The organism is Methylobacterium sp. GC_Met_2, from assembly GCF_026540795.1.
GTDB lineage: Bacteria > Pseudomonadota > Alphaproteobacteria > Rhizobiales > Beijerinckiaceae > Methylobacterium.
Window position 1 is genome coordinate 1 of sequence record NZ_JALNUM010000030.1, and the last position, 54086, is coordinate 54086.

The following is a 54086-nucleotide window of genomic DNA, read 5'->3' on the forward strand; positions in this document are numbered from 1 at the left end:
CAGCTTTGTCAACAAGACTATTGGCCGGGCTTATTTCGGAGCATAAGCTTGCGTTAACCATTTCCCCGGTGGACACGCCCCATGCCCCGGTTGACCGCTCCCCCGCTCGATTTCGACGGCTTCCCTTGGCGCCACGTCGGCGAGCGCCTCCGCTACGGCCACGCCATGGCGCTCTTCGTCATGGACGAGGCCCCGCAGACCTTCTCGGACGCCTACCGAGCCGAGCGCGGCTTGATGGTCGCGGCGGGCTTCTCCTGGACGGACCGCGCCGGCACCCCGAACCTGCCGCCGTGCTGGTGGGGGATCTCGGCCGAGGACGTGGACGTCCCGGCGCTCAGGGCGGCGGCCGACGCCGCGATCGCTAAGGCCCGCGCCGCCCGTGACGAGGCCAACGCTCGGGCCGAGGAACGCCGGCTCGCCGCGCAGGCTCGCGTCGACGAGATGGCGGGACCGATTCGCGAGCGGCTTCAGGCGCTCGTCGGGGCGGCACCCTGGCAGTTCGGCCGGTCCCTGACGGAGGCGGCCGAGACCGCGCACCGGGCCGAATGGGGGCCCTACGATCTTGAGCGTGCGGAGCGCTGGCTGTCCAACGCCGAGGCCAACCGCGTCCGCGCGGAGCAGAGGATCGGGCGCCCGGCGATGCCGCACTTCTACGCCCGGGCAGAGGACCCGGCGGTGCGCGCTGCGACCCTGGAGGGGCTGCGCTACCTCGCCTCCCTCGACGAGGACTGGGCCGCCATCCAGAACGGCGAGGGTTTCAGCCAGACCACGACCTGGAGCGGTCACGTCCTCGCCGAGCGCGAGGTCCTCGACCGGGGCGAGGCCGCCCACGGGCTCGCGCTGATCCATCAGCACAGGCTGCAGCTGCCCGACGAGCTCTGCGAGCGCGCCCTCGGCGAGGCCCCGGTGCGCCGAGGCCGGCGCCGCGTCCCAGCTGGCGACTTGCTAGCCCCGGCCTGACGATACCCTCGCCCCTGTCTCTCCGTCTCCCTCAGTTCAACTTAGGCAGTCCCGCAATGATCGACCTCAAGAAAATCCTGGCCTTCATCGCCGCTCTCATCGCCGCCATTTTTGGCGACGCCCGCGAGGCCGCCGTGTCCCTGTACGGGGACGTGAAGCGCGTCGCCGGCGTCGCGAAGGCCGCGGTCGACCGCACCGCCACCGCCGTCGGAGCCGGCCTGGAGGGCCCGGCTCGGGCGCTGGATCTCACGGCTTCCGGGATCGGCGGTGTCCTCGGGGCCCTGCTGCCCCGTCCGGCCGTCCACGCGTCCGACGTCGCCGAGGTCGCCCTGGCCAACGACAACCGCGCCGCGGCCGGCCCGCGCCCGGTCGCGCTTGGCCTCGGAGAGCTCGTTATCGCGCACAACCGAGCCGCGATGGACCCGACTGGCCGCTCCGGCAGGGATCTCGCCCCGCTCCCGCGGGACGTCGCATCCTGGCTCGCCGGCCTCGACACTGGCGCCCGGTGCAATCTGGCATTCGTGCCCGCGTTCCGCGTCGAGCAGCATCTCCGCGCCGAGTCCCTCTCGGAGATCCATGGGGGCCTGCCCCTGATGCCGTCCCTTCAGGCGCGCCTTGATGCCGAGGCCCCGAAGCCTCGCCCCGGCGAGTACGACGCAGACGACAAGAGGGTCATCGAGGAGGCCTACAGGCTCCTGGAGACCCCCGAGGCCCACGCCCGCGTCGCCGCCTGCCGCATGTGACGTGTCAGCGACCGAACGACGAAGGGCCCGCCGGTCATCCCGGCGGGCCCTTCGCATGTCTGGGGGGGCTTGAGGCTAGACGAGGCCCTGGCGCCGGGCGGCGGCGACGACCGCGCGCTCGGCCCGCTCGGCCCGGGCCTCGGCCGCCGCGGCGCGCTGCAGGGCGGCGCCGAGGAGGAGGCGGAGCTCGGCGGCCTCAGCGGCAAGGGCATCGGCCTCGGCCTCGACCGCGACGGCATCCCGGCGGGCTTGCCCGAGGCGGCCGGCGAGGCGCGAGACGGCGTGCCGGTCCGTGTCCTGCCGAGCGCGCAGGCCGTCGAAGGCACCCTGGATCGCGGAGTGCCCGAGAGCCAGGCCCTGGCCAACGCGGATGCTGCTGTCGATCGCGAAGCTGCGGGTCTGGTGCGACATGGGCGTCTCTCCTGGCGGGGCGGATCTCACCGCCCAATTCGCGCCTGGGCGGGGCTCCCCGTCAACCCGGTGCCACGTGGATCCACATGGGATGGTGAACACCCCGTTTCCGGGGGGGCTGCAGCATGCGTCCTGAACGGATCGCGATTTCGCTCTTGATGAATCGCCGATCATGCAGACTGAAACGCCCAAAAATATGCTGAGGAAATGCTGAGCTCAGCACGACGTGCGCACGAGGGAGTGCCGAGTGAGTGCCGATGGCGTGACATGTCATGGTGCCTTGCACCTCGTCACGGCATCCTACGCCCATGACCGCACCCCGCACCTCATCCTCGGCCGCCCGTGCACGCGAGGCAAACCGCGCCGTCAAGGCGGCCTCCCGCGCCCGGGCGGCGGAGGCGGGCGCGCCCGACCCGGCGACGCTCGACCGCGCGATCGCTGACGGGCTGGCGGTCGTCATCGCAGGCGCGCCCAAGGGGTACCGCCTCGCGAGCCCGATCGACGCGGGAAGGGTTCTGCTGGCGGCGGCCGCCGCGCTCAAGGCCCGCACGGAACGGGCCATCGCGGCCGGAAAGCCGGCGGTCGTCTACCGGCGCGAGGCCGTCGCGACCGCCCTCGCGGCCCGCCTCGGACTGGATCCCTGAGGTCCGGGAGTTCGCAATTTCCGCGTTACACCGGATAGGAGTAACGGGGGGAGGAGATGGCCTGGTCGAAAACACTCAACTGACGCGTCGCCCCTTACGGATCCGAGGGCCCTGCTGCTAAGCTCGAACCCGTGCGGGGGAACGAGTCTCGATGGCGGCGACGGGTTCGGTCTTCGAGATCATCCTGCAATGGTCGAGGAATAAGCCTGACTGGCAGCGGGACGCCCTACGTCGCATAGTGGCCAAGCGCACCCTCGACGCCGACGATCACCAAGAGCTTGCACTGCTCTGCAAGAGGGGATGTGGCTTTCCCGGTATCGAGGTGACACCGTCGCCCTTGGGCGCCGAGCATGTTCCGTCCATGGCCACCGCCGGTGAGAAGGTAGCGCTGACCTCGATCAGGGATGTCATGGGCGTCAATCGGCTCGCTCCCGGCCAGGAACTCTCGTTTGAACCCGATGGAATTACGATCGTCTACGGCGACAACGGGGTAGGAAAATCCGGGTATGCCCGCATCCTGAAGCGGGCGTGCCGGGCACGTTCCCCCGGCGAGATCCTGCCGAATGCCTTCGGCGGCGGTGCCGATGCGGGATCCGCCACGATCGGATGCGTCGTATCGGGCGATCCGATCGCGCCGCTGGCCTGGACCGCCGCGGGCTCTCCCCACGCCATCCTTTCCAGCGTCAGCGTCTTCGACCGCGAATGCGGAATGGTCCATGTGCGCGAGAGGAACGAGGTCGCGTTCCGTCCGTTCGGGCTCGACATCCCCGATGAGCTCGCCGGCGTCTGCCAAGCGATCCGCACGGCGCTGACGGCGGAACAGGGGGCGGTTGAGCAGGCGCGGGATTCGGCGTTCACGGAACCCGCGTTCGGGTCTGGGACCCGGGTCGGGCGGCTTCTCGGCGCGCTCGCTCCGGGTACCGACCTCGGACCCCTGGAAAAGCTGTCGAACCTGTCAGCGGAGGAGCGCGCAAGGCTTCGCCGGCTTGAGGAGGACCTGGCTCGCGACCTGGTCCGGGCCTCAGGGGAGCAGCGCGAGCTGGCCCGGGCCGTACGCCGCCTCTCCGAGGAGCTTGATAGGGTCTTCGGGGCGGTGTCGGATGCGGAGCTCGCGCAGCTTGCGGCGCTCGCCGGGACCGCCCGCTCCAAACGCTCCGCCGCCTCGCTCGCGGCCGAACGCGCCTTCGGCGGAAGCGCCCTGAAGGGGGTCGGGGAGGCGACCTGGCGAGCCCTATGGGACGCGGCGCGGCATTACTCGGAGCATGTCGCCTACGAGGGGCACGACTTCCCGCGAACGGACGCGGAAGCGGTCTGCGTGCTCTGCCACCAGCCGATCTCCGAAGGGACCGGGGATCTGAAGCTGATCTTTGAGGAGTTTGTGAAGGCCGACAGCGAGCGCGAGGCGCGGAAGGCCGAGGTCGCCTACGAGGAGGCCCTGGGGAAGCTGTCGGGTCTGTCGCTGCGGATGTCCGGGTTTCCGCTGCGCCGCCAGCTGTCGGTGACCCATCCGGATGTCGCCGCCGCGATCCTGCGCGGGCTGGCGACCGTCCGGCTTCGGCGATGGATCTGCACGCGGGCACTCGCCGACCGCGGGGCGGGTCCAATGCCCGTGGTTGCGGCCGGCATCATCGGCACGCTGACGACTCTTGCGGATGATACGCAGGCCTATGCCAAGGAGCTTCTGACGGCGGTCGATCCCGCCGGTCGGGTACGGCTGGTTGCGGAACGGGACGAGTTGCGTGACCGCGCACTCTTGGAGGCACTGCTGCCGAAGGCGAGGATCGAGATGGCACGGCTGAGCGAGCTGGCGGGTTTGAAGGACTGCCTGTCCGAGATGGCGACGAATGCCATCACGACGCTCGGCAACACGATCGCCGACAAGGTCATCACGCCGAAGGTCCGCGATCGCTTTCAGGAAGAAATCCAGAAGCTGGCCGCCCACAGGGTGAGGGTCGACATCGTCCGTTCGGGCGGCAGGTACGGCTCCCCGCAGTACCAGGTCCGGCTGTTCGCCAACGAGAGGGCGAAGGTCGGCGAGATCCTGAGCGAGGGCGAGCAGACCTGCGTGGCCCTGGCCGCCTTCCTGACCGAGCTCGCTACCGCGGCTCATGGATCGACGCTGGTCTTCGACGATCCGGTCTCCTCGCTGGACCATCGGTGGCGGCGCAAGGTCGCCGAGCGGCTGGTCGAGGAAGGGGGCGTCCGGCAGATTATCGTCTTCACGCATGACCTCGTCTTCCTGAACGACCTGCATGCGCTGTCAATCGACGGCAGGATCCCGGTCTCCCTGATCTCGCTCACCCACACCTCTGCCGGCGCGGGCGTCGTGAACCAGGGACTGCCCTGGATCGGGGCTAAGGTCCGGGAGCGCCTCGACGCTCTTGAGAAGGACGCGCGGGCGGCCAAGGTCCTCTACGACGACAATCGGGATGATGAGTACGGGGCTGCGGCCTCCCACTTCTTCAGCAGGTTACGAAGCACCTGGGAACGGGCCCTTGAGGAGGTGGCCTTCAACTGCGTCATCCAAAGGCACCGCGACTACATCAGCACCAAGGACCTGAGAAAGGTGGCGAGCCTGACCGTTGCCAACGTCGAGGATTTCGCCGCCGGCTTCAAACGGTGCTGCAATCAGACGGAAGCCCACGATCCATCTCCCGGGCGGAACGCTGCTCCCCTGCGCCCAGACGAACTGCTCAAGGCCGTCGGGGACCTGAGGGCCTGGGTGGATCAGCTTCGTGAGCAGCAAAAGGGCGTTTGACGGCCTTCTGTCATCGTCGCCTACCGCAGTAGGTGCCGCGGCCACCTAGTTGAGATCGACGGCGCCCTCCGCCGCGGCAGCTTGGCCCTGCTAGCCCCCGACACCACGCAAGGCCCCTTTCTAATGATCGCCGAGCGGATCCCCGACGCGCTGACCACCTCGACCTTCGAGCGGGATGCCGACCGGAACATCGCAGGCCGCGACGAGCCCTGATGCGCCTTAACGGTTTTCACCTATCAATCGGATTTGGAGGTACGGGCCCCGGCCTACCGCCGATAGGCATCGTGCCAGGAGTGGTCATCCCACCATCGACGAGAAGGGTGTCGCCGACGATGTAGTCGGACAGGTCGCAGGCTAGGAACGCGATGGCTGAGGCGATGTCCTCGACCCGTCCGATGCGACCATACTGGATCTGCGACACCGCACTGCGCAGATTTTTACCCTGCATCTGGCCCGCGTTAATGCCGGTCCTCACGGCGCCGGGTCGATGGCGTTCACGCGCACCCCGCGCGGGGCGAATTCCTGGGCGAGGGTGCACTTCAGCGTCGTCGTGCCGCCCTTCGAGGCCGCGTAATTAACGTGATCGCCCCACGGGATGCAGTCGTGTGACCTGAAGGCTCCCGACGCGATGGGAACCAGCGTCGTCGGCTGACTTCCCGGCTATCGAGCCAGCCCCGGCTTCTGTTCACTTCCGGCCGTTTGTAGTTCGCACCGATCAGTGTAAAAGGCAATTTTTCAAATATCAAAAATCGCCTTTTCATCGTCTATCGAAGGTAACCGGGGGCTCCTAAGCAGTCTCAATCTTTCATGTCTTACATGTGCTGCCCTTTCAATTTGTCCTCTTAGTGAACTTTGCATGATTTCACCGGGGACAGTTTCGAGAATATCTGAAATTGTTTGATATTTTATTGGTAAGAAAAACCTCTTTTTCAGGACGCTTTTATTGAGAGGTTCGTTCCCCCAATATGTTTTTAAATCACGAATGACAGGCTGGATTTGATCAAGCACGGCAGCTCCATGTAATCGTGTGAATTCTAAGTGATCCATATCTTGATCATCATCGTGCATCCGATTTATATCTCTCAAACAACATGCAGGAAATCCGTTTACATATAGATTCGAATCTGGTCTTGACAGACTAAATCTGAGATCGGTTGATATTTCTTGACAGGCAACTATTCCGAATGCGACGGCCTTAACGAGTAGGTCAACATCTTCAGTAAGTCGCTTGGGTCCAATTTTTATGAAAGGTAGCTTCTGTTCTCGCTGATACATACAGGCTTGTACGAAGCCGACAGCATCCAAATCGAAATTATGCCCAGTGAAGATTGCGCGAATTCTGAGTTCGATGTCGGACGGCGCAAGCTGATTTATATCAGCAAATATTCGAGGTTTTTCAATTTCCTCGTGAAATATTTTGTAGAATTCTTCGCCTCCGATACCTATCATGCCATTATTATCTCTGGTTGAGAGGTTCGCGTAGCGAATGCGTGATAATTAGTCCGGGATGGATATGTATAAGTACAATACAATCCAATGAGATAGATCGCGTGACAACGCTTATAGCTTCTTAGATGCGCTTTCATCAAAACCCCGTCACCAAGGTTACAGCAAATCGCCGCGGCACACCGAAACTGATGCCCGGGCTCAGGCCTTGAGCGCCTCGATGCTGTCGAGGAGGTCTGGGCCGCCGGTCCGGCGGGCGCTCCACTTGCGGAAGATCGCGAGGACACTGCGATCGGTGATGCCGTGGCGGGCTGGGTTGTTCTCGTCCAGGACGCGCCGGAGCCGGGCGGGGACGTCGCGGTGCCAGAACTTGGTATGGTTCGGGCCGACCTCGCGTCCGAGTTCCTGGTAGGCGCCGTTGCCCGCCCAGCGCAGGCCCTTGGCGCCGAGCAGGGTACCGATCTCGCTGGCGCGGAAGTCGAGCTTCCGGCCGATACTGCCCGCGGTACAGATGTAGACCACTGCGGACTCCGCGGAGACGGTGGGCAGGTCCGGGGCGGCGCCCTCGCCGCCGACGCGGGCGAAGGCCTCCTCCGCCTTGCCGGTCCGGACGCCGTGCATCTCGGTGACGAGGAGCTCGACGCCGCGGGTGAGCCGCTCAATGAGCTCGCCTTGCCGCTGGAGGCGCTCATCCTGTTCCCGGACACGCGCTAGATGCTCACCGCGCTCGGCGCGGAGGATCTCGTTCTGCTCCCGGAACTGTGCCGCGATGGTCTCTCCCACGTCGCGCCGGAAATCCTCCATATCCGCGAGGGGTTTCCTCGGCGGAAGGTGGTGGAGCACGCCCATGGGAGGCTTCTCGCTCATGCGGCGACGGCTTCCGGGTTCGCGTGGTTACCATGGAAGGCGTCGAAGGCCGCGTCGGCAGCGAGGGCGGCGAAGCGCTCGTGGTCGATCTCGGTGCGCCGCCCGAGGGCGTCGCGCATGACGGCGTGGGCGCGCTTGCGATCGTCAAGCTCGATCTGGGCGAAGACGCCCTCGGCCTCCGGGTTTACGACCCCGGCCGCAAGCATCTCGCGGCGGGCGAGGTAGGGGTCCCGGGCTAGAGCGCGGATGTAGCGGTCGGCGACCTTGCTCTGAGGAACCTTGCCGCGCTCCCAGCGGGTCCAGGTCTTCGGGCCGGTGGAGAGGATCTGTTCCATGTCGGCCTGGCGGAGCTTGTACTTGAGGCGGATGGCGTTGAGCTCGGCGGCGGACAGGAGCCCGTCCATCTCTCGCACGGCGTTGGCGACGGCGAGCTCGTGCTCGGAGATCTGAGAGCCCTGATAGCTGACGTTCCCGCATTCGACGCAGACCATGCGACGGTCCTGGATGGCGAGGCTCTTCCCCGACCGTTCGACCACGAAGGGCTCGATGCGCTCGCAGACCGCGATCGCCTCGCAGGCTTGGCAGGCCTCCATCGTCATCGATCGATATCCTTCTTGAATGAGGTGACGACCAGGACGTCAGCGCCGGTGACCAGCAGCTTCAGGAACATCCAGTCGGCGCAGTCGTCGACCCAGATCGAGTAGTAGTCCGACACGGTGGTCGGGTGGTGTCTTCGCGTCGGCTCGGACTTGCTGAAGTGCGCCTCGCCCAATTCCGTCTGGATGATCGCCCGCAGGTCGTCCGTGTCGAGCTTACGGGTCCTGAGCTCTTCGAGGACGGGAGAAAAGAACGAACAGGCCTCCTCGTCGGCGGCGAGCGCGCGGACCTTTGCCAGGGGATTGTGCGGCGCCATCCAGCCTCCAAGAGGTAGCACCATGCTACCCGAACTTCAACCGCGGCATTCTGCTGAGGCTGGCGGCCCGGCTCCCTTGGTTGATCCCCGGTAAGCGTGGCCTGGAGGGTTTTACGCATGGGCCGGTGCGCGGTTCCGTCCCTTCGTGGAAGGGGCCGCCCGTGCCTAACCCAGCTCCATCTTCGGCTTGTCGGACGATCGCCAGGACCGGTTCCAAACTAGGTGCGCAGCATGTCCGATGCCCGGTCCCGCTCCTCGCCGACCTGCTCGGGCGGCCGGGAATCGCGACGCTACGGCGACCCCAGACGCAGAGGGGGGCGACGTCTCCGCGGACGCACCCCCGAGCATGTCGGCATTCGGATAGGCGCCCTGGGACGCCCGTCCGGCATGTACGAGCGCCTCCGGATCGTCCATAAGGCAGTCATGAGCGCGGGATTCCCGATTAGGGCCTACGAGGCGTCGCGCGGCTGGTGGGCGACCGCCGTCCGCCTGCTGTCGTTCGTCCTCCTCCTGGCGCTCATGGCGCCCTGTGCGATTTCCTCCGCCGACGCCCATCGCCTTCCTGATCACGCGCCCGCGTTCGCCACGTCCTCGCATAAGGGTGCGCCGGACCAGCCCGACGGGTGCCCGGCCTGCCATGCGACCTGCGGCTGCCATCTGGCCATTGGCATCGAGGCGTCACCCGGGATTCCGATCGCCACCGCCGGACGCCTGTCCTATGCCACGGCCGACGTCACCGTAGCCTCGATCTCCGCCGGTCGCCTTCCAAGGCCCCCTCGCGCCTGAGGCGGCACCGCCACGGCCGTGGCGGATGCAGACCGGACATCCCAGCGGATGCCGGCTCCTTGAGCGAGCTTGACTTGAACCGGACCGTCGACCCAGCCCCAGGCGGTGACCGCGGTCCTATGCGAACGGCCTCCCTTCCATGCGTGCAATCATATCCGTGGCCCTCCTGGCCATAGGCGTCGCCATCGGCGGTGCCGTCCCCCGCGTGTCCGAGAGCGTGCGGGGCGCGCTGGCCACCGCCGGCCTGTCCTCCACCGCGGCCAAGACTCCGGCGACCAACGCGGCCGTGACCGGGGCGCAAGCCACCAAGGTCGACGGCGACCACAAACACGCCGAGGGCGAGGCGCACGGCCACGACGAGGCAAGCGAGGGCAAGATCAAGATGACGGCCGAGCAGGCCGCCGAGCAGGACATCAAGCTGGCGCATGTCGAGGGCGGCATCCTCTCGCGCCATCTCCTGGTGCCCGGCACCATCACCCAGGACGCCGACCGGATCGCCCGGGTGCCTGCGCGGGTCGCCGGGACAGTGGCGGAGATGCGCAAGCGTCTCGGCGAGGACGTCGCCAAGGGCGAGATCGTCGCCGTCCTGGACAGCCGCGAGGTCGCGGATGCCAAGAGCGACTTCCTCACCGCGACGGTCAAGGCGGATCTGGAAAAGACCAACTTCGACCGGCAGCAGGCCCTCTGGGACAAGAGGATCTCGGCGGAATCGGCCTTCCTCAACGCGAAGGCCGCCTACTCCGAGGCGGGCCTGCGGGTCGATCTCTCCCGCCAGAAGCTATCGGCCCTCGGGCTGAACGCGACCGAGGTCGCCGCCGCGGCCAAGAAGGACGAAACCACTCCGAACTTGTCGTCGCTTCGCCGCTTCGAGCTCAGGTCCCCCCTCGCGGGGCGGATCGTGGAGCGCAAGGTCGACGTCGGAACGAAGGTCGGCAGCGAGGGGGACCCGGCCGACGTCTATACCGTGGCCGACCTCTCCTCCCTCTGGATCGAGCTCCCCGTCCCCACCACCGAGCTGTCCAAGGTCCGCGAGGGCGCCAGGGTGACCATCGTCGGGGGCGAGGACGCTCCCCGCCCCGAGGGCAAGGTCGTCTTCGTCAGCCCGATCCTCAACCCGGAGACGCGCTCGGCCCGGGTCATCGTCGCCCTGCCGAACAAGGACATGTCCTGGCGCCCGGGCACCTTCGTCACGACCGAGATCGAGATCGCCCAGGACAAGGTCGCGGTGCGGCTGCCGAAGTCCGCCATCCAGACCATCGGCGGCGAGAAGGTGGTTTTCGTGCGGACCGAGGAGGGCTTCTCGAAGCGAGAGGTGACCCTCGGCAAGGCGGACGACGATGCCTACGAGGTCGTCGCCGGCCTGGAGCCCGGAGACGAGGTCGTAGTGGCCAACTCCTTCGTCCTGAAGGCCGAGCTCGGCAAGGCCGACGCCGGCGACGACGATTGAGCGGGGACCGGCCATGATCTCGAAGATCCTCGACTTCTCCGTCCATCAGCGTTGGCTCGTGGTGCTCCTGTCGCTTCTAGCGGCCGGGTCCGGCGTGTTCTCGCTGACGAAGCTTCCCATCGACGCGGTGCCGGACATCACCAACAACCAGGTGCAGATCAACACCACGGCGCCCTCGCTTTCGCCGAACGACATCGAGCGCATCATCACGTACCAGGTCGAGACCGCGCTCTCAGGCATCAAGGGCCTGGAATACACCCGCTCGCTATCCCGGAACGGGTTCTCCCAGGTCACCGCCGTCTTCTCCGAGGCGACGAACATCTACTTCGCCCGCCAGCAGGTTGCCGAGCGCCTTCAGGAGGCCGAGGCGGCGATGCCGTCCGGTGTCGAGCCGCGCATGGGACCGATCTCGACGGGCCTGGGCGAGATCTACATGTGGTCGGTGCACTACGCGAAGCCCGGGGAGCGCAAGGTCTCGAAGCCCGGCAAACCCGGTTGGCAGCCCGACGGCAGCTACCTCACACCCGAGGGCCAGAGGCTCTCGACGGAGCTCGAACGCACGGCCTACCTGCGCACGGTCCAGGACTGGATCATCCGCCCACAGGTGAGGACCGTCCCGGGCGTGGCCGGCGTCGACGGCATCGGCGGCTTCGAGAAGCAGTACCACGTCCAGCCCGATCCGATGAGGCTGACGGCCCTCGACCTGTCCTTCGCCGACATCGGGCGGGCGCTGGAGGCTAATAACGCCAACCAGGGTGCACGCTACCTGGAAGACAACGGCGAGGGCTACGTCGTGCGCGCCGCCGGCCGCTTGGAGAGCATGGAGGACATCGGCTCCGTCGTCGTGACCACGCGCGGCGGCGTGCCGGTCCGCATCTCCGACGTCGCCGAGGTGCGAATCGGGCGCGATCTGCGCACCGGGTCAGGCAGCGAGGACGGGCAGGAGGTCGTCATCGGCACCGCCCTGATGCTCATCGGCGAGAACAGCCGCACCGTCGCCGCCGCGGTCGACGCGCGCATGACCGGCATCCGGCGCACGCTCCCGCCCGGCGTCGAGGTCCAGACGGTCCTCAACCGCACGGTCCTGGTCGAGGCCACCATCCGGACGGTCGCCAAGAACCTGGCCGAGGGCGCGGCCCTCGTCGTGGTCATCCTGTTCCTGCTGCTCGGCAACATCCGCGCGGCCATCGTCACAGCCCTCGTCATCCCGGTGGCGATGCTGATGACCATGACGGGCATGGTCCAGGGCCGCATCAGCGCCAACCTGATGAGCCTTGGGGCCCTCGATTTCGGCCTCATCGTCGACGGGGCAGTCATCATCACCGAGAACGCCCTTCGCCATCTCGCCGAACGCCAAGGGGAACTCGGGCGAAAGCTCGACCTGGAGGAGCGCCTCGCCACCGTGCGGGCCTCGGCCGAGGAGATGATCAAGCCCTCCCTCTACGGGCAGGCCATCATCATCCTCGTCTACGTGCCGCTCCTCACCTTCACCGGGGTCGAGGGCAAGATGTTCGAGCCGATGGCGCTCACCGTCATCATCGCCCTGGTCGCGGCCTTCGTCCTATCGCTCACCTTCGTCCCGGCGATGATCTCCATCGTCATCACCGGCAAGGTCACCGAGACCGACAACCTCTTCGTCCGGGCGATCAAGGCCGCCTACCGCCCAGTCCTCGGGGCCGCCCTGCGCGTGCCCATGCTGTTCGTCGCGGTCGCCCTGGTGTTGCTTGTCGGGGCAGGCATCCTGTTCAGGGGTCTGGGGCAGGAGTTCATCCCGCAGCTCGACGAGAAGAGCATCGCGTTGAACGCCCAGCGCATCCCGTCGACGTCCCTGTCGCAATCGCAGGCGATGCAGCTGAAGGTCGAGCAGGCCATCGGCCGGTTCCCCCAGGTCGCCTACGTCTTCTCGAAGACCGGAACCGCCGAGGTCGCCTCGGACCCGATGCCGCCGAGCTCGTCGGACACCTTCGTCATCCTGAAGCCGCAAGCCGAATGGCCGGACCCGGACCTGTCCAAGGCCGAGTTGCAGGAGAGCATCGAGAAGGCCCTCGGGGCGCTCGCGGGCAACGTCTACGAGTTCTCCCAGCCCATCCAGCTTCGCTTCAACGAGCTGTTAGCCGGCACACGCGGCGACCTCGCCGTGAAGGTCTTCGGCGATGACCTAGGCGCGATGACCGCGGCCGCGAACCAGATCGCCGGCATCCTGCGCGGGGTCGAGGGCGCGGACGACGTGAAGGTCGAGCAGACGGCTGGGCTGCCGTTCCTGGAGATCGGGATCAACAAGGCCGAGGCGGCCCGCCTGGGCCTGAGCACGTCCGCGATCCAGGACGTCATCGGGGCGGCCATCGGGGGCCGCGAGGCGGGCGTCGTCTTCGAGGGCGACCGGCGCTTCCCCATCGTCGTGCGCCTCAACGACAAGGTGCGCGAGGACCGCGAGGCCCTGGAGAACATCCCGGTGCCGTTACCTCCCGGACCGAACGGGCGCGCCGCGTCCGTGCTCCTGAAGCAGGTCGCGAGCTTCTCGGTGACGGAGGGCCCGAACCAGATCTCGCGCGAGAACGGCCGGCGCCGGGTCGTGGTCACCGCCAACGTGCGGGGCCGCGACATCGGCTCGCTCGTGGCCGAGGCGCAGGACAAGGTAACCTCGGGGGTGTCGCTCCCGGCCGGCTACTACGTGACCTGGGGCGGACAGTTCGAGAACCTGGCTTCCGCCCGCCAGCGCCTGATGGTGGTCGTCCCGGTGTGCTTCTTCCTGATCTTCCTGCTGCTGTTCTCGGCCCTGAACTCGGCCCGGGACGCGCTCCTGGTGTTCAGCGCGGTTCCTTTGGCGCTGACCGGGGGCATCGCCGCCCTATGGCTGCGGGGCATCCCGTTCTCGGTGCCCGCGGCCGTCGGCTTCATCGCCCTGTCCGGGGTGGCGGTGCTCAACGGCTTGGTGATGCTGACCTACATCAAGCAGCTCATCGCCGAGGGACGGCCAAGGCGCGAGGCCATCATGGAGGGCGCCATGACCCGGCTCCGTCCAGTGGCGATGACCGCGCTGGTGGCATCCCTCGGGTTCGTACCGATGGCGCTGGCGACCGAGACCGGGGCAGAGATCCAGCGCCCCCTGGCGACGGTAGTCATCGGCGGCCTCATCTCGGCGACCCTTCTGACCCTCGTGGTCCTGCCGGCCCTCTATGCCAGGTTCGCCGGTGCGGTCGCCCCCGAGAGGAAGGATCGGCCCAAGCCGGTCCAACCGCATCTCCGCGCCGCCGAGTAGGAGGGTCGGCATGAGCAAGAAGGTCGCCCGAACCATCGCCGACTGGGGCGGCGGCGGCCCACGTCGCCGACGCCGCGTCAGGCCCCACGTCCGTCGCGCGGCCGGCCGGGCGTTCGCCCTGGCCCTCATCGCCATCCCGGCCTGCGTCTACGTTCTGTACTGCCTCTGCAACATCGGCGGGAGGACGCACTTCCCCCTGATGCCGACGGGGCCGATCCATCCTCAGGACGGATCCCCGTGGGGAGACAAAGCCTCGATGATGCGGCAGTCGGCGACGGACCCGCAGCCGCACTGACCGATGACGTCACGCAGCTCATGCGCCAACCGGGTCAGGTCGGCCAGCTTGCGCTCGACCTGCGCCAGGTGGGCGCGGGCGATGGTGTCGACCTCGGCGCAGGACCGGTCGCGGTCGTCGGCCATGGCGAGAAGCTCCCGGATCTGGTCGACCGTGAAGCCGAGGTCCCGTCCCCGCCGGATGAAGCTCAGGCGGCGCAGGTGCTCCGGACCGTAGAGACGGTAGTTGCCCGCCGACCTTTCCGTTGCCGGCAGGAGCTTCACCTTCTCGTACCACCGGATCGTCTCGACGCGGGTGTTCGTCGCCGCGGCCAAGTCGCCGATGGTCATGGGGGGTGCGTGCGCCATGGCCTTGACCCTGTAGTTGCTACAGGGTGCATGTAGGGCCTCAGACCCTTCGGCGCGAGGCCCGGGTCGACGGAGCTTGCCATGTCAGGGCCAGGAACATCGGGAGCGGTCCCCGCGGGCGCTGCGCTGCGCTACCGCGTGAAGGGCATGGATTGCCCGAGCTGCGCGACCAAGATCGAAACAGCGGTAACCCGCCTGCCCGGCGTCCGCGACGTCCGCGTGAACTACACGGCCCAGGTCCTCGACCTCGTGCTCGACGAGGGCTCGACACCCAGGGCGGACCTGGAGAACCGGATCACGGGGCTCGGCTATGGCGTCGGGTCCCTGCCGACCGCGGCCGACCTCGCCCGCTCGCAGACGACGGGCATCGCGGCCCCGGCCATCGTCGAGGAGGAGGCGGAGACCCCCGCCTGGCGCAGCCGCAAGGGGCTTTTGGCGCTGGGCATCGCCGTCCTGTTCGCAAGCGGATTTCTCCTGCAGACGGTTCGGCCCGGGCTGGCCGGGGAATACGCCTACTGGCCCGGCGCGCTCCTGGGTCTCGCCTTCTACGGACGCCGCGCCATCGCCGCCGCCCGCAACGGCTCGCCCTTCTCCATCGAGATGCTGATGTCGGTCGCCACCATCGGGGCGCTCGCCATCCATGCCGCCGAGGAAGCGGCGGTGGTGGTCCTCCTCTTCACCGTTGGCGAGATGCTCGAAGGCTTTGCGGCCGGCCGGTCCCGGGCCGGCATCAAGGCCCTCGTGGGCCTGGTGCCGAAGACGGCGCGCCTGGTCGAGGGGGACGGCGCCGTGCGTGAGGTGGCGGCCGCCTCCCTGGTGATCGGCCAAACCGTGCTGGTGCGCCCGGGTGACCGCGTCCCTGCGGACGGCGAGGTCACGGACGGCACGTCGAGCCTCGACGAGTCCCCGATCACGGGGGAATCGGTGCCCCGGCCAAAGGAGGTCGGGGACGCCGTCTATGCCGGCAGCGTCAATGCGGACGGGGTCCTGCAGGTCAGGGTCACCCGGATGCCGTCGGACAACACCGTCGCCCGCATTCTGCACATGGTGGAGGAGGCGCAGGCTTCGAAGTCGCCGACCGCCCGGTTCATCGACCGCTTCAGCGCCGTCTACACCCCGGTCGCCTTCGCGGTCGCCGCGCTGGCGGCGCTTGGCCCGCCGCTGCTGCTCGGCGCCGACTGGGGCACCTGGATCTATCGCGGACTGGCGTTGCTCCTCATCGCCTGCCCCTGCGCCCTCGTGCTCTCGACCCCGGCCGCCATCGCCTCGGGTCTTGCCGCCGGAGCGCGGCGGGGACTGCTGGTGAAGGGCGGCGCCGCCCTGGAGACCATCGGACGGGTGCGTACCGTCGCGTTCGACAAGACGGGGACGCTCACGGCAGGGCGTCCAAGGGTCACCGACGTCCTCCCATTTGCCCCGGACATGACGGATCGCACCCTGCTCGGGCTCGCGGCGACGGTGGAGGCCGGATCGAGCCACCCCATCGCTCGTGCGATCCTCGAACGTACGGAGGCCGACGCCATCCCCCTGCGCCCCGTACGCGATGCCCGTGCGGTTCCCGGCAAGGCCGTCCAGGCCACGGTCGCCGGTCGCACGGTCGCGGTGGCATCCCCGCGCCACGCCGCGACGCTGGCCAGCCTCTTGCCGGAAGCGGAAGCGACGGTGCAGGCCCTTGAGGAAGCCGGCAAGACCGCCGTCGTCGTGGTTCGGGACGGAGAGGCGCTCGGCGTCGTGGCGGTCCGGGACGAGCCCAGACAGGATGCGGTCGCCGGCGTCGCGGCCCTGCGCCGGCTTGGGGTCGAATGCGTGATGCTGACCGGCGACAACCGGCGCACCGGCGAGGCCATCGCCAAGGGCCTGGGACTATCGGTCCGGGCCGACCTGCTGCCGGCCGACAAGCTCGCCGAGATCGGCGCGTTGAAGGAGGTCGGCCCGGTCGCTATGGTCGGCGACGGCATCAACGACGCCCCCGCGCTCGCCTCCGCCAGCGTCGGCATTGCCATGGGCGGCGGCACAGACGCGGCACTGGAGACGGCTGACGCGGCCATCCTCAACGACCGGGTATCGGACGTGGCCGCCCTCGTGGCGCTGTCCCGGGCGACGCTCGGCAACATCCACCAGAACGTGGCCATCTCGCTGGGGCTTAAGGCCGTGTTCCTGGTGACGACGCTCGCAGGCATCACTGGGCTATGGCCGGCCATCCTGGCGGATACCGGGGCGACCGTCCTAGTGACGGCCAACGCCCTTCGCCTGCTCCGGGCTTGAGCCGATGCGTCTCATACGGGAAAGGGCCGAGGTCGGCGCCCTCGTCGTAATCGCTGTGACCGCGGCGGGCACCGACCTGTGGACCAAGGCGCTGGCGGTCGACAGGCTTTCCGACGGAACCGTGCACGCGGTACTGCCGATGCTCGACCTCAGGCTCGCGTTCAATCATGGCATCAGCTTCAGCCTGCTTCCGGCGCATGACGCGACGTCCCTGGTCGTCCTTCTTGCGCTTCAGGGAATGCTGACGGCCCTCGTTGCCGGGTTGGCATTCCGCGCGACCGGAGCGTCGGAAGGAGTTGGTTTCGCCATCATGACCGGCGGTGCCCTGGGAAACCTCATCGACCGATGTGCGGACGGCCGCGTCACGGACTTCCTCGACCTGCACCCGGCGGAGGTGCATTGGTTCACCTTCAACATGGCCGATATCTGGATCAGCCTCGGGGCCGCCTTGATAGCTTGGGAGGCAGTCGGCAAGCCGGGCCGGCCGAGACCACCAGCGCCGCTTGATCCGGCCGCCCTACGGGCCCCCTAACGGCATCATTTCGGTCGTGCCCGTAATGGTCGGACGGCTTGGCCGCAGGCATCGACGATGCGGTCCTGCTAATCGAACGAATACTGGGATGCGTCCGTCCCTTCAGTCAGGCGGAGGATGCGTTTAGGAAGAACGGCGCATGGGGTCCTATGCCTCGATGCCTTCCTCGCCCGCGACATGGTCGGGCTTCTCGACCTTACCGCGTCGCTGAAGCTGGAGGGCCACGACCCAGCACAGGACCGCCCAGGCCGACCCCACGCACCAGCCCGCCAGCACGTCGGTCGCGTAGTGCACCCCGACATAGACCCGGCTCATCCCGACCACCACCGTGAGGAAGACGGCCAGCCCCATGAAGTATGCCTTGAGGCGAGCGCCCGCCGCCACGCGCGTCATGAGGGCACCGAGCGTCAGGTAGGTGACGGCGGAAAGCATGGCGTGGCTGCTGGGGAAGCTGGCGGTAAACACCTGGATGCCGCCGGGGATCTCGGGTCGCGGACGGTTGAAGAGGAGCTTGAGGCCAAAGCTGATGACCGTCCCGCCCAGGATCGAGCCCACCACCAGGACCGCTGCCCCCTGCTTGCGGATCAGGAGCAGGTAGCCTGCCACAGCCGCGATGAGAAAGCAGAGAATCACCATGCTGCCCAGGGAGGTCACGTCCCGGGCCATCTCGTGCAGCCAATCCGGTCCAATCGGACCAGCCGCGCCGGGTGGACGGAAGAAGTGGGCGACGCGGGTGTCGAACCCCATCGTGCCGCCCTCCATGACCTTGTCGGCCAGGAGACCAAACCCGAGGATGAGGGCGGCGACGCAAAACAGCGTCACGGGCAGACCGATCTCCCGTTTGCCGAGGCGCGCCATGATACCGGCACGGGCGGACGGAGAGGATTGGTTCATGCGCCCGAACTCCTGGATCGGTCCCTTGACGGTTGCTGGCTCGGGACACTCACCGCCTCATGCGGCAGAGCCGAAGAACCCGTTCGGATCCTCGCCCGTTCCCCCGCGGTGAGCGGCGAGCCAAGGAGAACCCGCACCTTTGTTGCCCGCAATGGTCGCATCCACGCCGAGATCCCTGCGGAGGAGGACCTGAAACGTCGGATATCGACCCCGAGGCCTAGTGGTCGAAACCTGACGCTTGATGCCGTCCGCTTCCGACCCTGGCTGTGTCAAAACCCTGCTGATGGTATCTTTTCCGGATCGACCGGAGGATGGCATGGGACGGTTTGTTGTCGGTGCCGAGCGCGATCAGACGACGCTGTTTCCGCCTTGTCTTGAAGACTGGATCGCCGAGGACAACCCGGTCCGCGTGGTCGATGCCTTCGTGGACGCGCTGGATCTTGGCGGGCTCGGTTTCGCGGGTGTCGATGCGGCGCGAACGGGACGACCGGGCTACCATCCGACCGCTCTCCTAAAACTCTACGTCTACGGCTATCTCAACCGGGTCCCGTCGAGCCGACGTCTGGAGCGCGAAGCGGGCCGCAACGTCGAGGTCATGTGGCTGACGGGCCAGCTGTCGCCCGATCACAAGACCATTGCTGAGTTCCGCCGTAAGAACGGACCGGCCATAGGACGCGCCTGTGCCCGCTTCGTCGCGTTGTGTCGCGAGATGGGCCTTCTGACGGGGACGCGCGTCGCGATCGACGGCTCGAAGTTCAAGGCGGTCAACAACCGCGACCGCAACTTCACGCAAGGAAAGCTCGACCGGCGCCGTCAGCAGATTGAGGAAAGCGTGTTGCGCTACCTCTCGCAGCTCGACACGGCCGATCGTCAGGATCCCACACCCGAACTGGCCGCCAAGGTGGTGCGGCTTAAGGAGAAGATCGCTCGCCTTGGGCAGGAGATGAAACGGTTGGCCGGCCTGGAAGAGCAGATGAAGGCGGCGCCTGACCGGCAGATCTCACTGACCGATCCCGATGCGCGATCGATGGCAACCAGCGGGCGCGGGTCGGGCATGGTGGGCTACAACGTCCAGGTGGCGGTCGAGACCGAGCATCATCTGATCGTGGCTCACGCGGTGACCAATGCCGGCTCGGACCGAGCGCAGCTCAGTGGAATGGCAGTGCGGGCCAAGCAGGCTTTGGAGACGGATACGCTCGATGCGGTGGCCGACCGGGGGTATTACTCCGGCCAGGAAATCCTCGCCTGCGAACGAGCCGGCATCTCCGTCATGCTGCCCCGGCCCATGACCTCAGGCGCCAAGGCCGCCGGACGCTTCGGCAAAGAGGACTTTCTCTACCATCGTGAGAAGAACGCCTACCTGTGTCCGGCGGGTGAGACGCTGTCACATCGCTGCACCACGGTGGAGAATGGCCTCACGCTGCATCGTTACTGGACGAATGCTTGCTCGGCCTGCCCGCTAAAGGCGGACTGCACGACGGGCAAGGAGCGCCGGGTGACGCGTTGGGAGCACGAGGACGTGCTGGAAACCGTGCAGCGCCGATTGGACGGCGATCCACTGGCCATGCGGGTCCGGCGCGAGACGGTCGAGCATCCCTTTGGCACGCTGAAGGCGCGGATGGGGGCCACGCACTTCCTGACCAAGACCCTGCCGCGCGTCTCGACCGAGATGGCCCTTCAGGTCCTGGCCTACAATCTAACCCGAGTTCTCAACATCTTGGGAAGCCGGAAGCTCCTTGCGGCGATCCCAGCCTGAGCGAGGGCTCGGCTCGTCCGCCGAATAAGCCGGGAAGCTGTCCAAGAGGCGCCTTCAAACCAAAACTGGTCGTCTCCCGACCGTAAGAACACGTTCGGCGCGGTGAATACCCCCTTCTCGCGAGACCGGGACGTCACCCAACCGCAAAAGCTCACACCTTCGAGTTTTGACACGGCCTGGACCCTTCTCGGACCCTGGGAAGGTCCGCTTCGTGGCAGGTTGGCGGAGGATGACCTACGTCTGGGTCGGGTGGGAAGCAGCTTGGCTGCTTTCAGTCGCAAGACGTTCTTAAGCGGACCTAGGATGACCCGCCGTCTCCGGATGGACGGTCCAACCCATCGCAGGGTCGAAGTTCGTTAAAGTCGGATGCCGACATCATCAGAGGCGATGCGACCGGCACGAAAGTGCTCTGCCTCGGGAGACAGCGTGATTCACGATTGCAAAGCCCCGGTCACGCGACATCTCGTGCTGGTCCGGCATGGCCAGAGCGTAGCCAACCGATCCGGCCTGTTCACGGGATTGCTGGACTCGCCCTTGACCGAGCAGGGCCGGAGGGAAGCCGAGGCAGCCGGCCGGCGTTTGGCAGAGTGCAACTGGCGCTTTTCCGCTGCCTTCACCTCGACGCTAACGCGGGCCGTCGTGAGCGGCCGGCTTATCCTCGATGCGCTCGGGCAACCCGAATTGGTCCCCCAAAGCTTCGCCGCGCTCGACGAGCGAGACTACGGGGACCTCAGCGGGCTCGACAAGATCGCCGCCGATGCGCGCTGGGGGGCGGAGCGGATCGAGACCTGGCGCCGCTCCTACGCAGAGGCGCCGCCGAACGGTGAGAGCCTGCGCGATACCGTCTCCCGCATCGTGCCATGCTACCTCCGAACCATCCAGCCGGCGGTCATGGGCGGAGACGTGCTCGTCGTCGCCCACGGCAATTGCCTGCGGGCGCTTGTGATGGCGCTCGAAGACCTGAGCCCGGCGGACGTCGAGCACCTCGAACTCGCGACGGGCTCCGTCAGGATCTATGAGCTTGCCGCGGACACGACGATCAAGGCCCACTGGATCGACGGGTGAATCCGCCTGTCGGCCTCTCACAATGGGTCTCCGTGATCTGCGAAGGGGCACTTATTTCATCTATTTCAGTGATGGGAAGCATCTAATCATTCCGTTGGAGTGAATGAAAAGAACATGGGATTCTCCGGCATCACATCGGAGCCACCCATGTCCGCGCCCAGACTTTTCTCCCACGCTCGGTCAATGCGTGCCTTGGCCGGCACGAGAGCCATCCTTCCGGGACTGGGCCTCTGTGTGGCGGTCACCGCCGCAGCGGTCGGCTTCGAGGCCGCCGAGGCGCACCTGTTCGGTCGTGCCTGGCTCGAAGCCCTGGTGCTCGCGATCCTGCTCGGCAGCGCGATCCGCACCATTTGGACCCCGTCGCAGCGTTTCTTTCCCGGCATCGCCTTCGGGGCCAAGACCGTGCTGGAGATCGCGGTCGTACTACTCGGCGCGTCGCTCAGCCTCGCGACGATCCTCGCCGCCGGACCGGGCCTTCTCTTCGGCATCGCGGGCGTCGTCGTGGTCGCGATCCTGTCGAGCTACGGCATCGGCCGGGCGCTCGGGCTGCACCCGCGCATGGCGATCCTCGTCGCATGCGGTAACTCGATCTGCGGCAACTCGGCGATCGCGGCCACGGCACCGGTGATCGGCGCCGACGGCGAGGATGTCGCCGCCTCCATCGCCTTCACCGCGGTGCTGGGCGTGCTGGTGGTGCTCGGCCTGCCGCTGCTGGTGCCGCTGCTCGGTCTGTCGCCGATGCAGTACGGCGTGCTCGCCGGCCTCACCGTCTACGCTGTTCCGCAGGTCCTCGCCGCCACCGCGCCGGTCGCGGCGCTCAGCGTCCAGGTCGGAACCCTGGTGAAGCTCGTCCGGGTGCTGATGCTAGGCCCGGTCGTCCTGGTGCTCTCGCTCGGCGCAAGCCGGCTGCGCGAGGAGACCGACGAGGCCGCCCCCGGCGTCACCGCGGGCGACCGCCCGGCCCGCGGCGGCCTCGCGATCCACCGCCTGGTGCCGTGGTTCATCCTCGCCTTCCTTGCGTCCGCGGGCCTTCGCTCGACGGGCCTGATCCCGCCGGTTGCGCTCGCGCCGATGTCGGAGACCGCCAACGTGCTGACCGTGGTCTCGATGGCGGCGCTCGGCCTCGGGGTCGACGTGCGCAGCGTCGCCAAGGCCGGGGCGCGGGTGACCCTCGCGGTGGTCGCCTCGCTCCTCGCCCTCGGCGCCGTCAGCCTCGGCCTGATCCGCGTGCTCGGCCTCGTCTGATCCGCGCTATGGCATCGATCCAACTCCTTGATGAAAGAACTGCCGTGACACGTTCGTCCCAATCTTCGTCCGAGGCGGTCGCGCAGGCGACGGGATGGTTGATGAGGCCGGGTCGCGAAACGGCGGACGCGGCAGCCCTTCTCGACGGGTTCAGTGCGTGCCTCTTGGGGCTTGGCTTGCCACTGGCCCGCGCCACCACCCACGCGCCGACCCTGCATCCGTCGTTCCGCTGGGTAATGCGCGTCTGGCATCCAGGAGCGTCGAGCCTAGCCCTGCGTCGCCGCCACGGCATCGAGAGTACGCCGACCTTCCACGGCAACACCGTCGAGCGCGTAGTCGAGACCCGTACCCCATTCCGATGCCGTCTCGACGGGGATGGGCCGCTGCCGTTTCCTGTGCTCGGCGAGCTTCGCACCGAGGGTCTAACCGACTACCTCATCGTGCCGCTGCGCGCCGCGCGTGGACGCATGGGCGCCGCCTCCTGGGCCACGGCGAGACCGGGCGGCTTCACGCCGATCGAGATCGACACGTTGCTGGCGCTGGTCGAGCCGTTCTCGCTGCTGTTCGAGATCAAGGCGCTCGACGACATGCTAGGCGCGGTGCTGAGTGCCTATGTCGGACGCGACCCGGCGCGGCAAATCCTGGCCGGCACGGTGCGGCGCGGCGACGTACGCTTGATGCGGGCCGCGATGATGCTGACCGACCTGCGCGGGTTCGGCGAACTGTCCGACCGGCAAAGCTCCGACCGTGTCGTGGCCGCCCTCAACCGGATGTTCGATGCCATCGTGCCGGCCGTCGAGGCGGAAGGCGGCGAGGTGCTGAAGTACATCGGCGACGGGCTACTGGCCGTGTTCGATGCCGATCGCGACGAGGCCGAGGCGCGCAGTGCCGCCTTGCGTTCCGCCGAGGCCGCGCTTGATGCGCTTGCGACCCTGCGCGACGGTGACAGGGCTGCCTTCGAGGTCGGCGTCGCACTTCATGTCGGGGAGGTCGCCTACGGCAATATCGGCGGCGGCGACCGGGTCGATTTCACGGCGATCGGCCGCGATCTCAACGTGCTCGCCCGCGTCGAGCGCCTGTGCAAGACCTACGACACGCCGCTGATCGCCACCGACACCTTCATCGACGGGTTGGCACATGCCCTTGAACCGCTTGGCACCGTCGCCCTGCGCGGTTTTTCCGAGCGTCACGCCCTGTTCGGGTGTCGCAGGACCGCGCCCGTCGGCGCGCCGGCGGCGTGACGCCGAGACGGCGTCCTTGATCGTCCCATCGGAGATCGAAACTTCTCAAATCATCGCGTTTGGAGATCATTCGTATCGCGAAAGACCGTTGGTGGGAATAAATCGCATCCCGTAGCATCTCCCTGGTCGCGAGGAATCGCCACGGGCCCGGTGCCCTCGAACGCATCGACGCCGACATCCTTCAAGGGGAGAGACCATGCACGGACTGGACAGACCGATGAACCGCCGCCTCGTCCTGGGTGGCCTAGGGCTCGGCAGCCTCGGCGCCGCCATACCGGCCTGGGCGGGCGGCTCGGTGAAGCTTCCGCTGCCCGGCGGCCCGGACGAGCGGGCGCTGACCACGGCCTTTCCGGGCAAGGCCGAGATGATCCTCCAGCGCACTCATCCGCCGCTACTGGAGACGCCGTTCTCGGTGTTCGACGAGGGCGTGTTCACCCCCAACGATCGCTTCTACGTCCGCTGGCACTGGGCCTCGATCCCGACCGAAGTCGATGCCGGCACCTTCCGGCTCAAGGTCCACGGCCATGTCGAGAAGGAGCTCTCGCTCTCGCTCGACGCCATCGCCGGCCTGCCGCGCTTCGAGATCGCCGCGGTGAACCAGTGCTCGGGCAATTCGCGTGGGCTGTTCGAGCCGCGGGTGCCCGGCGCGCAATGGGCCAACGGCTCGATGGGCAACGCCCGCTGGACCGGGGTGCGCCTCAAGGACGTGCTCGAAAAGGCCGGGGTGAAGTCCGGCGCCGTGCAGGTGCGCTTCAGCGGCCTCGACGAGCCCGTGGTCGACGACGCGCCGGACTTCAAGAAGTCCCTCGATCTCGACCACGCCAACAATGGTGAGGTGATGATCGCCTACGCGATGAACGGCGAGCAACTTCCGCTGCTCAACGGTTTCCCGCTCCGCCTCGTGGTGCCGGGCTGGTACTCGACCTACTGGGTCAAGATGCTGTCCGACATCGAGGTGCTGGACAAGCCCGACGACCAATATTGGATGAAGACCGCTTACCGCATACCGGACGTGCCGGGCGCTAACATCAAGCCCGGTCAGACCGGCTTCAAGACGGTGCCGATCAACAGGATGGTGCCGCGCTCGTTCGTAACCAACCTGCAGGACGGCGCCAAGGTGGCGGCCGGAACGCCGGTGGCGTTGCGCGGCATCGCCTTCGGCGGCGATTGCGGGGTGAAGGCGGTCGAGTTCTCCGGCGACGGCGGGGCGACGTGGTTCCCGGCGCAGCTCGGCGCGGACGAGGGCCCCTACAGCTTCCGCCGCTTCGAGGGCAGCCTGCCGGCGCTGGCCTCCGGCACCCACACGGTCCGGGTCCGCTGCACCAACACCAACGGCGTCGCGCAGCCCATGGACCGGGTCTGGAACGGCGCCGGCTTCATGCAGAACGGCATCGAGGCCGTGTCATTCCAGGCCGCTTGAGGAGAACAGCCATGAACCCGATCCGCCCTGCGGCCCTCATCGCCGCCCTCATACTGTCTCCCATGGTGGCGCTCGCCGCTTCGGCTCCCGAGCCGATGCGCTTCACCTCGCAATCGATCGAATTCCCGACTTCCGACCGGATCTTCCCGGACGGGCCGGGGGCCGAGGCGGTCAACAACAACTGCCTCGCCTGCCACTCGGCCGGGATGGTGCTGACCCAGCCCAAGCTCACGAAGGCGCAGTGGACCGAGACCGTGAACAAGATGGTTCACGTCTACAAGGCGCCCGTCGATCCGGCCGACGTGCAGACCATCGTCAATTACCTCACGGCGTTGAAGCCGACGCCCTGAATCCCCGAATCCAGAGGCCACCGCGTTTTTTTCGCCGGCCTCGGGGAATAGACCGCACCTTCCGGCATCTCCTCAGGGCGATGCACGGCCGGCCCGGCCTTGCACCACGGATTTCCGATTTCGAACCAGCCCTCGCGGCCGGCCTTTGGCCGCCGAACGAGTGCGCATGCCCGAGAGACCCGCTTCATGACCCATATCCGCACCAGCCTCCGCACCCTCCTCGCCGGAGCCGCCTTGCTCCTCGCCCAGGGCCAGCCCGGGTTCGCCGCCGGCTTCGACGGCGCGATCAAGAACAACGCCCTGGCGCTGAACGCCGCCGGGACCGTCGCCGCTGTGTCGAACAGCGAGGAGAGCGCCGTCGTCGTCTACGACGTCGCCAAGGGCACCGTGCTGCGCCGCCTCGACGGCTTCGTCACGCCGCGCAACATCGTGTTCGCACTGGACGGCGCCCGCTTCTACATCTCCGACAGCGGCACCGGCCGGATCACGGTCTACGAGACCGCCACCGGCAAGGAGGCCGGCGTTCTCGCCGCGGGCCCCGGCGCGTTCGGCACGGTGCTCTCGGCCGACGGGACCAAGCTCTACGTCAACAACGAGGCCGCGAGCACGCTGACCGTGTTCGACACCAAGACCATGCTCGCCGAGGCCGTGATCCCCGGCTTCGCGCAGCCGCGCCAGGGCGTGAAGCTGTCGCCGGACGGCAAGACCGTGTTCGTGACGAACTTCCTCGGCGACAAGATTACGTTGGTCGATACCGCCACCAACAAGATCACCGGCGAGATCGCCGGGTTCGACAAGCTGCGCGCCATCTCGATCACCAAGGACGGTAAGACGCTGTTTGCCGCCAATAGCGGCCGTAACACCATCGGCGTGGTCGATGTCGCCGCCCGTAAAGTCACCTCCGAGGTGGCAGTGGGCAAGGACCCCTACGGCGCCGCGCTGACCCCGGACGGGCGCTTCGTCTATTCGGGCAACCTCAAGGACAACTCGCTCTCGGTGATCGACACCGGCACCCTCAAGGTCGTCGCCACGGTGACCGGCCTGAACGAGCCGCGCCAGGCGATCGCGTTCTCGGCCGACAACGCCCACGCCTACGTCCTCAACCGCGACCTCAGCGTCGCCGTGGTGGACCGGGCGAAGAACGTAGTCGTCTCGACGATGAAGCCGTGAAGCGACGCGCGTCGGGGGCCTTATCGCCCCCGGCGCGTTCTCGTCGTCGACACGTCACGAACGCAGGACAAAAACCCCATGCTCGGCCTGTTCCAGCGCAAGGACCGCCTCATCGTGCACGGCGAGGCGCCCTACAATGCCGAGCCGCCGCTCGATCGCCTGCGGGCGGCCTTCCTCACCGACCAGGCCGACTTCTACGTCCGCAGCCACGGCAACATCCCGGACCTCGACGCCGACGGCTACCGCCTGACTGTCGACGGGATGGTCGCGACGCCCCTCGAATTGTCCGTCGCCGATCTGAAGGCACGCTTCGCGCACGTCACCGTCACGGCGGTGATGCAATGCGCCGGCAACCGCCGGGCCGACATGCTGGCTGTGGCCCCGGTCTCCGGCGACCCGTGGGCGCCCGGCGCCATCGGCAACGCGGAATGGACCGGGGTGCGGCTCGCCGACGTCCTGCACGCCGCCGGGATCGATGCGTGCGGTACGCGCCACGTCGCCTTCGAGAGCCACGACCGGATCGCCCGTACGGACACGCGCTTCGGCGCCTCGATCCTACTCGCCAAGGCACTGGCCCCCGAGACGCTGCTCGCCTTCTCGATGAACGGCGAGCCTCTCGCCCCCGAGCACGGCCATCCCCTACGAGTGGTCGTTCCAGGATTTGCCGGCATCCGCAGCCCGAAATGGCTCGCCCGCATCACGGTGCAGGACCACCCCTCCGACAATCCGATGCAGGCCGACGACTACAAGCTATTCCCGCCCGACGTGACGGCCGAGACCGCCGACCCGGCCCACGGCATCACCATCGAGGCGATGCCGCTCAACAGCGCGATCTGCGAGCCCGCCCGCGGCGCAGCGTTGAAGGCCGGCCGGCACGCGATCCGCGGCTACGCCATCGCCAGCGACCGCGCGGTCGCCCGCGTAGACGTCTCGACGGATGGCGGTCGCAGCTGGGCACAGGCCCGGATCGACCGCGATGCCGACGCGCCCTACGCCTGGACGTTCTGGGAGATCGACCGCGAGCTGACCGCGGGCGAGCACGAACTCGCGGTGCGGGCCTGGGACTCCGCCGGCCAGACCCAGCCGGCGGCGCCCGACGACACCTGGAACTACAAGGGCTACCTCAGCGCCGCCTGGCACCGGGTACGGGTCACGGTGGCCTAACAGTCACGCCCAGAGCAGGGCGGTGGCCGCAAGGCCCGAGATCGCGATCAGCAAGGCCGCGATCCCGACGGTGAGGATGCGCGGCATCATCGGGATCTCGGCATCGGCGAGACGCGCCCGGATCGCCCGGTCCCGCCATGCGGCGCCGGCGAACGAGGCAAGCGCGCAGGCGATCAACGTGAGCGACAGCACCTTTAGCGGCCAGACCGCCAGCACCTCCCGCAGGAAGCGCTGCGCGGCCAGGCCGACGCCGAGGAAGGCGAGCCCGGTGCGAAGCCACGCCACGAACGTACGCTCGGCTGCCAGAACCGTCCGGTCCTCGGCGAGCCTCACCCGGGGATCGTCGGGGTGCACGGGTTTCGCAGGATCGCTCATCCGGCATCCGCCGTCGCGATCAGGTCGAGCAACGCGTCGGCGGCCCGGCTGCGGTAGCGCTCCTTGTGGCGCAGCACCCGGAACGGCCGGCTCGGCAGGGCGAACGCCGCCCGCACCAGGGTTCCGGCCCGAAGCGCTGCGGCGACCACGGTCTCGGACAGGACGGCGGCCCCGCCCCCGGCCTCGACGGCGGCGCGCACCGCCTCGTTAGAGGGCAGTTCGAGCGTGACCCGAAGCTGGGCGGCTGCGAGGCCGGCCGCACCCAGGGCCGTCTCGAAGGCCGAGCGGGTTCCCGATCCCGCCTCGCGCAGCACCCAGTCGGCCCCGGCGAGATTTTCGGGTTCGAGGGCGGTCGCCCCGGCGAAGGCATGGCCAGGGGCGACCACGAGGACCAGTTGGTCCTGCGCGATGGTGGTGCTCGCAAGCGTCGGGTCGTCGAGCGCCCCCTCGACGAAGCCGAGTTCGGCCTGCCCGGCGCGCACTGCGTCGGCGGCGTCGGTGGTGTTGCCCACCGCCAACCGGATAGCGATCTCAGGGTAGGCCCGGCGGAAGGCGACGAGGTGGCGAGGCAGCCAGTCGCTGGCGATGGTCTGGCTGGCGTAGAGCGCCAGCGTCCCGCGCCGCAGGCCGCTGAGGTCGGCGAGCACCAGTTCGGCCGCGTCGGCGCGGGCAAGCACGGCGCGGGCCTCGACGAGGAACACGCGCCCCGCCTCGGTCAACTCGATCCCGCGGCCGACCCGGTGAAACAGCTTCGTCGCGTGCCGCCCCTCGATGTTGGCGATCGCCGTGCTGACCGCCGACTGGACGAGGTTCAGCGCTTCGGCAGCCCGCGTCACGTGCTGCCGCTCGGCCACCGCCACGAAGATGCGGAGCTGGTCGAGGGTCACGGCTGCCGACGATCCGGCGCGAGGCCACGCACCTGCGCATCGACCGCCTGCGCGACAGTGAGCAGCCGGGCCTCATCAGTTCGACCGGTGACGACGTAGGACATGCCGCCATCGACCCAGGAGAAGGCGGCGACATCGCCCTCGCGACCGAAGCGGAAGAGCGTTCGCCCATCGCCGTCTCCGACACGGCTGTAGAGCGACAGGCGGGTTCCGCGGTCGTCGTCGTACATTAGCATCGCTGCGGATTCGGCGCCGGCCGGCAGCAGCCGCCCGCCCATCAGGCGAAACCCTTGGGCCGCGAGATCGGGGGCCGCGACCGCGTGACCGAGGCGCTTCGAGAGCCACGTCACGAGGTGGAGCTTCTCGTCGGCGCGCACCTCCACCGGATGCACCACCTCGACCACGAAGGTGCGAAAGGCCGCGACCGCGTCCTGCGTCGCCGGTGCCTCCGCCACCATCGCCGTCGCGGGTCCGCCGCGCAGGGCATGGCCGACCCAGCCGCCGGCACCGCCGAGCGCAAGGCAGAGCACGGCTGCAGCTGCCATGGGGAACCAGCCCCCGCCGACGAACCGACGTCGCGGGCGAATGTTGGCCACCCGGAGCCGCGCCGGGATCGCCTCCTCGGCGATCGGCGCGAGGCGGGCACGCATGCGCTCGCGCAGGGCGCGATCCGCCGAGACCTCGGCCGCACGCGCGGGGTTTCCTTTGAGCCATGCCTCGACCAGCGCCTGCCGCTCCGGTTCGAGGCGGCCGTCGATCAGGCCGTGCAGGTCGTCCTCGCCGACCGGGCGTGGATCCCCGCTCATTTCACCCTCCTCAAGAGGCCGGTCCGGCCAGTTTCCAGAAAACTTCGCATCCGTGTCCGCGCCCGGCTTAAGCGCGACATCACCGTGCCGAGCGGTACCCCGAGCACCTGGGCCGCCTCGGCATAAGACAGATCCTCCACCGCGACGAGCAGCAGCACCGAGCGCTGTTCCTCGGGCAGGGTGTCGAGCCCGGCGAGTACGTCGTGGCCTCCCAACGCGGCTTCCGGGTCGATACCCGGATCGGGCACCTGCTCCAGTGCTTCCGCGCCGACATCGACGCCGCGCCGGCCCCGGCGCCGGACGGCGCCGAGGAACAGATTGCGCTCGATCGTGAACAGCCACGCCCGCAAGTCGCCGTCGCGGCGACGCCCGGACCAGGCGGACAATGCCCGCTCCAGCGTGTCCTGAACGAGGTCGTCGGCCGCCTCGCGGTCCCGCAACAGCGCGACGGCGTAGCGCCGCAACGCCGGGATCTGCGGTTCGATGAGGGCGGCGATCTCGTCCAACGACGTTTCCCGGTCAGAGGGGGCCGATCAAGGCATTCACCGATCAAGGCTTGGCGATGTGCCACGCGCCGTTGAGGAAGCCGTCGCCGGTGATGTCGCCGGGCTTGGTGTCCTTGGCAAAGGTGTAGAGCGGCTTGCCCTTGTAGGCCCACTGCATCGTGCCGTCGTCCCGCGTCACCATCGTCCAGTCGCCGCTGGCGGCCGAGCCGGAGGCGGCCATCAGGGCCGGCCAGTTGGTGGCGCAGGGGCCGTTGCACATCGACTTGCCGCCCATGTCCTTGTCGAAGGTGTAGAGGGTCATGCTCTTGGCATCGACGAGCGCCGGCCCCTTGGCGGTCTCGGCCGTCATGGCAGGCGCGGCAGCCTGGGCGGCCAAGGCGGAGAAGGCGACAGCCGCGAAGGCGGCGCGGATCAGCAGAGTGCGCATGGGTGAGGTCTCCCGCGGTCGAGCATGACCGCATCGGGAGGGATGCCGAAGAGGCGCCTCTATTCCACGCGTCTTCTCGACGACAGATCACGAAGGCGTGAACGGGCTCTCAGCCAAATCCGCGGAATAAAGCCGCGCCCCAGGCATCCTTCCCATCGACACCGGATCAAAAGGAAGCCGCATGCGCGGAGCACTGGGATTTGCCGTGACGGCGGCGCTGATGGCGAGCGGCCTCGTCGGCGGCCGGATGATGATGCGCCCGACCTTGGCCGCGACCGAGCCAGCGGCAGCTCCGTCCGCGTCCTTCGACGCGATGATGGCGCAGTCGATGGCGCAGATGCATGCCGACATGATGGTCCCGCCCTCGGGCGACCCCGACCGCGACTTCGCCGCGATGATGATCCCGCACCACGAAGGCGCGATCGCGATGGCGAAGGCAGAGCTGCTCCACGGCAAGGATCCGGTCCTGCGCCGCCTCGCGCAGGGGATCGTCGTCGAGCAGGGCCAGGAGATCGATGTGATGCGCCGCGCGCTCGCCGATCGCCCCGCGATGCCGGGTCGGTCCGCCGGCGCCCCTCCCGTTCACCACCATGGCGCGGCACCTGCCGCCGAGATGCCTTCGGAGCACCGCCGATGAAGACCGCCCTGACCGTTCTCGCCCTTGTGCTGCTCTCCGGCTCGGCCTTCGCCGGGCAGGCTCCGGGCCCCGCCTCGGCGCCCGACGTGCCCATCAGCAGCAAAGACCGGTTCTACACCTCCGATCAGTTCTCCAACACGGTCTCGGTAATCGATCCCGCCGCCAACACCCTGCTCGGGGTGATCCGGCTCGGCGACCCGACGCCGATGAATCTGAGCCCGCTCTATCGCGGGCAGCTTCTGGTCCACGGCATGGGCTTCTCGCCGGACCACAGGACCCTTCTCGCGGTCTCGATCGGTTCGAACTCCGTAAGCTTCATCGACACGGCGACCAACGCGGTCCGCCACACCGCCTATGTCGGCCGCTCGCCGCACGAAGCCTTCTTCACGCCGGACGGTCGAGAGGTCTGGGTGAGCGTGCGCGGCGAAGACTATATCGCCGTGCTCGATGCCGCGACCGCCAAGGAGACCCGCCGGATCACCGTACCGAACGGGCCGGGCATGACGATCTTCTCGCCGGACGGCACCTACGGTTACGTCTGCTCCAGCTTCAGCCCCGAGACCGTCGTCATCGACACCAAGACCCACGCCATCGTCGGCCGCGTGAAGCAGGAGAGCCCGTTCTGCCCCGACATCGCCGCCACGCCGGACGGCAAGCAGGTGTGGTTCACCCTCAAGGATGTCGGCCGGACCCAGGTGTTTTCGGCGCGTCCGCCATTCGCGCCGCTGAAGACGATCGAGACCGGGCCGATCACCAACCACGTCAACATCGTCTCGACCAAGGCCGGCCAGTTCGCCTACGTGACGATTGGCGGCCTGAACCAGGTCAAGGTGTTCCGCACCGACGATTTCTTCCAGCTCGCAACGATCCCGACCGGCGCCCTGCCGCACGGGCTCTGGCCCTCGGGCGACGGCAGCCGCGTCTATGTCGGCCTGGAGAACGCTGACAAGGCCGCGGTGATCGACACCGCGTCGAACACGGTGATCGCCGAGGTGCCGATCGGGCAGGGTCCGCAGGGCGTCGCCTACGTCCCGAACGCCGTGCCGGAGGGCGACGGAATGCAAAACCTCCAGCCGCTGGGGGCCGCAGGCCAGACCAGTGCGCTGACGCTCGCGGGCGGCGACGGCAAGCCGGCGACGCAGGTCACCCTGTTCGACCAGGGCGTGCTGCAGACGCTGCAGGCCGCGATCACGGGACTGGCGCCGAAGATGCCGTTCGTGCTGGCGCTGTCCGCAGATCCGAAGGGCGCGACCGGCCTGGAGCCACTCGCCGCCTTCACCACCAACCCGGCCGGCGCGGCCATCGTCAACGCGATCGGCCCGATCCGGCAAGTCACCCGCAAGGACGCCGGCCCGAGCCGCCGTTACCTCGTGGTCGCGGCGGGCAAGCCCGGCAAACTCGGCGGCGTCGAGCAGGTGCAGATCACGGATTAATCGAGCGGTGTCGCCAGTCCGGAAGGCGAACATCTCAAACAATGCCTCCGTGACGCGAGCCCAGCCTCGATGTCTGCTTTCGAGAACAGCGTCAGCCCGCTTCTATGGCGTAGTTGGGTCGGATGCGGAAGGTCCGCTTCAGGGCGAAGGGTCAGGGTCTGCTCCCCACCCATAGCGGGTCCTCGGAAGGTCTGCTTTCGGGATGACTATAAGCTAGGGACCTGCAACTGGAACGGGTGGGAAGCAGCAGGCTGCCCGGCTCACCCCGGCCCCCCTGCCGGCCAGCGATGGTGCAGGTCGTCGATGACGAAGGCGTGAGCGTGCCGATGGCCACCGGCATCGAGATGCGGATGGTCGGGCCTGAGGTCGCCGTGGACGTGCTCGACCACATCAGGGTCGGAGGCGGGCCAGAGTAGGGCCGCCGCCGCGATGGCTGCCAAGGTCAGGCCCCCCAGGACCGCCAGCGTCGTCGGCATGCCGATATTAGCGCCGAGCCAGCCCGCGAGCGGGTAGGTCACCAGCCACGCCACATGGGAGAGCGCGAACTGTGCCGCGAACACGCCCGGCCTATCGCCTGGCGAGGCCGAGCGCCGGAGAAGGCGTCCGGTCGGGGTCTGGGCTGCCGAGTAGCCGATGCCAAGCACGAGCCAGGTCGCCAGCAGCATCGGCCAGCCGATGACCCCGCCCCAGGTCGTGGCCGCGAAGGCGAGGAGAACGATCCCGAGCAGGCCCGCCGCCGGGATCATAACCGTCCGGTCCGGCAGGCGGTCGAGCATCCGCGGCAGCAGGAGGGCGGCCAGCATCGACCCGCCGCCGAAGAGGCCGAGCGCGATCGCGACGTCGTTCTGGGAGCGATGCAGGATGGCCTGGACGATCACCACCGTGTTGACGATCACCATCGAGCCGGCCGCCGAGACGGCGAGGTTCAACGCGAGCAGCCCGCGTAGGCGCGGCGTGGCGAGGTAGATGCGCAGCCCCCGCGTGGTGCGCTCGTAGATCCCGGCGCGGCGTTCGGGCAGCTTCGGCGACGGCAGCGACACCGAGACCACGAAGGCGGCCGAGCAGAGGAACCCGACAACGGTCCCCCCGAATAGCCAGTGGAAGTCGATGGCGGTTAGCAGCAGGGCGGCCAGGGTGGGGCTGAGGAGGTTCTCCAGGTCGTAGGCGAGGCGCGAGAGCGAGAGCGCCCGCGTGTAGTCGCGCTCCTCCGGCAGGATGTCGGGGATGGTCGCCTGGAAGGTCGGGGTGAAGGCCGCCGAGCACGATTGCAGCACGAAGACGAGCGCGTAGACCTGCCAGACCTGGTCGACGAAGGGCAGGATCAGCGCGACGCCGGCGCGGACGAGGTCGGTCGCCACTAGGAAGGCGCGACGCGGCAGTTGCCCCGTGAAGGCGTTAGCGATGGGCGCCACGAGCACGTAGGCCGCCATCTTGATGGCGAGCGCGGTGCCCAGCACGGCGCCGGCCTCCGCCCCCGCCAGCCGGTAGGCGAGGAGGCCGAGGGCGACGGTGAGCAGGCCGGTGCCGACCAGGGCGATCACCTGCGCGGCGAAGAGGTGCCTGTAGGTCCGGTTCGCGAGGACGGCCAGCATCAGAGATACTTCGCCAGCGCCTTGAACTCGGCCAGCGCGACCTTGGCCGACTTGCCGCCGTCCGCGACACCCTCGCCGATGCAGTTCTCCATGTGGTCCTCGATGAGGACCCGCTTGGCGTTGGCGATGGCGCTCTCCACCGCGTGGAGCTGCTGGGCGAGGTCCACGCACGAGCGGCCCTCCTCGATCATGGCGATGACGCCGGCGAGATGCCCGTGGGCGCGCTTCAGGCGCTTGACGATGTCGGGGTGGGAGGCGTGCGCATGTTCCATGTTGACATCCTATCCCCCCGGGTAGGATAGGGGAAGGGTATCGGGCGCATCGGGGTGGTCTCGGGCCGAACGGGAGTTGGGTGGTCGGTGTCCTTCGGGCGGCGTCTCATAGCGGCAGCCGCCGCGTTCATGCTGGCGCTCGTCGCGGTCATGCCCGTTTTCGTGGAGGCCCGACACGCGGCGTCGGTGACGCTCCAGGCGCAGGACATCGGCTCCGGCGCGACACACGACCATGGCTCGGACGAGGGGGCCCCCGGCGATCTCGCGTACCATGCCCAGGCCCACGCGCAGGGGGTGATGCCCACGACCGAGGGAGCATCCACGGTGCGGGCGAATGCGGCCATGGCCTTCTCCGTCTCCGACGAGCGCGAGCGGTCCCCCGGACGGCCGCCCGGGTTGTTCAAGCCCCCGAGGGCCTGAGGCGGACCACGATCGCAGTCCCCCCAGTTTCTCGAACTCCGGCGCCGCGCCGCCCTGCCCGAACGGCATGGCCGCCCGCCCATGGCAACGACATGCTCAGACGTCTTCCCCTCGTGCTGCTGGCCGTAGCCGGCGGCTTCCTCGTCGCGACTTGGTGGCCGGCGGCCCCGGACGCGGTCCGCGCGCTCGTGGCGCGGGCCCGGCCCGCCGCCACGGTCCCGTCCCGTGAGCCTACGCCGGCGGCGGCTCCCGAGCCGGAGCACTCCGGCTTGATCCGCTTGACGGACGCACAGATCGCCAAGGCCGGCATCCGCACGGATGACGCCGGCGAGGGCCGCCTCGCGCGTCACCTCCATGTCCCGGGCACCATCGTCCCGAGCGCCGACAACACTGCCCGGATCGCGGTGAAGACGACCGGCACCGTCGTAGAGTTGCGCAAGGGTCTGGGCGACCGGGTCGCCAAGGGCGAGGTCGTGGCGCTCATCGAGAGCCGCGAGATCGCCGAGACCAAGGGCGAGTACCTTGCCGCGCGCCTCTCGGCCGCCCTGCAGAAGACCCTCTACGAGCGCGACAAGGAGCTCTGGGACCGGCGGATCTCGTCGGAGCAGCAGTACCTGCGCTCACAGGCGAGCTACCAGGATCTAAAGGTCAAGGAGGACGCCGCCCGGCGCAAGCTGAGCTTCCTCGGCCTGGGGCCGGCCGAGATCGACGCCCTGCCGACGAAGCCCCAGGCGCAGTTCGAGCGCCAGGAGATCCGCTCGCCCATCGCGGGCAGGATCGTGGAGCGGCGGGTCGACCTCGGCGCGGCGGTCGGGCGCGACAATCTGGAGACCGAGCTCTACAGCGTCGTCGACCTCTCGAAGATCTGGATAGACCTCGCCGTTTCCCCAGGCGACCTTCCCCTGGTGCACGAGGGGCAGGAGGTGACGTTCCGGACCGAGGCGACCGGCGCGGAGGCACGCGGGCGCATCGTCTTCATAGGGCCCGTGCTCGACCAGAACACCCGCGCCGCCCGCGTCGTGGCCGAACTCGCGAACCCGCAGGAGACCTGGCGGCCCGGCTCCTTCGTCTCCGCCGAGATCGTCATCTCGGACAAGCCGGTGCGCGTCCTCCTCCCGACCGCCGCGATCCAGACCCTGGAGGGCAAGCCCAACGTGTTCGTGCGGGTGGTGGATGGCTTCGAGGCCCGCCCGGTAACCCTCGGCCGGTCTGACGACGAGAGCGTGGAGGTGACGGCGGGCCTGGAACCCGGGGAGGCGGTCGCGGTGGCCAACAGCTTCACCCTCAAGGCCGAGCTCGGCAAGTCCGCGGCGGAGGACTGAGCCATGATCCGCCCGATCCTCGCCTTCTCAATTACCAACCGCTACGCGGTCATCCTGGTAACCCTCATCGCCACCGCGCTCGGTGCCTGGGCACTGGCGCGTCTACCCATCGACGCCGTGCCCGACGTCACCAACAACCAGGTCCAGATCAACGCCGTCGCACCGGCGCTGACGCCGGTCGAGATCGAGAAGCAGGTCACGGTGCTGGTTGAGCGGGCGCTCGCCGGTACGCCGGGGCTGGAGAGCATGCGCTCGTTCTCGCGCAACGGCTTCGCCCAGCTCACTGCGGTGTTCAGCGACAAGATCGACGTCTACTTCGCCCGCCAGCAGGTGAACGAGCGCCTGGTCGAGGTGCGCGGCACCCTGCCGCCTGGCGTCGAGGTCAGGCTCGGGCCGATCTCCACCGGGCTCGGCGAGATCTACTGGTGGTCGGTCGAGTACCAGCCCCCTGGCGAGGGGACTCCGGTCAGAGACGGCAGGCCCGGCTGGCAGGGCGACGGCAGCTACCTGACGCCTGAGGGCGAGCGGCTGACGAGCGACTTCGAGCGCACGGTCTACCTACGCACGGTCCAGGACTGGATCATCCGACCGCAGATGAAGAGTGTCCCCGGCGTGGCCGGGGCCGACGCCATCGGCGGCTACGTCAAGGAGTATCAGGTCCAGCCCGACCCGATGAAGCTCGTCGGCTACGGCCTGTCGTTCGCCGACCTGGCGCGGGCCATCGAGGTTAACAACGCGACCCGCGGCGCCAACTACATCGAGCGCAACGGCGAGGGCTACGTCGTTCGGGCCGGGGGCCTGCTGGAGAACGTCGACCAGATCCGCGAGATCGTGGTGGCGACCCGGGCCGGGGTGCCGATCCTGGTCAGCGACGTCGCACAGGTCGGGATCGGCCGCGAGCTCCGCACCGGCTCGGCCAGCGAGAACGGGCGCGAAGTGGTGCTGGGCACCGCCCTGATGCTCATCGGCGAGAACAGCCGAACGGTCTCGGCCGCGGCCGACGCCAAGATCCGGGAGATCAACAAGCTCCTGCCGCCCGGCATCAAGGCGAAGACCCTCCTCAGCCGGACCGACCTCGTCGACGCCACCATCAAGACGGTGGCCAGGAACCTCGCCGAGGGCGCGCTCCTCGTCGTGGCGGTCCTGTTCCTGGCTCTCGGCAATATCCGGGCGGCCCTCATCACGGCGCTGGTCATCCCGGTCGCCATGATGGTCACGGCCACCGGCATGCTGGCGGGCCGCATCAGCGCCAACCTGATGAGCCTGGGCGCCCTCGACTTCGGCCTCATCGTCGACGGTGCGGTCATCATCGCCGAGAACAGCCTGCGGCACCTCGCCGAGCGCCAGCACGAACTCGGTCGCAGGCTGTCGCTGGAGGAGCGGCTCACCACGGTCCGGCTCTCGGCCGAGGAGATGATCAAGCCGTCCGTCTACGGGCAGGCCATCATCATCCTGGTGTACGTGCCGCTCCTCACCTTCGCCGGGGTCGAGGGCAAGACCTTCACGCCGATGGCCCTGACGGTGCTGATCGCCCTGGTGGCGGCCTTCGTGCTGTCCCTGACCCTCGTGCCTGCGATGATCGCGACCTTCGTGTCGGGCCGGGTCAGCGAGAGCGAGAACGCGCTCATCCGCGGGTTGAAGGCGGTCTACCGGCCCGTCCTCCTCGGCGCGATCCGCGCCCCGCTGGCGTTCGTGGCGGGCGCGGTCGTCCTGCTCGGGATCGCGGGCGTGCTCGCGACGCGGCTGGGGCAGGAGTTCACGCCGACGCTGGACGAGAAGAACATCGTCATGGAGGCGCGCCGCATCCCGTCGACCTCGATCACGCAGTCGCAGACCATGCAGCTCGGCGTCGAGGACGCCATGAGCAAGTTTCCCGAGGTGGCGTTCGTGTACTCGCGCTGCGGCACGCCCGACATCGCCGCCGACCCGATGCCGCCCAACGCCTGCGACGCCTACCTCATCCTGAAGCCGCAGGCCGAGTGGCCGGACCCGACCGAGATGAAGGTGTCCCTGATCGGCCGAATGGAGGCCGAAGCCAAGCTTATCCCGGGAACCCTGCTCGGCTTCTCCCAGCCAATCCAGATGCGCTTCAACGAGCTCATCGCCGGCGTGCGCGACGACCTCGCCGTGAAGGTGTTCGGCGAGGAGTTCGGCCCGATGGTCGAGGGCGCCCGTAAGATCGCCGGCATCCTACGCAGCCTGGACGGGGCCGCCGACGTCAAGGTCGAGGAGGCGGTGGGCCTGCCGTTCCTGGAGCTCAGGATCGACCGGCGCGAGATCGCCCGGAGGGGCCTGAGCCTCGCCGACGTGCAGGACGTCATCGGCACCGCCATCGGCGGCAAGGATGCCGGCCTGATGTACGAGGGCGACCGACGCTTCGCCATCGTGGTGAGGCTCGCCGATACGGTCCGGAACGACGTCGAGGCGTTGAAGAACCTGCCGGTGCCACTCCCGGCCGCCCAGGCCGCCCCGGCCAGGGCTGGCACCGGCGTGCCGGCCGCGCCGGCGCTGGCGGGCGGGATGAGCGTGCCCCTACGGCAGCTCGCCAGCTTCGCCTTCACGGAAGGACCCAACCAGGTCAGCCGCGAGGACGGGCGCCGACGGGTGGTGGTGACGGCCAACGTTCGCGGCCGCGACATCGGCTCGCTCGTGGCGGAGGCGCAGGCACGCATTGCCGCCGAGGTGAAGCTGCCGGCCGGCTACGAGGTGCGCTGGGGCGGCCAGTTCGAGAACCTGACGGCGGCCCGACAACGCCTGATGGTCGTGGTGCCCGCCTGCTTCGCCCTGATCTTCATCCTGCTGCTCGGGGCCCTCGGCTCCCCCCGGGACGCTGCGATCGTCTTCAGCGCGGTGCCGATGGCGTTGACCGGCGGCGTCGCCGCCTTGTGGCTGCGGGACATGCCGTTCTCGGTCTCGGCCGCGGTTGGGTTCATCGCCCTGTCCGGGGTCGCGGTCCTCAATGGGCTCGTGCTCCTGAACCACATCCGGCAGCTGGTCTCGGAAGGCATTGATGTCGTGCGAGCCGTCCGCGAGGGCGCCCTCACGCGCCTGCGGCCGGTGGTGATGACGGCCCTCGTCGCGGCGCTCGGCTTCGTGCCGATGGCCCTTGCGACGGGAACGGGCGCGGAGGTGCAGCGACCGCTGGCAACGGTCGTCATCGGCGGCCTCATCAGCGCGACGCTCCTGACCCTGGTGGTGCTGCCCGCCCTCTATGCACGGTTCGGGCGCGCGGTGCCCGTCGCTCGACCTGCTGGGATGGCTTCGGCACCACTGGCAGCGGTTCGATAGGAAGGGTGCCGCCGCCGACTGCCACTACGAAGAGGCCAACGTCCGTATGTCCACTTCCGAGCCCGGACTGAACCGACTGCTACGACGAGGTTGGATCTAAGCCGGAACGTCTGCTTCAGGGCGGATAGCCGGGGTCCGCTCTCCACCCTTCGCAGAACCTCGGAAAGTCCGTTTCGCGGCAGCTTGGTGATGATGACCTACGTCCGTATCGGGTAGAATTCTGCCAGTCCGCTCTCGGCTTCGTTGTGTTAGAGCGGACCGGGGTGGCGAAGTTCAGGACCCGGCATACTGGTCTTCGGTGACCTGCTCCATCCAGGTCACGGCCTTGCCATCCAACCGTTCCTGGATCGCGACATGCGTCATCGCCGAGGTCGCCGTGGCCCCATGCCAATGTTTCTCATTCGGCTCGAACCAGACCACGTCGCCCGGCGCGATCTCTTTGACCGGGCCGCCCTCGCGCTGAACCCACCCACGCCCGAACGTGACGATCAGCGTCTGGCCGAATGGATGCGTATGCCACGCCGTCCGCGCGCCGGGCTCGAACGTTACGCTCGCCATCGCGACGCGGGCAGGGTCGGGAGCGCTGTGGAGCGGATCAATCCGAACTGTGCCGGTGAACCATTCGGACGGGCCCTGGCCTGAGGGCTGGCTTCCGCTGCGCTTGATGTCCATGCGATCTTTCCTTCATCGTCTCGGAAACGCCTCTTAGAGCGACCAGCCGCCATCGACAGAGATCGACGCGCCGGTCACGAAGGCCCCAAGGTCCGAACACATCCACAGGACGGCCTCTGCGATCTCCTCGGGCTTGCCCAGCCGTCCGACCGGCTCAAGGTCGATCGCCTTCTGGATGTCGCCGCCCGTGAAGCGGTCCATCATCGGTGTCTCGATATTCCCAGGCAAAACTGCGTTCACCCGGATCTTCGCCTTCGCGTAGTCGAGGGCGGCCGATTTGGTCAGGCCGATCAGGGCGTGCTTCGAGGCGGCATAGCTCGCACCTCCCGCGACACCCCTGATTCCAGCGCCGGACGATGTGTTGACCACCACGCCGCCGCCCTGCCGAAGCATCTGTGCGATCTCGTACTTCATGCACACGAACGTGCCACGCAGGTTGATGTCGAGGATCTGGTCCCATTCGTCGAGGGCGATCTCGTGGACGGGAGCGGCCTTGTTCTCGACGCCGGCGTTGTTGAAAGCACAGTCGAGGCGGCTGAACCGCTCAACGGTGCGAGCCACCGCAGCCTCGACGTCCGCTGGCACCGACACGTCGCATCGAATTGCAATCACCTCGCCGCCATCCGCTTCGATCTCAGCGCGGAGCTGTTCGAGTGCAGCCTCCGTGCGATCCGTGATGGCGACCCGAGCGCCCTCCCTTGCGAACGCAATGGCGGCGGCGCGGCCGATGCCGCTGGCCGCACCCGTGATGAAGGCGACCTTCCCTGTAAAACGGCGCATGTCTCAATTTCTCCGATGACCTCGATGAGGTGCCTGACGTAGCCATCGCGTGAGCCGCCGATCAGGCGTCTGTCCCTCAACGGAACGATGAGCCGCGTTCATCGTCGGACGTCGCGGCGGCTACAATCCGAGGGGCTTCGCCGCGCGGATCAGGTCGATGAGGAGCCGCAATCCGGTCGGCAGTTGGCGACGTCCGGGATAGTAGAGGTGGAAGCCCGGTCCCATCGGTGCCCAATCCGCCAGCACGACGCGAAGCTCGCCCCGTGCGACCACGGGTTCGACGCACGGCTTAGGAAGATAGGCGAGCCCGCCGCCCGCCACCGCAAGGGAGAGGGCGAACCACGTGTTGTCGATGGTCACCGCACCGGGAACGTCGAGGGCGATCTGCTCGTCCGCTCTCTCGAATTCCCATCGATAGAGGCTGTCGTCGCCGAGGCGAATGCGTAGGCATCGGTGAGCTGCAAGGTCACGTGGATGATCAGGCGTTCCGTGACGATCCAGATAGGTCGGCGCTCCAACCACCACCCAGCGCAGATCGGCCGACAAACGCTGCGCCACCATATCCAGAGGCACAGTCCCGCCGTAGCGGATGCCCGCATCGGCTCTAGCTTCCACGACGTCGAGCAGATCGTTGGACACCCGGATGTCGATCTCGACCTGCGGGTGGCGCTCGTGGAAGGAAGGCAACACGGGGGCGAGCAACAACGTGCTCGCATGTTCGAGCACGTTGAGGCGGATGCGCCCGGTGACCTTCGTCGGATCCCGGTGCTGGTTGAGCACGTCGAGCGCGGAGCCGATCGCCGCGAACGGCGCATCCAGCGAGGCGAGCAGATCTTCACCGGCTGCGGTGAGCGTGACGCTGCGACTGGTGCGGTTGACGAGGCGCACACCGAGGCGCGCCTCCATCGCCTTGAGTGCGTGGCTGAGCGCGGAGGCGCTGACACCAAGCTCCAGACCGGCTCGCCGGAAACTGCGGTGGCGCGCGATGGCGAGGAAGGTCCCGAGGTCGGCCAGCTCGGTTCGATTGATCCGCATTGGGGCAGTGGAGTGCCTGCCAACGGGAAAGCAATCCGTATCTGGTCATGACCGCGTTGGACCGGAGGCGGAACGTCCGCTTCAGGGCGAAGGGTCAGTGTCCGCTCCCCACCCCAAGCTGACCTCGCGAATGGGTACCAAGCGTCAGGTTTCGACCACTAGGGGCCCGCATCCACGGGACCTACGGAAACGTCGCCAGGCCGGCCTTTGGTATCCATGCCCCTGCCTGACACCGCCGATGCCCCCCATGTCCTCGTGGTCGACGACGACGCCCTCATCTTGATGGATGTGTCCGACATCCTGGAGGATGCCGGTTTCGTGGTTCTTGAGGCGATGAACGTCGCCCAGGCGATGCGGGTGCTCGACGAGCACCACGGCAAGGTGCAGCTGCTGTTCACGGACGTGCAGATGCCCGGCCCGGACAACGGCTTCGACCTGGCGCGGCGGACGGCCGTGACGTGGCCCCACATCGCCATCGTGGTCGCCTCCGGCAATGTGCGACCTGAACCCGGGGACCTGCCCGATGGGGCGACGTTCATCGGGAAGCCGTTCAGCCCCTCCTTGGTCCGGCACCACGTGCGCGAGACGATGCCGCCGGAGAAGCACCCCGGGCCCCTTCGGAGGTAAGCCCGGGATCGGTTGGCCGGAGCCCCATGCCTCCTCCCGGCTCTCCTCGATCATCGACCGGATGCGAGCGACCCTCGATGTCGGGTTAGGCGAGGTCTTCGAGAATGTCGGAGACCAACCTGCCTACCTTCGGCTCGTCTTCGACCACCAGCATGGTCTCGTCCTCGTTGTCATTCCGCGGCCAAGGGCATCGTGTGCCCCTCGACGGGTTCCGGCCGCATGTCGGATCTCGGCAGTCCCTATCCCTTCACCAGCCCGTACACCGCCGGGATCACGACGAGGGTCAGGACGGTCGACGACACCATGCCGCCGATCATCGGCACCGCGATGCGCTGCATGACCTCGGAGCCCGAGCCGGTGCTCCACAGGATGGGTAACAGCCCGGCCATGATGGCGACCACGGTCATCATCTTGGGCCGCACCCGCTCGACCGCGCCGACCATGATCGCCCGCCTCAGGTCATTTCGCGATAGGGGCCGGCCCTCCCTCTCGCACTCCGTCCGGACCTCGGCCAGCGCATGGTCGAGGTAGACCAGCATGATCACCCCGGTCTCGGCGGCGACCCCGGCGAGCGCGATGAAGCCCACGGCAACGGCGACCGACAGGTTGAAGCCGAGCCACCACATCAGCCAGACGCCGCCGACCAGGGCGAAGGGCAGCGACAGCATCACGATGAGGGTCTCGGTCAGGCGCCGGAAGTTCAGGTAGAGCAGCAGGAACACGGTCAGGAGGGTCAGGGGCACCACGATCTTGAGCCGGGCCGTCGCGCGGTCGAGGTACTCGACCTGCCCGCTCCACTGGAGGGTGGTCCCCGGCGGCAGGCTCACCTCGCCGGCCACCGCCGCTCGCGCCTCGGCCACGTAGCCGCCAAGGTCGCGCCCGGTGACATCGACGTAGATGAAGACCGCGAGTTGCCCGTTCTCGGTCCGGATCTGGGTCGGCCCCCGGGCCAGCGCGACCTTGGCGACTTCGCCCAAGGGGACCGTGCCTCCGCCCGCGATGGGTACCTGCACCTCGGTCGCGATGGATTGTGGGCTCGACCGGAAGGCGCGCGGGTAGCGAACGTTCACGGTGTAGCGCTCGCGGCCCTCGACGGTGTTGGTCACGCTCTCACCGCCGAGCGCCATCGCGATGACGTCCTGAACCTCGCCGACCGTTAGGCCGTAGCGGCCCAGAACCTCACGGTCCGGCGTGATGTCGAGGAAGTACCCGCCCTGGACGCGCTCGGCATAGGCGCTCGACGTGCCCGGCACCGCCTTCACCACCGCCTCGACCCGGCGGGCGACCTTCTCCATCTCGGCGAGGTCGGTTCCGAGCACCTTGATGCCGACGGGGGTTCGGATGCCGGTGGCGAGCATGTCGATGCGGGCGCGGATCGGCTGGGTCCAGGCGTTGGAGACACCGGGGAACTGGAGTGCGGCATCCATCTCGGCCTTGAGGCTCGCCAACGTCACGCCCGGGCGCCACTCCGCCTTCGGCTTCAGGTTGACGATGGTCTCGAACATCTCGGAGGGCGCCGGGTCCGTGGCCGTGTTGGCCCGGCCCGCCTTGCCGTACACAGACAGGACTTCCGGGAAGCTCTTCAGGATGGTGTCCTGTCTCCCTAAAAGCTCTCCGGCCTTGGTCACCGAGATGCCCGGCAGGGTGGTCGGCATGTACATCAGGGTGCCCTCGTCGAGGTCGGGCATGAACTCGGACCCGAGTTGCAGGGCCGGCCAGACCGAGGCGCCTAGAACGCCCAGCGCGATCAGGATGGTCAGCACCCGCGCCCGCAGGACGCCGGCGATGATGGGACGGTAGAGCCAGATCAGGAGCCGGTTCACCGGATTGCGGTGCTCGGGCACGATGCGGCCGCGCACGAACAGGACCATCAGGGCCGGAACCAGCGTCACCGACAGCACCGCCGCCGCCGCCATCGCGAACGTCTTGGTGAAGGCCAGCGGCCCGAACAGACGCCCTTCCTGGCTCTCCAGGGTGAAGATGGGCAGGAAGCTGACCGTGATGATGAGGAGCGAGAAGAACAGCGAGGGACCGACCTCGGAGGCGGCCTCTATCAGGACCTGGACCCGGGGCTTGCCGGGGTCCGCCCGCTCCAGGTGCTTGTGGGCGTTCTCGATCATGACGATGGCGGCGTCGATCATGGCGCCGACCGCGATGGCGATGCCGCCCAGGCTCATGATGTTGGCGCCCAAGCCCAGCGCCTTCATGCCCGCGAACGCCATCAGGATGCCGACCGGCAGCATCAGGATGGCCACCAGCGCGCTGCGCACGTGGAGCAGGAACACGACGCAGACGAGAGCGACGATGGCGCTCTCCTCGATCAGGGTGCCCTTGAGGGTCTCGATGGCCGCCTCGATCAGGTGCGAGCGGTCGTAGACGGGCAGGATCTCGGTGCCCTTCGGCAGGCTGGCGGCGACTTCGGCGAGGCGCGCCTTGGCGCTCGCGATGACGTCGAGCGCGTTCGCCCCGAAGCGCTGGAGGATGATGCCGCCGGCGACCTCGCCGTCCCCGTTCATCTCGGTGATGCCGCGGCGCTCGTCGGGACCGAGCTCGACCCGGGCGACGTCCTTCACCCGCAGGGGTGTGCCCGCCTCCGTCCTCAGGACGATGCTCCCGATGTCGGCGACGCTCTTGAGGTACCCGCGGCCACGGACGACGAACTCGAACTCGGACAACTCGACGGTGCGGCCGCCGACGTCGGCGTTGCTCGACCTGATGGCCTCCCGGAGCTTGGACATGGTGATGCCCTGCGCCCGCAGTCGGTTCGGATCGACGACGACGTTGTACTGCTTCACGAAGCCGCCGACGCCGGCGACCTCGGCCACGCCCTCGGCACGCGACGCTCCGAAGCGGACGACCCAGTCCTGGAGCGAGCGGAGTTCGGCCAGCGACCGCTCCTTGGCGACCACGACGTACTGATAGACCCAGCCCACCCCTGTCGCGTCCGGTCCCAGCGTCGGGGTCACCCCTGCCGGTAGGCGCTTGGCCACCGTGTTGAGGTATTCGAGCACCCGGCTGCGGGCCCAGTACGGGTCGGTGCCGTCCTCGAAGATGACGTAGACGAACGAGACCCCGAAGAACGAGAACCCCCTCACCACCTTCGACCGCGGCACCGTCAGCATGGCCGTGGTCAGCGGGTAGGTGACCTGATCCTCGATGACCTGGGGCGCCTGCCCGGGGTACTCGGTGTAGACGATGGTCTGGACGTCCGAGAGGTCCGGGATCGCGTCGAGCGGCAGGGTCCTCAGGGCGTAGAGCCCGGCTCCCACCGCGAACACGGTCCCGATCAAGACTAGCACCAGATTCTTTGCCGACCAGGCGATGAGGCGGGAGATCATGGCGCCTTTCCCTCGGCGGCGGCCTGCGGGCCCGGGTCGGGTTTGGGCTCCGAAAGCCCCTGCAGCGCCGCCTTCAGGTTGCTCTCGGCGTCGATCAGGAAGTTGGCCGAGGTCACCACGCGGTCGCCCGCGGCGATGCCGTCGCGGACCTCGACGTAGCCGTCGCCGCGGACGCCGAGCCTGACCGGTCGCGGTTCGAAGCGACCCTCGCCCTTGTCCAGCAGGACGACCTGTTTCGTGCCGGTGTCGATGACCGCGTCGTCGGGCACCGCGACCACCGGCCTGTCGCTGCCGGTGGCGATCGTCACGTCGGCAAACATCCCCGGGCGCAGGTCGCCGTTCGGGTTGGGCATTTCGATGCGCAGACGGGCTGTCCGGGTCCCCATCGCGAGGTGCGGGTAGATCCGGGTCACCGCGCCGGTGAAGACGCGGTCCGGGAACGTCCTGGCGCGCACGGTCGCCATCTGGCCTTCTGCCACGGCCGCCAAGTCGCGTTCGGTCACGTCGGCGAGGACCCAGACCTTGGAATGGTCGACGAGCTTGAACAGCGTGTCGCCGGACTTGGCGCGCATGCCGTCGGAGACATTGCGCTCGACCACGACGCCGTCGCGGGGCGCCGACCACGTGATGGTCGAGGGGACTTTTCGGGATCGCTCGATCTCGTCGATGACCTCGGGCGGGATGCCGAGGTTCTCCAGGCGCCGGCGGGCGCCCTCGTAGCCGATGCCGGTGAGGTACTGCGCAGCCGCCGCGTTCATCTCCGGCGAGAACAGGCGCAGGAGCGGCTGGCCCTTGTGCACGTGGTCGCCGGTGGTGACGCCCTCGACCTTCTCGATGAATGCGTCGGTGCGCATCGCGATGACCGAGATCCGGCGCTCGTCCTCCTCGATGGCGCCGGGCGCGCGCACCGGCATCGACAGGACGCGTCGGTCGACGACCGCCGTCCGGACCCCGGTGCGCTGTAGCTTGCCGGGCGAGATTTTCACGGTGCCGTCCTCGGTGTCCTCCCCCTCGTAGACGGGGAGGTAGTCCATCCCCATCGAGTCCTTCTTCGGGGTCGGCGAGGTGTCCGGCAGGCCCATCGGGTTGCGGTAGAAGCGCACCTTGCGGGCCCCCGCAGGCGTGGTGGCCTGACCCATGGCCATGTCGCCGTGCCCGGCGTCGGGCATCGCCTCCGCCTCGTCGGGTTCGTCGAAGCGCACCTCCTCGCTGGCGCGGACGGCGCGATAGTCGCGACCGTCCGCCGTGCGCCTCGGCTCGGAGGCGTAGTCCGGCTTCCCGTCCGGGTCCTGGTAGAAGACGACCGGTCCCGTCGCCTTCGCCGCGACCGATGCCTGTATCGGGGATGCCGGCCGGGGCGTGCTCGGCAGCCAGTGGGTGAACCCGGTCCGCGCCTGCTGGACGAGCGCCGGCACGGGGCTTCCCTCATGCCCCGCGCCATACCCCAGGGCCCCCGCCGCGAGCGCGGCGAGGGTCCCGGCCAGCCATGCCATCCGGCTCACTTGGTGGCCTTGAACACCAGCTTGTTCTCGACGGTGCCGGTCTCGCCCTGAACCTTGGCTCCGAGCGAGAGGCGCCAGCCGCCGGCCATCGTCAGCTTCGCCTTGAACCGGTAGAGGCCCGGCTCCGGCGACGGTAGCTGCTCGATCCTGGAGGTCATCTCCTCCATGCTGTCGGGCGCCATGTCGATGCGCTTGGCGAAGATGACGGCGTTCGGCACGGGCTTGGACGTGCGCTTATCGACGAGGCGGACGTCGAGGATGGCCTCGCCCTGCTTGGCCTCGTCCTTCACCAGTTGGAACTCGTAGTCCTTGGTGTCGGCCCGGGCCGCGGTGGTCAGGGCGAGACCGAGCAGCGCAGCCGTCAGGGCGCGTGAAAACGATGTCTTGGACACGGTGGATGATCTCCTGAAAACGATGTGACCCGGGCCTTCAGGCGCGCGGGATCGGCCGGCGCAGGCGCCGGCGGCATCGGGTTCAGGCTCGGGGAGGCTCGGTGGGCGGCCCTTGCGACAGGCTGTCGAAGGAGGCGGTGACGCCCCAGATCGGCCCCTCGACGCCGGCAACGCGGCCCGGAAGTCCGACGGTGACCGGCAGCCCGGTGGCGACCTTCGCCAAGCAAAGCGCCATCAAGGGGCAGCCCTTCGAGCAATCGGGCAAGTCCGGCCGCTCCTTGGGGCAACACGGCATCTCGTCCATGGCCATCCCGGCCATGTCGTCCATGGCCTCGTCGGGCATCGCCATGACGTTACCCTGAACGGCCATCGGCGCGCGCATGCCCGCGGCGGCCGCGGATGCGGTCACCGGCGCAAGGGCGAGGCTGAGAACCGCCAGGAGCGGAAGCAGCCTGCGAAGGGCGAGCCAGAAGGTCACCGTCGGACGATGCCACATCGTAGACCGGCGAGGAAGGGACGGGACTACCGGACGCGCCAAAGGGATACGGCGAGCGCGACGTTCGCGAGGGCGAGTACGGAAAGGAGGACATAGGTCGCGTCGGCGCCCGCCTGCGTCAGCACGACGGCCCCGAGGGAGGGCGCGAGCGCCTGCGCCACCAGCCCCGGACGGGCGAGCCGGCCGACGAGCGGGGCGTAGCGCTCGGGACCGAACAGCGCGAGAGGCACCGTGCCGCGGGCAATCGAGTAGATCCCGTTGCCGGCCCCGTAGAGGACGAGCGCCAGTCCGACCACGGGCAAGCCCGCTGCCAGCATCGCGATCCCGGTCGCCACGAGAACCATCGCCGCCGTGAGGGTCCAGAGCGGGTGGTGCCGGCCCTTGCCGGCCATCTCGACGATGCGTGCCCCCACCTGGGCCGGTCCGATCAGGGCGCCGTAGGCCACGGCCGATGTAAGAGCCACGCCACGGGCCTGAAGCAAGGTGATGAGGTGAACCGAGACCAGGGCCATCACGGTCCCGCCAAGGGTCAGCACCCCGGCCATGAGGAGGAAGGCGCGACGCTCCCGACCATCGAGACGAATGACGGGGCTCGGGCCTGCGGGTCGCGTGATCGGATGTGCGGGGGGCCGGGGGATCGCGAGCAGGACGAGCGGCAGCGTGACCGAAAGGTGCAGCCCGGCATAGGCGAGGCAGGTCCCACGCCAGCCAACCTGTTCGATCAGGAAGGCCGAGAGCGGCCAGCACACCGTGCTGGCGAAGCCGCCCCAGAGGGTCAGCGTGGTGATGGCAGGCCTTGCCTCGGCGCCGTAGAGGCGTCCGAGCGTGGCGAAGGCGGGATCGTACAGTCCGGTGCCCATGCCCAGGCCGATCAGGAGCCACCCCGCGAGGTAAGTCAGCAGGTTCGGAGCGAGGCCGAGGATAGCAAGGCCGACGGCGAGGGCGACGGCCGCGAAGGCCAGTACCTGCCGGCCGCCATGCTCGCCGATGTAGGTGCCGACCCGCGGCGAGGCCAAGCCCGCGACGAGGAGACCGAGGGACAGGCCGCCGATGACCCATCCCAGCGGCCATCCCGTATCCTTCGACATCGGCGCGGCCAGAACCGACAGCAAATAGAACGAGGAGCCCCACGTCAGGATCTGGACCACGCCCAGGGCCGAGATCACGGGCCATCGGCGCGCCGGGGCCATCGGATCGCTACCGGGCGCCGAGCACGGGTAGCCAGAGGGCCAGCGCCGCCAGGGTGACGAGCAGCACGGGCTGGGTGATGACCAGACCCACCCGCATGTACTGACCCCAGGTGATGTGCTGGCCCTTGGTGTCGAGGACGTGCAGCCAGAGCAGGGTCGCCAGACTCCCGATGGGCGTGAACTTCGGGCCGAGGTCGCAGCCGATGACGTTGGCGTAGACCATGAGCTCGCGCATCAGCGGCGAGAGATCCGGAGCCTGCTGGATGGAGAGCGCACCCACGAGCACGCTCGGCATGTTGTTCATGACCGAGGACAGGATGGCGGCGGCGAACCCGGTGCCGATGGTGGCGACGAACGGACCATGGCCCGAGAGCCAGACGAGCCCCTGCGCCAGATAGTCGGTCAGGCCGGCGTTCTTCAGGCCGTAGACCACGAGGTACATGCCGAGGCTGAAGAGCACGATCTGCCAGGGGGCCCCCGTCAGGACCTTGCGGATGGGAATGACGCGGCTGCGGCTGGCCAGCGCCAGCAAGACCAGTGCGCCGGCGCAAGTGACCACCGAGACCGGCACGCTGAACGGTGCCGTCACGAAGTAGGCGATCAGCAGCAGCCCGAGGAGCGGGAAGGCCGCCCGGAAGACCAGCGGGTCCTTGATCGCGTGGCGGGGCGCTTCGAGCTCGGCCACGGGGTACGTGGCCGGAAGGTCGCGCCGGTAGAACAGCCACAGCACCACCAGGGTCGCGGCCAGCGAGACGAGGTTCACCGGCACCATCACGGCCGCGTATCGGCTGAAGGAGATGTCGAAGAAGTTCGCCGAGACGATGTTGACGAGGTTCGAGATGACCAACGGCAGGCTGGTCGAGTCCGCGACGAACCCGCAGGCGACGATGAAGGCCAGCGCCGCCGCCGGCTTGAAGTTCAGCCGGAGCAGGATGGCGAGCACGATGGGGGTGAGCAGCAGTGCCGCGCCGTCGTTGGCGAACACCGCTGCGATCGCGGCCCCCAGCAGGATTACCAGCGGGAACAGCAGCCGTCCCCGACCCCCACCCCAGCGGGCGATGTGCAGCGCCGCCCAGTGGAAGAAGCCGGCCTCGTCGAGAAGAAGCGAGATGATGATCAGGGCGACGAAGGTGAAGGTGGCGTCCCAGACGATGTGCCAGACCACCGGGATGTCCCCGGGGTGGATGACCCCGGTGGCGAGCGCGACCGCGGCCCCGATCAGGGCGCTCCATCCGATCCCGAACCCCTTCGGCTGCCAGATGACGAAGACGAGGGTGACCACGAAGATGGCGAGGGCGAGCATCGGGACCGTTTCTTGTTCTTGGTCTTTCAGGGCGGGTCAGGCGGTAGCGACGCGGCGCCCGTGCTCGTCGACGACGCGCTCGCCATCCTCCTTGACGAACTCGCCCTGTTGGGCGGGAAGGAGGTCGAGGACCGCCTCGGAGGGCCTGCATAGGGCAACACCCAGTGGGGTGACGACCAAGGGGCGGTTCAGCAGGATCGGATGCTCGCCGATGGCATCCAGAAGCTGATCGTCCGTCAGGCTCGGGTCCGAGAGGCCGAGCTCGCCGAAGGGCGTACCCTTCTCACGGAGCAGATCACGGACCTTCACGCCCGCCCGCTCGGCAAGCTGGCGCACCAGGGTCCGGTTTGGGGGCGACTTCAGGTACTCGACCACGTGCGGCTCGATGCCGGCGTTGCGGATGAGGGCTAGGGTATTGCGGGACGTGCCGCAATCCGGGTTGTGGTAGATCACGACGTCCATCAGGCGGTCTCCGTGCAACAGGCGGCGAGGGCAGCGACAGCCGGGGCGCAGACCTCGGGGCGTCCCTGGCAGCAGTCGCGCATCAGGAACTGGATGAGCTCGGACAGGTCCGGGTAGGCGGCGCTGTAGATGATCGAGCGCCCCTCCCGCCGGGAGGTGACCAGCCCCGAATGGCTGAGCTCCTTGAGGTGGAACGACAGGTTGGTGCCGGACACGCCGACCGCCTCGGCCAGCATGCCGGCCGCCATGCCCTCCGGCCCGGCGGTGACGAGCTGGCGCACGATGCGCAGGCGATGCTCCTGGCCGAGGGCCGCGAAGGCCGCCACAGCTTGCCGTTCGTCCATCATGATGTCAATATATCAACCATCGTTGAAACGTAGAGGAACGAAACGTCTTGGACAAGCCCCTGCAGCCCTTCGCCGATGGAATGCCGAACCTGAGCGAGGGGCATTTCGTGGTCCCGACGACCGACGCCCTGCACGTGAAGACACCGTTCACCCACGCCCCGCGCTTCCTGATCCTGTACGGATCGCTCCGTGAGCGCTCGTTCAGCCGCCTCCTCGCCTACGAGGCCGCGCGCCTGTTGGAGGCGATGGGCGGCGAGGTGCGGATCTACGACGCGCACGGCCTGCCGCTGCCCGACGACGCCACGGCCGATCACCCGAAGGTCCAGGAACTCCGAAACCTCTCGATCTGGTCGGAGGGCCACGTCTGGGTCAGCCCCGAGCGACACGGCGCCATGACCGGGGTCATCAAGAGCCAGATCGACTGGCTGCCGCTCTCGGAGGGTTCGGTGCGCCCGACGCAGGGGCGGACGCTCGCCGTGATGCAGGTCTCCGGCGGCTCGCAGTCGTTCAACGCGGTCAACAGCCTCCGCGTGCTCGGTCGCTGGATGCGGATGATCACCATCCCGAACCAGTCCTCGGTTCCGATGGCGTACAAGGAGTTCGACGACGCCGGCCGGATGAAGCCGGGTCCGCTCTACGACCGGGTGGTCGATGTCTGCGAGGAGCTGATGAAGTTCACGCTCCTCACGCGCGAGCGATCCGACTACCTCGTCGACCGGTATTCGGAACGCAAGGAGCGCGAGCCCGAAAGGCTCAAGGCCGTCGCCGTCGACATCGGGTTCGTGAAGCGACTCTCCTGATCTGCACGTCCACGCCGACCTCTTCTACGCCATCGCCTCGCCCGGTAGGATAGCGATCCCTATTTCAAGGGCTCCACGACCGTAAGCACAAGAGTCTGAGCGCTGGGGCACGTCGGCCGCCACGATGGCGACCACGGGGGCCGTCTCGTCGGGGCGCCGACGATCGCGACGTGGACGGATCCTTCGCCAACGTCGACGGCGGTCAGCTTCACTAGGCTCAGCTGGAGCTTCCGCATGCCGCCTCGGTCAGCGAGGGGGACCGGACGGAGTGGAGCGTCCCCGAGACGTAGACGAGGTCGCCGACGTCCGTGCCCGGCGCGTCGGCCTCGGCGATGGAGGCGATCGGCTCCGCAGTCAGGAGCAGAAATTTCGCTAGGCATCACGTCCTCCTTGGCCTTGCGCCGAACGAACCCCGCCCAGGTCCGGACGGTCCCGTGCGTCGCTGTCTCCAGCACCGCCACTTCGGAGAGGGTCGACGCGGTCAGGGGGCGAGCGAGGATGGCCAGGAGTGGGATGGTCACGACGCCGCCTTCAAGACGATCGCGTCGACGTCGGCGAAGGCGCCGTCGACCTCCGCGGTGGTGATGGCGCCGGCGCCGATGCCGGCGGCGACCTGGTTGTAGACCGCCAGACAGACGCCAATGTGCCTCCGGATCTGCAGGCTCAGCACCTTCAAGCGGTCGTTCGTGAGGGGCCGATCTACCCCGTCGGCGAACGTCCACGGGTCGCTGTCCTTCCGGGCGTCGAGCAGCGTCGCGGTGACCTCGCTTAGCGTGCGCGTCAGGGCCCGCTCGTTGACGGCGACCGCCCAGCCGTCCCACGTCGTGCCGCCCGCCTCGGCCGCTAGGTGCGCCTCGTATGCGTAGGCCAAGACAGCGGCCGCGTCGGGCGGAGCCGGAGCGTTCGGATCGAGCCAGTAGCCATCGGCCTGTTGGGCCTACCTGAGCCACAGCCAGGCGCCGACCGCGTCGCAGAAGACGTCGAGGGAGAGACTAACCATGTGAGATAGCATGGACCGGGGGCGTTAAGGGGGTGAACGTCACGTGGGGCCCTGAAACATAACACCCCCCGACCCCGGGGGCCGGAGGGTGCGCTCAGGATGTGGTGCATCGCGAGGACGACGGATACGTCGACAGTCTAGAATATACCCCACTGAACAGCATCGGACAAGCAAAAGAGGGCGAATAACGACGGTCTAG

General features: G+C 68.2%; 51 protein-coding genes. 25 read left to right on the top strand and 26 right to left on the bottom strand.

The genetic code is table 11. The features are described from left to right. The first annotated feature begins 81 nt into the window (after positions 1 to 81). Together OXS49_RS12735 and OXS49_RS12740 are read left to right on the top strand one after the other, a co-directional pair. Positions 82 to 960: a hypothetical protein gene (locus OXS49_RS12735; protein WP_056250414.1), complete on the top strand. Its 879-nt coding sequence runs from the start codon at positions 82 to 84 to the stop codon at positions 958 to 960. 56 nt (positions 961 to 1016) lie between these two features. Further along, complete coding sequence (locus tag OXS49_RS12740) at positions 1017 to 1703, top strand: hypothetical protein (RefSeq protein ID WP_056250416.1); 687 nt, start codon at positions 1017 to 1019, stop codon at positions 1701 to 1703. Between the two features lie 75 nt (positions 1704 to 1778). Here OXS49_RS12740 and OXS49_RS12745 read toward each other — a convergent pair whose 3' ends face one another. Next, positions 1779 to 2114, bottom strand: a complete 336-nt coding sequence (locus OXS49_RS12745; protein ID WP_056250418.1) for a hypothetical protein — start codon at positions 2112 to 2114, stop codon at positions 1779 to 1781. A gap of 308 nt (positions 2115 to 2422) precedes the next feature. On the opposite strand from OXS49_RS12745, the gene OXS49_RS12750 reads away from it, so the two are divergent. The 3 genes from OXS49_RS12750 to OXS49_RS12760 all read left to right on the top strand — a co-directional run bounded on the left by OXS49_RS12750 (position 2423) and on the right by OXS49_RS12760 (position 5729). Continuing rightward, positions 2423 to 2758, top strand: a complete 336-nt coding sequence (locus OXS49_RS12750; RefSeq protein WP_056250420.1) for a hypothetical protein — start codon at positions 2423 to 2425, stop codon at positions 2756 to 2758. Between the two features lie 151 nt (positions 2759 to 2909). Next, a complete protein-coding gene (locus OXS49_RS12755; RefSeq protein ID WP_056250422.1) occupies positions 2910 to 5516 on the top strand; it encodes an AAA family ATPase in 2607 nt (868 codons plus the stop codon). 81 nt (positions 5517 to 5597) lie between these two features. Then, on the top strand, positions 5598 to 5729 hold the full coding sequence (locus tag OXS49_RS12760) for a hypothetical protein (protein WP_267424603.1): 132 nt from the start codon (positions 5598 to 5600) through the stop codon (positions 5727 to 5729). A 522-nt stretch (positions 5730 to 6251) separates the two neighbouring features. Here the strand turns inward: OXS49_RS12760 and OXS49_RS12765 are convergent. From OXS49_RS12765 to OXS49_RS12780, 4 genes are all read right to left on the bottom strand, one after another. After that, a complete protein-coding gene (locus OXS49_RS12765) occupies positions 6252 to 6965 on the bottom strand; it encodes a hypothetical protein (RefSeq protein WP_147859846.1) in 714 nt (237 codons plus the stop codon). Positions 6966 to 7163: 198 nt separating this feature from the next. Further along, positions 7164 to 7829 (bottom strand): hypothetical protein, encoded by a 666-nt coding sequence (locus tag OXS49_RS12770; protein ID WP_056149076.1) that lies wholly within the window; start codon positions 7827 to 7829, stop codon positions 7164 to 7166. After that, positions 7826 to 8428, bottom strand: a complete 603-nt coding sequence (locus OXS49_RS12775) for a type II TA system antitoxin MqsA family protein (protein WP_082477521.1) — start codon at positions 8426 to 8428, stop codon at positions 7826 to 7828. Before OXS49_RS12775 ends, OXS49_RS12770 begins: the two co-directional genes overlap by 4 nt. Then, positions 8425 to 8742, bottom strand: coding sequence for a type II toxin-antitoxin system MqsR family toxin (locus OXS49_RS12780; protein ID WP_055958963.1), 318 nt, complete (start codon positions 8740 to 8742; stop codon positions 8425 to 8427). Before OXS49_RS12780 ends, OXS49_RS12775 begins: the two co-directional genes overlap by 4 nt. Positions 8743 to 9129: 387 nt before the next feature. On the opposite strand from OXS49_RS12780, the gene OXS49_RS12785 reads away from it, so the two are divergent. The 3 genes from OXS49_RS12785 (at position 9130) to OXS49_RS12795 (ending at position 14234) form a co-directional block, all read left to right on the top strand. Next, a complete protein-coding gene (locus OXS49_RS12785) occupies positions 9130 to 9528 on the top strand; it encodes a hypothetical protein (protein ID WP_246686484.1) in 399 nt (132 codons plus the stop codon). Between the two features lie 139 nt (positions 9529 to 9667). Next, positions 9668 to 10975 carry an efflux RND transporter periplasmic adaptor subunit gene (locus OXS49_RS12790; RefSeq protein WP_056250430.1) on the top strand — a complete coding sequence of 436 codons (1308 nt, stop codon included), beginning with the start codon at positions 9668 to 9670 and terminating at the stop codon, positions 10973 to 10975. A 13-nt stretch (positions 10976 to 10988) separates the two neighbouring features. Continuing rightward, positions 10989 to 14234, top strand: coding sequence for a CusA/CzcA family heavy metal efflux RND transporter (locus OXS49_RS12795; RefSeq protein WP_056250431.1), 3246 nt, complete (start codon positions 10989 to 10991; stop codon positions 14232 to 14234). Positions 14235 to 14456: 222 nt separating this feature from the next. Here OXS49_RS12795 and OXS49_RS12800 read toward each other — a convergent pair whose 3' ends face one another. Beyond that, positions 14457 to 14858 carry a helix-turn-helix domain-containing protein gene (locus OXS49_RS12800; protein WP_056250434.1) on the bottom strand — a complete coding sequence of 134 codons (402 nt, stop codon included), beginning with the start codon at positions 14856 to 14858 and terminating at the stop codon, positions 14457 to 14459. 99 nt (positions 14859 to 14957) lie between these two features. Between OXS49_RS12800 and OXS49_RS12805 the strand changes: the two genes are divergently transcribed. Beyond that, a complete protein-coding gene (locus OXS49_RS12805) occupies positions 14958 to 17141 on the top strand; it encodes a heavy metal translocating P-type ATPase (protein ID WP_056250436.1) in 2184 nt (727 codons plus the stop codon). Positions 17142 to 17145: 4 nt separating this feature from the next. Beyond that, the gene (gene lspA, locus OXS49_RS12810) at positions 17146 to 17673 is read left to right on the top strand and encodes a signal peptidase II (RefSeq protein ID WP_056250438.1); all 528 of its coding nucleotides are present in this window, start codon (positions 17146 to 17148) and stop codon (positions 17671 to 17673) included. 147 nt (positions 17674 to 17820) lie between these two features. On the opposite strand, the gene OXS49_RS12815 is transcribed toward lspA, so the two are convergent. Next, complete coding sequence (locus OXS49_RS12815; protein ID WP_056250441.1) at positions 17821 to 18567, bottom strand: phosphatase PAP2 family protein; 747 nt, start codon at positions 18565 to 18567, stop codon at positions 17821 to 17823. Between the two features lie 316 nt (positions 18568 to 18883). On the opposite strand from OXS49_RS12815, the gene OXS49_RS12820 reads away from it, so the two are divergent. The 8 genes from OXS49_RS12820 (at position 18884) to OXS49_RS12855 (ending at position 27978) form a co-directional block, all read left to right on the top strand. After that, positions 18884 to 20323 carry an IS1182 family transposase gene (locus OXS49_RS12820; RefSeq protein ID WP_056250443.1) on the top strand — a complete coding sequence of 480 codons (1440 nt, stop codon included), beginning with the start codon at positions 18884 to 18886 and terminating at the stop codon, positions 20321 to 20323. 426 nt (positions 20324 to 20749) lie between these two features. Next, positions 20750 to 21388 (top strand): 2,3-bisphosphoglycerate-dependent phosphoglycerate mutase, encoded by a 639-nt coding sequence (locus OXS49_RS12825; protein ID WP_056250445.1) that lies wholly within the window; start codon positions 20750 to 20752, stop codon positions 21386 to 21388. Positions 21389 to 21535: 147 nt separating this feature from the next. Next, complete coding sequence (locus OXS49_RS12830) at positions 21536 to 22633, top strand: putative sulfate exporter family transporter (protein ID WP_267424622.1); 1098 nt, start codon at positions 21536 to 21538, stop codon at positions 22631 to 22633. Between the two features lie 101 nt (positions 22634 to 22734). After that, the gene (locus tag OXS49_RS12835) at positions 22735 to 23874 is read left to right on the top strand and encodes an adenylate/guanylate cyclase domain-containing protein (protein ID WP_056250448.1); all 1140 of its coding nucleotides are present in this window, start codon (positions 22735 to 22737) and stop codon (positions 23872 to 23874) included. Between the two features lie 196 nt (positions 23875 to 24070). Then, the gene (locus OXS49_RS12840; RefSeq protein WP_056250451.1) at positions 24071 to 25294 is read left to right on the top strand and encodes a molybdopterin-dependent oxidoreductase; all 1224 of its coding nucleotides are present in this window, start codon (positions 24071 to 24073) and stop codon (positions 25292 to 25294) included. A gap of 11 nt (positions 25295 to 25305) precedes the next feature. Beyond that, a complete protein-coding gene (locus OXS49_RS12845) occupies positions 25306 to 25644 on the top strand; it encodes a cytochrome c (RefSeq protein ID WP_267424623.1) in 339 nt (112 codons plus the stop codon). A gap of 186 nt (positions 25645 to 25830) precedes the next feature. Then, positions 25831 to 26814, top strand: coding sequence for a beta-propeller fold lactonase family protein (locus OXS49_RS12850; protein WP_267424624.1), 984 nt, complete (start codon positions 25831 to 25833; stop codon positions 26812 to 26814). A gap of 78 nt (positions 26815 to 26892) precedes the next feature. Next, the gene (locus OXS49_RS12855; protein ID WP_056250462.1) at positions 26893 to 27978 is read left to right on the top strand and encodes a molybdopterin-dependent oxidoreductase; all 1086 of its coding nucleotides are present in this window, start codon (positions 26893 to 26895) and stop codon (positions 27976 to 27978) included. A gap of 3 nt (positions 27979 to 27981) precedes the next feature. Here OXS49_RS12855 and OXS49_RS12860 read toward each other — a convergent pair whose 3' ends face one another. The 5 genes from OXS49_RS12860 to OXS49_RS12880 are packed head-to-tail and all read right to left on the bottom strand — an operon-like array spanning position 27982 to position 30979. Further along, entirely contained in the window at positions 27982 to 28353 is a 372-nt protein-coding gene (locus tag OXS49_RS12860) for a DUF202 domain-containing protein (protein ID WP_056250466.1), read from the bottom strand. After that, a complete protein-coding gene (locus OXS49_RS12865; protein ID WP_056250469.1) occupies positions 28350 to 29240 on the bottom strand; it encodes a LysR family transcriptional regulator in 891 nt (296 codons plus the stop codon). The genes OXS49_RS12860 and OXS49_RS12865 overlap by 4 nt, the downstream gene beginning before the upstream one ends. Further along, on the bottom strand, positions 29237 to 30046 hold the full coding sequence (locus tag OXS49_RS12870; RefSeq protein WP_056250472.1) for an anti-sigma factor: 810 nt from the start codon (positions 30044 to 30046) through the stop codon (positions 29237 to 29239). The genes OXS49_RS12865 and OXS49_RS12870 overlap by 4 nt, the downstream gene beginning before the upstream one ends. Further along, complete coding sequence (locus OXS49_RS12875; protein ID WP_056250474.1) at positions 30043 to 30552, bottom strand: sigma-70 family RNA polymerase sigma factor; 510 nt, start codon at positions 30550 to 30552, stop codon at positions 30043 to 30045. Before OXS49_RS12875 ends, OXS49_RS12870 begins: the two co-directional genes overlap by 4 nt. 43 nt (positions 30553 to 30595) lie before the next feature. After that, positions 30596 to 30979: a hypothetical protein gene (locus OXS49_RS12880; protein WP_056250476.1), complete on the bottom strand. Its 384-nt coding sequence runs from the start codon at positions 30977 to 30979 to the stop codon at positions 30596 to 30598. A gap of 181 nt (positions 30980 to 31160) precedes the next feature. Here OXS49_RS12880 and OXS49_RS12885 point away from each other — a divergent pair, with 181 nt between their 5' ends. Both OXS49_RS12885 and OXS49_RS12890 read left to right on the top strand, forming a co-directional pair. Further along, on the top strand, positions 31161 to 31616 hold the full coding sequence (locus OXS49_RS12885) for a DUF305 domain-containing protein (protein WP_056250477.1): 456 nt from the start codon (positions 31161 to 31163) through the stop codon (positions 31614 to 31616). Further along, positions 31613 to 33049, top strand: coding sequence for a YncE family protein (locus tag OXS49_RS12890; protein WP_056250480.1), 1437 nt, complete (start codon positions 31613 to 31615; stop codon positions 33047 to 33049). Before OXS49_RS12885 ends, OXS49_RS12890 begins: the two co-directional genes overlap by 4 nt. A 260-nt stretch (positions 33050 to 33309) precedes the next feature. Here OXS49_RS12890 and OXS49_RS12895 read toward each other — a convergent pair whose 3' ends face one another. Together OXS49_RS12895 and OXS49_RS12900 are read right to left on the bottom strand one after the other, a co-directional pair. Then, positions 33310 to 34641, bottom strand: coding sequence for an MFS transporter (locus tag OXS49_RS12895; protein ID WP_267424625.1), 1332 nt, complete (start codon positions 34639 to 34641; stop codon positions 33310 to 33312). After that, the gene (locus OXS49_RS12900; RefSeq protein ID WP_056250484.1) at positions 34641 to 34913 is read right to left on the bottom strand and encodes a metal-sensing transcriptional repressor; all 273 of its coding nucleotides are present in this window, start codon (positions 34911 to 34913) and stop codon (positions 34641 to 34643) included. Before OXS49_RS12900 ends, OXS49_RS12895 begins: the two co-directional genes overlap by 1 nt. Before the next feature lie 129 nt (positions 34914 to 35042). Here OXS49_RS12900 and OXS49_RS12905 point away from each other — a divergent pair, with 129 nt between their 5' ends. The 3 genes from OXS49_RS12905 to OXS49_RS12915 all read left to right on the top strand — a co-directional run bounded on the left by OXS49_RS12905 (position 35043) and on the right by OXS49_RS12915 (position 39943). Then, positions 35043 to 35333, top strand: a complete 291-nt coding sequence (locus OXS49_RS12905; RefSeq protein WP_147858676.1) for a hypothetical protein — start codon at positions 35043 to 35045, stop codon at positions 35331 to 35333. Between the two features lie 92 nt (positions 35334 to 35425). Further along, positions 35426 to 36655: an efflux RND transporter periplasmic adaptor subunit gene (locus OXS49_RS12910; RefSeq protein WP_056250490.1), complete on the top strand. Its 1230-nt coding sequence runs from the start codon at positions 35426 to 35428 to the stop codon at positions 36653 to 36655. 3 nt (positions 36656 to 36658) lie between these two features. Next, positions 36659 to 39943 carry a CusA/CzcA family heavy metal efflux RND transporter gene (locus OXS49_RS12915; RefSeq protein WP_147858677.1) on the top strand — a complete coding sequence of 1095 codons (3285 nt, stop codon included), beginning with the start codon at positions 36659 to 36661 and terminating at the stop codon, positions 39941 to 39943. A 273-nt stretch (positions 39944 to 40216) separates the two neighbouring features. On the opposite strand, the gene OXS49_RS12920 is transcribed toward OXS49_RS12915, so the two are convergent. The 3 genes from OXS49_RS12920 to OXS49_RS12930 all read right to left on the bottom strand — a co-directional run bounded on the left by OXS49_RS12920 (position 40217) and on the right by OXS49_RS12930 (position 42430). Continuing rightward, positions 40217 to 40615 (bottom strand): cupin domain-containing protein, encoded by a 399-nt coding sequence (locus OXS49_RS12920; protein WP_056254941.1) that lies wholly within the window; start codon positions 40613 to 40615, stop codon positions 40217 to 40219. Between the two features lie 33 nt (positions 40616 to 40648). Continuing rightward, the gene (locus tag OXS49_RS12925; protein ID WP_056254944.1) at positions 40649 to 41395 is read right to left on the bottom strand and encodes a glucose 1-dehydrogenase; all 747 of its coding nucleotides are present in this window, start codon (positions 41393 to 41395) and stop codon (positions 40649 to 40651) included. 120 nt (positions 41396 to 41515) lie between these two features. After that, complete coding sequence (locus OXS49_RS12930) at positions 41516 to 42430, bottom strand: LysR family transcriptional regulator (RefSeq protein WP_056254946.1); 915 nt, start codon at positions 42428 to 42430, stop codon at positions 41516 to 41518. 216 nt (positions 42431 to 42646) lie between these two features. On the opposite strand from OXS49_RS12930, the gene OXS49_RS12935 reads away from it, so the two are divergent. Further along, positions 42647 to 43057 (top strand): response regulator, encoded by a 411-nt coding sequence (locus OXS49_RS12935; protein ID WP_056251390.1) that lies wholly within the window; start codon positions 42647 to 42649, stop codon positions 43055 to 43057. Positions 43058 to 43296: 239 nt separating this feature from the next. Here the strand turns inward: OXS49_RS12935 and OXS49_RS12940 are convergent, their stop codons facing one another. The 8 genes from OXS49_RS12940 to OXS49_RS12975 form a co-directional block, all read right to left on the bottom strand. Then, a complete protein-coding gene (locus tag OXS49_RS12940; RefSeq protein ID WP_267424626.1) occupies positions 43297 to 46395 on the bottom strand; it encodes a CusA/CzcA family heavy metal efflux RND transporter in 3099 nt (1032 codons plus the stop codon). Then, positions 46392 to 47897, bottom strand: a complete 1506-nt coding sequence (locus OXS49_RS12945) for an efflux RND transporter periplasmic adaptor subunit (RefSeq protein ID WP_056251383.1) — start codon at positions 47895 to 47897, stop codon at positions 46392 to 46394. Before OXS49_RS12945 ends, OXS49_RS12940 begins: the two co-directional genes overlap by 4 nt. After that, positions 47894 to 48289, bottom strand: coding sequence for a FixH family protein (locus OXS49_RS12950; RefSeq protein ID WP_056251379.1), 396 nt, complete (start codon positions 48287 to 48289; stop codon positions 47894 to 47896). Before OXS49_RS12950 ends, OXS49_RS12945 begins: the two co-directional genes overlap by 4 nt. Positions 48290 to 48371: 82 nt before the next feature. Then, positions 48372 to 48767 carry a hypothetical protein gene (locus OXS49_RS12955; protein WP_056251375.1) on the bottom strand — a complete coding sequence of 132 codons (396 nt, stop codon included), beginning with the start codon at positions 48765 to 48767 and terminating at the stop codon, positions 48372 to 48374. 44 nt (positions 48768 to 48811) lie between these two features. Continuing rightward, positions 48812 to 49975: an MFS transporter gene (locus OXS49_RS12960; RefSeq protein WP_056251372.1), complete on the bottom strand. Its 1164-nt coding sequence runs from the start codon at positions 49973 to 49975 to the stop codon at positions 48812 to 48814. A gap of 7 nt (positions 49976 to 49982) precedes the next feature. Then, positions 49983 to 51278, bottom strand: a complete 1296-nt coding sequence (locus tag OXS49_RS12965) for an arsenic transporter (RefSeq protein ID WP_056251369.1) — start codon at positions 51276 to 51278, stop codon at positions 49983 to 49985. Between the two features lie 36 nt (positions 51279 to 51314). Then, positions 51315 to 51740: an arsenate reductase (glutaredoxin) gene (arsC, locus tag OXS49_RS12970; RefSeq protein ID WP_056251366.1), complete on the bottom strand. Its 426-nt coding sequence runs from the start codon at positions 51738 to 51740 to the stop codon at positions 51315 to 51317. Continuing rightward, the gene (locus OXS49_RS12975) at positions 51740 to 52087 is read right to left on the bottom strand and encodes a metalloregulator ArsR/SmtB family transcription factor (protein ID WP_056251363.1); all 348 of its coding nucleotides are present in this window, start codon (positions 52085 to 52087) and stop codon (positions 51740 to 51742) included. Before OXS49_RS12975 ends, arsC begins: the two co-directional genes overlap by 1 nt. 47 nt (positions 52088 to 52134) lie before the next feature. Between OXS49_RS12975 and arsH the strand changes: the two genes are divergently transcribed. Then, the gene (arsH, locus tag OXS49_RS12980; RefSeq protein ID WP_056251359.1) at positions 52135 to 52887 is read left to right on the top strand and encodes an arsenical resistance protein ArsH; all 753 of its coding nucleotides are present in this window, start codon (positions 52135 to 52137) and stop codon (positions 52885 to 52887) included. A gap of 517 nt (positions 52888 to 53404) precedes the next feature. On the opposite strand, the gene OXS49_RS12985 is transcribed toward arsH, so the two are convergent. After that, entirely contained in the window at positions 53405 to 53758 is a 354-nt protein-coding gene (locus tag OXS49_RS12985; protein ID WP_056251355.1) for a hypothetical protein, read from the bottom strand. Between the last annotated feature and the right edge of the window lie 328 nt (positions 53759 to 54086).

What these genes read in the sequence shown, in the direction of transcription:
- OXS49_RS12870 (WP_056250472.1), bottom strand. Translation starts at nt 30,046, where the DNA reads ATGAGCGGGGATCCACGCCCGGTCGGCGAGGACGACCTGCACGGCCTG.
- OXS49_RS12975 (WP_056251363.1), bottom strand. Translation starts at nt 52,087, where the DNA reads ATGATGGACGAACGGCAAGCTGTGGCGGCCTTCGCGGCCCTCGGCCAG.
- OXS49_RS12795 (WP_056250431.1), top strand. Translation starts at nt 10,989, where the DNA reads ATGATCTCGAAGATCCTCGACTTCTCCGTCCATCAGCGTTGGCTCGTG.
- OXS49_RS12815 (WP_056250441.1), bottom strand. Translation starts at nt 18,567, where the DNA reads ATGAACCAATCCTCTCCGTCCGCCCGTGCCGGTATCATGGCGCGCCTC.
- OXS49_RS12910 (WP_056250490.1), top strand. Translation starts at nt 35,426, where the DNA reads ATGCTCAGACGTCTTCCCCTCGTGCTGCTGGCCGTAGCCGGCGGCTTC.
- OXS49_RS12785 (WP_246686484.1), top strand. Translation starts at nt 9,130, where the DNA reads ATGTACGAGCGCCTCCGGATCGTCCATAAGGCAGTCATGAGCGCGGGA.
- OXS49_RS12835 (WP_056250448.1), top strand. Translation starts at nt 22,735, where the DNA reads ATGAGGCCGGGTCGCGAAACGGCGGACGCGGCAGCCCTTCTCGACGGG.
- OXS49_RS12900 (WP_056250484.1), bottom strand. Translation starts at nt 34,913, where the DNA reads ATGGAACATGCGCACGCCTCCCACCCCGACATCGTCAAGCGCCTGAAG.
- OXS49_RS12960 (WP_056251372.1), bottom strand. Translation starts at nt 49,975, where the DNA reads ATGGCCCCGGCGCGCCGATGGCCCGTGATCTCGGCCCTGGGCGTGGTC.
- OXS49_RS12770 (WP_056149076.1), bottom strand. Translation starts at nt 7,829, where the DNA reads ATGAGCGAGAAGCCTCCCATGGGCGTGCTCCACCACCTTCCGCCGAGG.
- OXS49_RS12830 (WP_267424622.1), top strand. Translation starts at nt 21,536, where the DNA reads ATGTCCGCGCCCAGACTTTTCTCCCACGCTCGGTCAATGCGTGCCTTG.
- OXS49_RS12940 (WP_267424626.1), bottom strand. Translation starts at nt 46,395, where the DNA reads ATGATCTCCCGCCTCATCGCCTGGTCGGCAAAGAATCTGGTGCTAGTC.
- OXS49_RS12740 (WP_056250416.1), top strand. Translation starts at nt 1,017, where the DNA reads ATGATCGACCTCAAGAAAATCCTGGCCTTCATCGCCGCTCTCATCGCC.
- OXS49_RS12850 (WP_267424624.1), top strand. Translation starts at nt 25,831, where the DNA reads ATGACCCATATCCGCACCAGCCTCCGCACCCTCCTCGCCGGAGCCGCC.
- arsC (WP_056251366.1), bottom strand. Translation starts at nt 51,740, where the DNA reads ATGGACGTCGTGATCTACCACAACCCGGATTGCGGCACGTCCCGCAAT.
- lspA (WP_056250438.1), top strand. Translation starts at nt 17,146, where the DNA reads ATGCGTCTCATACGGGAAAGGGCCGAGGTCGGCGCCCTCGTCGTAATC.
- OXS49_RS12820 (WP_056250443.1), top strand. Translation starts at nt 18,884, where the DNA reads ATGGGACGGTTTGTTGTCGGTGCCGAGCGCGATCAGACGACGCTGTTT.
- OXS49_RS12755 (WP_056250422.1), top strand. Translation starts at nt 2,910, where the DNA reads ATGGCGGCGACGGGTTCGGTCTTCGAGATCATCCTGCAATGGTCGAGG.
- OXS49_RS12880 (WP_056250476.1), bottom strand. Translation starts at nt 30,979, where the DNA reads ATGCGCACTCTGCTGATCCGCGCCGCCTTCGCGGCTGTCGCCTTCTCC.
- OXS49_RS12745 (WP_056250418.1), bottom strand. Translation starts at nt 2,114, where the DNA reads ATGTCGCACCAGACCCGCAGCTTCGCGATCGACAGCAGCATCCGCGTT.
- OXS49_RS12780 (WP_055958963.1), bottom strand. Translation starts at nt 8,742, where the DNA reads ATGGCGCCGCACAATCCCCTGGCAAAGGTCCGCGCGCTCGCCGCCGAC.
- OXS49_RS12845 (WP_267424623.1), top strand. Translation starts at nt 25,306, where the DNA reads ATGAACCCGATCCGCCCTGCGGCCCTCATCGCCGCCCTCATACTGTCT.
- OXS49_RS12800 (WP_056250434.1), bottom strand. Translation starts at nt 14,858, where the DNA reads ATGACCATCGGCGACTTGGCCGCGGCGACGAACACCCGCGTCGAGACG.
- OXS49_RS12855 (WP_056250462.1), top strand. Translation starts at nt 26,893, where the DNA reads ATGCTCGGCCTGTTCCAGCGCAAGGACCGCCTCATCGTGCACGGCGAG.
- OXS49_RS12790 (WP_056250430.1), top strand. Translation starts at nt 9,668, where the DNA reads ATGCGTGCAATCATATCCGTGGCCCTCCTGGCCATAGGCGTCGCCATC.
- OXS49_RS12750 (WP_056250420.1), top strand. Translation starts at nt 2,423, where the DNA reads ATGACCGCACCCCGCACCTCATCCTCGGCCGCCCGTGCACGCGAGGCA.
- OXS49_RS12920 (WP_056254941.1), bottom strand. Translation starts at nt 40,615, where the DNA reads ATGGACATCAAGCGCAGCGGAAGCCAGCCCTCAGGCCAGGGCCCGTCC.
- OXS49_RS12735 (WP_056250414.1), top strand. Translation starts at nt 82, where the DNA reads ATGCCCCGGTTGACCGCTCCCCCGCTCGATTTCGACGGCTTCCCTTGG.
- OXS49_RS12805 (WP_056250436.1), top strand. Translation starts at nt 14,958, where the DNA reads ATGTCAGGGCCAGGAACATCGGGAGCGGTCCCCGCGGGCGCTGCGCTG.
- OXS49_RS12890 (WP_056250480.1), top strand. Translation starts at nt 31,613, where the DNA reads ATGAAGACCGCCCTGACCGTTCTCGCCCTTGTGCTGCTCTCCGGCTCG.
- OXS49_RS12895 (WP_267424625.1), bottom strand. Translation starts at nt 34,641, where the DNA reads ATGCTGGCCGTCCTCGCGAACCGGACCTACAGGCACCTCTTCGCCGCG.
- OXS49_RS12905 (WP_147858676.1), top strand. Translation starts at nt 35,043, where the DNA reads ATGCTGGCGCTCGTCGCGGTCATGCCCGTTTTCGTGGAGGCCCGACAC.
- OXS49_RS12765 (WP_147859846.1), bottom strand. Translation starts at nt 6,965, where the DNA reads ATGATAGGTATCGGAGGCGAAGAATTCTACAAAATATTTCACGAGGAA.
- OXS49_RS12840 (WP_056250451.1), top strand. Translation starts at nt 24,071, where the DNA reads ATGCACGGACTGGACAGACCGATGAACCGCCGCCTCGTCCTGGGTGGC.
- OXS49_RS12930 (WP_056254946.1), bottom strand. Translation starts at nt 42,430, where the DNA reads ATGCGGATCAATCGAACCGAGCTGGCCGACCTCGGGACCTTCCTCGCC.
- OXS49_RS12915 (WP_147858677.1), top strand. Translation starts at nt 36,659, where the DNA reads ATGATCCGCCCGATCCTCGCCTTCTCAATTACCAACCGCTACGCGGTC.
- OXS49_RS12965 (WP_056251369.1), bottom strand. Translation starts at nt 51,278, where the DNA reads ATGCTCGCCCTCGCCATCTTCGTGGTCACCCTCGTCTTCGTCATCTGG.
- OXS49_RS12860 (WP_056250466.1), bottom strand. Translation starts at nt 28,353, where the DNA reads ATGAGCGATCCTGCGAAACCCGTGCACCCCGACGATCCCCGGGTGAGG.
- OXS49_RS12935 (WP_056251390.1), top strand. Translation starts at nt 42,647, where the DNA reads ATGCCCCTGCCTGACACCGCCGATGCCCCCCATGTCCTCGTGGTCGAC.
- OXS49_RS12775 (WP_082477521.1), bottom strand. Translation starts at nt 8,428, where the DNA reads ATGACGATGGAGGCCTGCCAAGCCTGCGAGGCGATCGCGGTCTGCGAG.
- OXS49_RS12925 (WP_056254944.1), bottom strand. Translation starts at nt 41,395, where the DNA reads ATGCGCCGTTTTACAGGGAAGGTCGCCTTCATCACGGGTGCGGCCAGC.
- OXS49_RS12885 (WP_056250477.1), top strand. Translation starts at nt 31,161, where the DNA reads ATGCGCGGAGCACTGGGATTTGCCGTGACGGCGGCGCTGATGGCGAGC.